A 57,041-nucleotide genomic window follows, 5' to 3' on the forward strand; every position below is an offset into this window, starting at 1 on the left:
GTACGCGCATTGCGGCCCGCAGAAGAAGCGCACCAGGCCGTCAAGCCGATCCAACGCCTCTTTCTGCACGCTGGCCAGGTTCGCAGTAACACCGCGCCGGCCAAGTTCCTTCGCCAGCGAACGGACAAAGCCCTCCAATCCACGCGCCACGGCCGCCGCCACAGGATCCTGTGTGGAATCGACCGGCGGAGCAACCAGCAGCACGCGTCCATTGCGAGCGATGCGCCTGATCTCCTGGTGAAAAGCCGAATACACGGCCCGCAGGTCGACGACGCTGCGGCAGCCGGTTGCATCCATCACAAAAATGTCGACGGATTCCACCGCTTCCTTGGCGCCTGCGCGCTGGAGCGCAGCCGTAAGTGTAGAAGACGCATAAGCACCCTCCGTGGTCGCAAGCAGGAAGGACTTTGACAGGAAGGGCTGCGCGACGTAGGGATCGGCAGAACGATGCAACTCAGTCGGGTTAGGCAGCCCAATGGCGCGGACGACAGGACCGATGACGGGCCAACGGTTAATTTTGATCAGGGTATCGGACATGTACAGTTCAGGGCAAGTTGGCAATCCGGGACGAAACTATACTACCGAACCCCGGCAAGGCTAATAGAGCAATCCCACGAATTCTCAGGCAGCCTTTGGAACTGTCGTCGGCGCGGCCTTGCCCGCAACGTCAAATTGGACCCGTTCGATGTCTGGAATTGTCTTGTACCGCAAGACTCGGTATCCCGCGCTCTGTAACAGGGCATCCCTATTGGCATCCTGCGACTCACGGCCACGGTGGCTTGAGTCGTCGAGTTCAATGACAGCTGCAATCTCAAATGCTTTTGTGCAGACGACAAAGTCCGCGACCTTTTTATCGAAGCGATTCCGCGTCGCCCGGTCCTTGGAGGTTATGAGAGCGGAGAAGGCGACTTGTGAAAGCACTACAGCATTGGGGAATGCTTGAACCAAGCGGAAGTACATGGCTTGCTCGTTTTCGGACACGGGTCTGCGAGCAGTTATCACCCCAATTTTCCCGCGGCTGTTCTTCTTTGCTATGGTTGCGAGCGCGCTGATCATTGCGACAACGAGCGCCATGATCAGCAAATACGAGAGTTTCAACGTCCACCTCCAGGCTATAGAAACGGAAAATTATAGCGAACCGTTCCTCACATTTCCTAAAATCAGATGGCAGATTCACAATATACCGCCCAATAAGACGCTGACTTTCCCGCAACTAGGTAATAATGCCGCCTCAGTTAATTGTGCCGTATGGCAATAAAGAGGCTAATGATGAAAACGACAACAGCATCCCCCGCAGCGCGAATCCTGGTGGTGACTTTGACGGCGATGATGGCGGGTTGCGGCGGCGGCGGTTCCGAGCCATCCAGTTCGTCCGGGCAATCGCTTACTTCCCCGGGCACCACGCCGACCACGCCGACGACGCCGACTGCACCCACGACCCCGACCACCCCAACAACGCCATCCGGCGGCATGGCGGCAATCAACACCAGCAGCAGGGCGGAAGTGGCGGCCTTTTACAACACAACCATGCTGCCTGCCTTCTCGGTTCCGATGCAGTGGACCGGGTCGACCCAGGGCTGTGTCGCCGGTACCACCTCTGCCGAATATAAGGCGGCTGTGCTCAATACTGTGAACAGCTTCCGGGTACTGGCCGGTTTGCCAGGGAATGTTTCCCTCAATCTCACGCATTCGGCGATGGCACAGCAAGCGGCCTTGATGATGGATGCGAACTCCCAGCTAAGCCACTCGCCGCCGACTTCGTGGAGTTGCTATACGGCTGATGGCGCGACGGCAGCGGGCAGGTCCAATCTGGCGCTGGGCAACGCAGGACCAAATGCTGTGCGGGCGTATATTGCCGATAGCGGCACTTCGAGCCTGGGGCACCGCCGCTGGGTGCTCTATTCGCGCCTTGGCGAGGTTGGGACTGGCGACACGACGCGAGCCAATTCGTTGTGGGTATTTGACGGAACCGTCACCGCACCGGCGACTGTGGCGGAAACAGGCGTCGCCTGGCCGGCGCGTGGCTACGTGCCCTGGACCACGAAAGTCGCCGACCCTAGCCACCCTTGGAGCTTCTCTTTGCCCGGCGCAGACTTCAGCGGCGCGAGCGTGACGATGAATAATGACCAGGGCAAAGTGCTCTCCGTCAGCAATGTCGGTCAGCTGCCAAGCGGTTACGGCGACAACACCATGAGCTGGAAACTGGATGCTCCCGCAAGCGAATGGTCACGCTCTCCGGCCGACACCAAGTTCAATGTCCAGATCAGCAATGTGAAAGTTGGCGGACAAGCCAAGTCTTTCCAATACAGCGTTACCTTCTTCGTGCCATAAGTTGAAGATTTTCCCGGCACAGTAGAAGAGGGGAGTTGACCAGCTACGTCCGCAGTGTGATCACTGATCACTGGACGTAGCATCAAGTCTGAATTGCTGAAACCAGTCGGTGCTTGTGACGTTTGCACTCGGCATAGATCAGGTCCATTAACTTCCTGTCCGGTTCAATCGTCCCGCGCATCACTGGAAACGGTTTGCACGCATTTCCGCGTTTAGCCCGGAGTTGAAACTCCATACGGCGGTCGCTGTGCCCGAAGCGGCTACCACTAGCGCCGGCGAATTCGCAAACAGATAGGGACTCGCCACGTACTCGTGGATGGCCGCGGTGTTCCACTGTTTGGTCCTTGAATAGAAATGGGCCGCAATCGGAAGATTGTCTTGTACTGCTGTGACGATTACATTGCCAGCTGAATCGGCACCGATTCTTGGTTCAGCCAGAATACCTGCGCGGGGAAGCACGGTTTGTGGCTCTGACCATTGAGATGAGGCGGCATCAAAGCGAGCGCCATTGATCGCATCGCCTTCGAGCCAAACTGCCGTGACATTGCCCGTGCTGTCGATCGCGATCACTGGAGGATTCACCCCGACGAATGAGGCGCTCTTGTCCAGGCGACGTATCGGACTCCAGGCAGCCCTTCGCACGTCGTAAATCGCTGCGTGCGCGGTTGGACTTGCCATCATCCCATATTCGCGCTTCCAGCTGAGTGCAACATTGCCGTTTGCCGATGCAGCGAGTCGCAGCCCATACACAGCAGATTTGTCGAGTTCAAGAGGGGCACTCCAAGAGCCATCGCTCTTGTTATATCGCGAGACCTTCAATCCATTCTCGACCCATGCCGCGACAGCATTGCCGCTACCGTCGACTGCCAAGGCATAACCGTAGAAGTAGTTGCTAGACGCGGTGTCCAGGCGCACTGGAGGGCTCCATGTGGATGTCTTCAGATCGTAGCTTGACGCAAACAAACCCGGCGCAGTGGCAAATCCGTAGGCCTGGCTGAAAAAATACAACTTTCCAGATGGATCTGCAGCCATAACTGTCCCGTCGAACTTCGCGGTGGCGGGAACCACGCTTACTTCGGTCGCTGCTTCCCACGTCGCGAGATCGGCACGATAGCGCTTCAGTAGAAAAGCGGAATCGCCATTCCGGTACTCGTTCCAACCCAGGTAGACGTCCCCTGTTGGTGCGCTCACCATTTGCACGCCACCAATGGGATTGGATTCGGCAGCAACATATAGAGGCGCCGGGGCGCTCCAACTGTTCTTTTGTGCATCGAGCAGGCTGAAATATATTGTGTTGGGGGCGGTCACTGCGTACCAGACAGCGACGGTATTCCCCTTGCCATCATTAGCTATCACCGGCGCCGTCCCGGCTGTGAAATAGCTCAGGCCACTAACTTTGCTCGACGCAGCAGCCCAATGTTGTGCCGCTGTCGTAAAGCTCCGGCTCGTCGCTGCTCCGAGTGTTCGTCCATTGGTACTGGCGATGGTCGCGCCAAGGTCCAGTTGATATGTCGTGTTGCCTGGAAGAGGAAGTGTGGTGGGGAGTACCCGAAGTTCGTTGCCGGTCGCCGATACGGTGACTGGTACGACAATCCCATCCGGGCCAGAAAGCTTGAGCGCGCTCGCGTTGGCTGTGCCTGCATCGATTGGCTCGCTGAAGGTCAACGTTAGCGCAGCTTCGCGCCCCACGTTGGCCGCCTTGTCACCAGGTTGGCTGCTTAGCAAGGTGAATGGCTGCGGCGCCGTATTAGCTTCGGTACTAGGGGAAGAACTGCTACCCCCGCCGCTCCCGCAGCCAGTAATGGTAGCGAATAACAGGGAGGCGGAGACTTTGAGGAATAGGGCTGGAATTTTCATAGGGTGCCGATTTTGCCAGTAAGCACCCTGGTTGTCCATCTGGTAATAAATGATTGCTTATTGTCATATTCCAGACGCTGTTGTGAGAGGAATTATCAATTCGTTCTAAAGATTAGGCGGCTTCGGTCCAGAGAATTTGGTTAGAGCGCGGTCATCAACTTTGCGTTTGACTGCTGAGCGCTACGATGGGCCGGCGTAAGGGCGATAACGGCCACGCAGCATTTGACATAATATAGATTATGCGAAGTTATGGCTATTCCCATAGATCCTTCAATCCAACCGCCAAGGCATCAAAAACCGTCTTGCAACGTGCACTGTGCCGCAAATCCGAATGCATGGTGATCCATGTCGTCATTGTCATGTGCATTTCCTTTTCCAGGACACGAACCAGAGTCTTATCGCGCTCCGCCAGTCCAACCTGGTATGCGCCAATGCCCGCGCCTGCACGGACCAAGGCCATTTGCGCCAGATTGCTGTCTGTCCGGTATGCGAACCCTTCACGCTTCCAAGCGCCCAGTTTTGCGCTGGCCGCCCGCAGGAATGGCGTCTCCATGTCGAATCCGATCAAGCTGTGACGCGCGAGGTCCGCAACATTTTTCGGTTCGCCTTGCGTCGCCAAGTAATCCCTGTGCGCGTAGAAACCGACGGCGACCTCACCGACGCGCTGCGCCAATAAAAGATCCTGCTGCGGCTGCGTCATCCGCACGGCGATGTCGACCTCTCGACCAAGCAAGTCCTGGACTGCATCGCTCAGCACGAGTTCGATCGCCAGTTCAGGATGTTTGGCGCGAAGCGGCGCCAGGATCGATGGCAGGATTTCTATGCCTACGACTTCACTTGCCGAGATCCTTACGGCGCCGCGAACGGCACTGTGTCCGTGGGCGCTGCGTTCTATCGACGCGGCGGCGTGCTGCATTTCTTCGAGTTGGGTCCGCAACTGCAGTGCGGCCTCCGTTGGCTGCAGCCCTGACTGGGAGCGCGTAAACAAGGCCAAACCCAGGCCGGACTCGAGTTCGGAAACGTGGCGCCCGACCGTTGGCTGCGTCAATCCCAGCGATCGCGCGGCGCCGGATAAGGACTGGGCGTCCAAAACGTGCAAAAAGGTCCTGTACAGATCCCAGGGAATCGACTTTGTCATACAAATTTGTATAGCCGCTACAAGGATTTAGGGAATTTTCGTTGGGCCTGAGTTTGGCCATAATTTGCTTCATCGTCAACTCAAGGGAGCATGTCATGGATCGAAAATCGGTATTGATACTCGGCGCGAGCGGTGGAATCGGCGGCGAAATGGTTCGCCAACTCGTGGCGCGAGGCTGGACAATTCGTGCGCTGAAACGTGGCCTGGGCGTAGCAAACCGCATGGCTGACGGCGTCGAATGGATTGAGGGCGACGCAATGAACGCGCTGGATGTCGGCAGGGCGTCTGAAGGGTGTTCTGTCATCGTCCATGCCGTCAATCCGCCAGGCTATCGAGGCTGGAGCCAGCTGGTCTTGCCGATGATTGACAATACGATTGCCGCTGCGGCCTCGCAAGGCGCGACCATCGTTTTGCCGGGAACCGTCTACAACTTCGGCCCCGACGCCTTCCCGGCCCTGCGTGAAGACTCGTTGCAGCGCCCTCTTACACGCAAAGGCAAAATTCGCGTCGAACTGGAGACGCGGCTACGGAAAGCCAGCGAGCGTGGAAACGTGCGAACAATCGTCGTCCGTGCGGGGGACTTCTTTGGACCCAATGCCCGGAATAACTGGCTTTCGCAAGGGATGATACGGCCCGGCGAGGTGCCGGCAGAAGTCAAATTGCCAGGTTCACCCGGTATTGGGCATCAGTACGCATACCTGCCGGACGTTGCGGCCACCATGATTGCTTTGCTCGAAATGCGCGACAAGTTGCCGCGTTTCGCCAGCTATCACATGGCCGGTTATTGGGATCATGACGGCACCGAATTCGGACGCGCGATCCAGAGCGTAATCGAGTCGCACGGCGCAAAGCCTCCGAAGCTGAAGGCCTTTCCCTGGTGGCTGGTCCGCCTCGCGGCGCCGTTCAACGAAACCCTGCGTGAAATGCTGGAAATGCGCTACCTGTGGCAGCGCACCGTTCGAATGGAAAACCAGCGGCTGCGGAATGTACTCGGCGCCGAACCGCATACACCGCTGGAAACCGCCCTCGCCTGCACACTTGGCAGCCTTGGCTGCCTTCCTGCCAGGTCTTAACGGGCTTTGGCTGCAGCCTTGGCGCGCGCCGCGTGCAATTTCCTGTAACTGTCGATCTTGCGCTGATGCCTGTCGAGGCCTTCCAGCTTCATGCTGGTCGGGGTCAGGCCGTAGAAACGCACACTGCCGTCGACCGAACCGGTGACCGCGTCCATTTTTTCGTCGCCAAACATGCGGCGGAAATTGACAACGTAATCGTCCAGCTCCATCTCTTCATCCAGCAGCACTTCGAGCACCGCGCTCAGGGCCTGGTAGAACAGGCCGCGATCCAGCGTGTTGTCGTTGTACTGCAGGAAGGCGTCGACCAGTTCGCGCGCGGCTTCGTATTCGTTGAGGGCCAGGTTAATCAGCAGCCTCAATTCGAGCACAGTGAGCTGGCCCCAGACCGTGTTCTCGTCGAATTCGATGCCGATGAGGGTCGCAATATCGCCGTATTCATCAAGTTCGCTGTTTTCCAGGCGTTCGAGCAGTGCTTCTAGGCTCTCGTCGTCCAGCCGGTGCAGGTTCAAAATATCGTTGCGGAACTGGAGCGCCTTGTTGGTGTTATCCCAGATCAGGTCTTCCACCGGATAGATTTCCGAATACCCTGGCACCAGGATGCGGCAGGCAGTCGCTCCCAGCTCGTCGTACACGGCCATGTAGGACTCCTTGCCCAAGTCCTGGAGGATGCCGAACAAGGCGGCGGCTTCCTCGGCATTCGAGTTTTCGCCCTGGCCGGAGAAGTCCCATTCAACGAAGTCAAAGTCCGATCTGGCGCTAAAGAAGCGCCAAGACACGATACCGCTGGAATCGATGAAATGCTCGACGAAGTTGTTTGGTTCGGTCACGGCGTTGCTGACGAAAGTCGGACGTGGCAGGTCGTTCAGGCCTTCAAAGCTGCGCCCCTGGAGCAATTCGGTCAGGCTGCGTTCCAGCGCGACTTCAAAACTCGGATGTGCGCCGAACGAGGCAAACACGCCGCCCGTGCGCGGATTCATCAACGTCACGCACATCACCGGATAGGTTCCGCCCAGCGACGCGTCTTTCACAAGTACCGGGAAGCCCTGTTCTTCCAGGCCTTTGATGCCGGCCAGGATGCCCGGATATTTCGCCAGGACTTCCTGCGGAACCTCCGGCAAGGCCAGTTCGCCTTCCAGGATTTCCCGTTTGACCGCCCTTTCGAAAATCTCGGACAGGCATTGCACCTGCGCTTCCGCCAGCGTATTGCCAGCACTCATGCCGTTGCTGACAAAGAGATTCTCGACCAGGTTGGTCGGGAAGTACACCACCTCGCCGTCCGATTGCCTCACGAACGGCAAGGAGCAGATGCCGCGTTCGACGTTGCCGGAGTTGGTGTCGTACAGATGCGAGCCACGCAGTTCGCCATCCGGGTCGTAGATTCCGCGGCTGTATTCATCCAGGATCTCCGCCGGCAGCGCGTCTTTGCGGCCCGGCTTGAACCATCGCTCATTCGGATAATGCACGAAGTCGGCGTTGGCAATTTCTTCGCCCCAGAATTCGCCGGCGTAGAAATGGTTGCAGCTGATTCGCTCGATGTACTCGCCCAATGCAGAGGCCAGTGCGCTCTCCTTGGTCGAGCCTTTGCCATTGGTGAAGCACATTGGCGAGTGCGCGTCGCGGATGTGCAGCGACCAGACATTGGGAACGATATTGCGCCAGGATGCGATTTCAATCTTGATGCCGAGATTGGCCAGCAGGCCCGACATATTGGCGATGGTCTGCTCCAGCGGCAGGTCCTTGCCTGGAATGTAGGTGCTCGTGCCGGATGCCGCGTCGATGGTCAGCAAGGCCTGTGCATCGGCGTCGAGGTTTTCCACTTCCTCGATGATGAATTCCGGGCCGGCCTGCACCACCTTTTTGACCGTGCAGCGGTCGATGGAGCGCAAGATGCCTTCGCGGTCCTTGGCCGAGATATCAGGCGGCAGCTCCACCTGGATCTTGAAGATCTGCTGGTAGCGATTTTCAGGATCGACAATATTGTTCTGCGAGAGACGAATATTCTCGGTCGGGATATTGCGAGTTGAGCAATACAACTTCACAAAGTACGCGGCGCACAAGGCCGACGAAGCCAGGAAATAGTCAAACGGCCCAGGCGCCGAGCCGTCTCCCTTGTAGCGGATTGGCTGGTCGGCGATGACCGTGAAATCGTCGAATTTGGCTTCCAGGCGAAGCTTATCGAGAAAGTTGACCTTAATTTCCATGGGAATGTTCCAAAATAGTGCTCAAAATAGCGTGGCCGCTATTATCGGCCCTTTTCAGGCGCACCGCAAAGGCTGTCAGCCGATCTTGCTGGGCGTGACGAACGCCAGCGCCTCTTCGAACGATTGCAGCACCAGGTCGACGTGCGAAGCGATGGTTGCGTGCTCGTTGCCCACATCGTCGCGCGGGCGGATCGTTACCAGTTGCACGTCGGGCAAGGCCGCCCGCAACTCGGTCACGGCCGATATCCACGCTGCCGGCGCACTCTCGATCGGGTAGGCAATGAAGACCGTGGACACCAGGTTGTCGGCTCCCGGGTCGTCCTCTGGTCCTGCAGGATCAAGGACAAAGCTGCGCGCGTCCAGCTTCGCATCGCGGAACACCAGGACCAGCAACTCGCTCAGGAACTCTTCGCGCACGCCTGGCATGGAGGTGCAGACAATGACCGAACGCGCGGGCACGTCCAGCGAACCTTGCCAGCGCCCCAACCTTTCCTCGCGCTGATGGCGCAAATGGGCGCCAACGTTCTCGTCGAGCATGGAGATGTTGCGGCGGCGGGCGCGGCGTGGCGCGTGGCCGGCGTCCAGCGTATCGGCCACCATTGCGACTGTCGCGCGCAGACGGCTTTCCTGGCCGCTTTGCAGCCCAGCCCCCGCCATGGCGAGGCCGGGCAGCAGCACCCTGTCGCAATAGCGAGCCAGGGTCGACTTGCGCAGGAAGGCGCGTGCGTCTTCGATAATCGCGTTGGCATCGCCGCTCAGCACCCGGTGGTAGAAGCGCTGCGCTTCATTGGTATTGGGCGATTCCGCGAACATGATGCTGATCGGCTCCAGGCTCTTGATATAGCGGCCGCCGACCACGATGCACAGCGTGAGCGGCGTGGAGAGCAGCAATCCCAACGGACCCCAGATAGCCCCCCAGAACAGCGCCGACACGATCACCGCCAGCGGCGACATGCCAACGCTATGGCCATACACGCGCGGCTCGATCACGTTGGCGACGAATACTTCGAGCACGATGAACAGCACGATGGCGTAAACAGCGAGCGTCCAGCCAGGTTCGACGGCGGCGGCAAACAGGGCGATTGCGGCGCCTGCGATCAGTGCGCCGATATAGGGCACGAAACGAAGTGCTGCACAAAGTGCGCCCCACAGTGCGGCGTGCGGAATGCTGATCAGCCAGAGCGCGATCGAGATCACAACGCCAAACGTCAGGTTCAGGAGCAACTGGGTGAAGAAGAAGCGCGATACGCCCTCGGCCGCGTCCTCCAGGCCTTTGATGGTGCGACTGACTTCGCGCTGGCCCACCAGCCGCAGGACGCGATCCCGCAGGTTTTCCCGGTCCAGCAGGATGAAAATCATCAGCACCAGCACGAGGAAAGCCTCGCCCAGGGGTCCCGAAACCACGCCGATGGCCTTGGCGATGGAATCGCTGGTGCTGGCGTGTTCACGAATCTCCACCGGCACCGGCCGCGGGCCCGTTTCAAGTGCGCTTGCCGATGGCTGCTCTTCCAGCAGTTGCGGCGCCAGGCGTGCCAATGGATGCTGGGCCAGTTCTTCCAGCGACTTTGACTTGGAACGGATTTCGGCGGTGTATTGGGGCAGGTCCGAGGTCAGCGCCATGACATTGGCGCCCAGGATCGCGAAAGCGCCGGCAAACAGCACGATCACCAGCGCCAGCGCGCCGAAGGTCGCATTGACGCGGGAAAGTCCGAGGCTGCCCATGGTGCGGATCAAGGGAGCCAGCGCGAGGCTCAGCACCAGCGCAGTGACCACAGGCTGCAGCACCTCCCTGCCAAAATAGAGAAGGCCAAGCACACACGCCGCCGTGACGGCAAAATTCACTTTCATTCGGTTCCCCCCATGCCACTGCCAGCCGCGATCACACTTGATCTTCGTCGGCCTGATGGCAATGAGCCCAGGCTTCATAACTAGCAAGTGCAACGCACGCTTGACTTTGGTGTCCAGATGGACAATATTGCCTACCAGCAATTGGAAAGGATTCCACTTACGGAGGCGTCATGTTCACCAAACACAGGATCACCCGCGGCTTGCCCCTTGCCCTCGCCACGCTGCTGGCAGCTTGCGGCGGCGGTAATGGAAGCGACAGTACGGCACCGGGAACGGTGCTCAAGGCCGAGAGCGCGGTGCAAACAACGGAAATTGCCTTGACGCCGGCAGGCGCCACCGCTTCTGCGGTTGAACGCGGCGACCTGTCTGCCGCTGCGGCCATCGACCATAGCGACGGCACGCGCTGGAGCAGCGGCTTTACCGACGACCAGTACCTGACGCTGGATTATGGCAAGCCGGTCGCCATCAACCGCGTCAGGATTGCCTGGGAAAATGCCCACGCAAGCGAATATCAGCTTCAGGTATCCGATGACAACGCTACCTGGACCACGATCAAGTCCGTGCAAAACAGCCAGGGCGGCACCGAGGACTGGTCCGGCCTCGCTGGCCAGGGCCGGTATTTGCGCATGAAGGGTATCAAGCGCTCCTCCCAATACGGCTATTCGATCGTCGAGATCCAGGCGTTCTCCGGCACGCCGGCCTCCCCCACCCCGACACCGCAACCGGAACCGCTGCCTGGCGACCCTGCTGCGCCTGGCGTTGCGGTGAAGCCGCTCACCGCAACTTCGTCTGCGGTGGAGAACGCAGGCATGTCGGCCTCCGCCGCGATCGACGGGCTGGCCAGCACGCGCTGGGCCAGCGCAAGGGAGGATGGCGCCTGGATCCAGTTCGATTTCGGCGCCCGGACTGCCATCGGCTATATGAAGCTGGCCTGGGAAAATGCCTATGCGAAGCAATATTCCCTGCTTGTCTCAGACGATGGCAGCAACTGGTCGCAACTGCGCCTGGTCAGCAACGGCCGGGGCGGAACGGAAGAATTCTTCAACCTCGGCATCAATGCCCGCTATGTCCGCATGCAGGGCATTGCCCGCGCAACGCAGTACGGCTATTCGCTGTTCGAGGTGGAATTCAAGTCGCCGGGCAGCGACAACACCCTGCAGCCCGGCGCGACGTCGGCGTTGCGTTTCCCGGCCAGCGGGCAAGATATGGTGCCGTTGCCAGCGGCGCCATCTCCACTGGAGACGCTGCAATTCACGCTGGCGGACGGCACCCTCGTCACCCGCTTCGGCGCACGCGGCTTCGCACGCCACGGCCGCGAGCGCGGCGAGGAGTGGAATGAAATCGGCTACGGCCCGAACGAGACCGTCGATCCGGCAACCGGGCAGGCTGTCGATAAAGGCCCCGGCAACTACCTCACCTTCGTGCCGCAATACTTCAAGAACCGCACCTGGGGCGTTGAAATCGTCGACAACAGCCGCGTTCCCGGCGTCACCAAGCCTACCCTGGTCGTCAACCAGTACACGACGGTCGATTTCCTGTCCGGCGGAATTGCCTTCTTCCGCGCCATCGACCGCCCGGGCGTCACCGGTTATGGCTGGATGGCGCCGGGGGAGCTGGTCGATCACAATGTCAAGGTATGCAAACCGACGCCCTACCCTGCGGCCGGCCAGCTCTCGGCCCCGGGAGGCATCAATGGCGCCTGCACGCTGCTGGTCAAGCAGTATCCCGGCATGAACGGGCTCGATGCAGACGGCTTCCCGAATGGCAGCAATATCCCGGCGCGGCCGCTGGTGCTGGGCGATGCGATCGAAGTTTCTCCCTCCATGTTTTCCACTACCGAGTCCATGCTCGGCAAGGGCGATAGCGGCGGCATCCGCTACTATTCTGCGGAATGGATCTATGTGGTCGGCACCGGCCTGCGCCCATGGTATGGCGTGCAGCCGCGCCTCAATTCGGTGCCGCTGCCGCCGGAGACCCTGTCGGGCGGCCTTGGTTCGGTGTCCTACAACTATTCGGACAACGGCCTGTTCATGTTCCAGCAGCCGCAGAACAATGCAGGCATGCAGAATATGCAGCGCTTTGTCGAAGGCCGCCGCCTGATCCACACCAGTTTCGCCACGGGCGACCATAATGAAGCCGGCAACGACCGCTACACACCTGCGGTGGGCCTGCAAGGCCCGCGCTTCAACCAGTCGGCCTGCATCGGCTGCCACGTCAACAATGGCCGCAGCCCGGCACCATTTGCCGTCAACCAGAAGCTGGACACCATGTCGGTGCGGGTCGCCGTGACGGGAGCGGACGGCCAGCAGTTTCCGCACCCTCTGTACGGAACCGCGGTGCAGATGAACGCCTTCTCCAGCACCGGCGCTCCACAGAACTGGGGCACCGGCGTGCGAGTTTCCGGCTTCGAGGCACGCTCGGTAACGCTGGCCGACGGCACGACTGTGGAATTGCGCAAGCCCCTGCTCGCCTATGAAGGACCGGCGCCGGAGATTGCGTCACTGCGCGCCGCGCAGCCGATGATCGGCACCGGCTTGCTGGAAGCGGTTCCCGAAGCCGATATCCTGGCCCGCGTCCGCAGCGCCCCGGATGCGGATGGCGTCAAAGGCATCGCCAACTTCGTCTTCGATCCCGAAACCGGCGCGGTGCGCCTGGGCCGCTTTGGCTGGAAAGCCGCCAAGGCAACGCTGCGCCACCAGGCCGCAGCGGCACTGTTGCAGGACATGGCAGTGACATCGCCGGTCTACCCGAATCGCAGTTGCGGCAGCGACCCTGCCGGTTGTAAAACTGCCACCGCGCAGCACGGCGTGAGCGAGGCCGAACTACAGCTGATCTCGCAGTACCTGGCCCTGGTCGCCGTTCCTGCACAGCGCAGCCTGCCAAGCGGCTTCCCGAAAGGCGTGGCGCCGCTCGAAGAATTGCGCGTCGACGCGCAGCAAGTAGGCGCCGGATCGCGCCTGTTCCAGGCCATGCGTTGTTCGGCATGCCATACGGTGGAAATGCGCACCGGCCCGGGACATCTGCTGGCGGAGCTGCGCAACCAGGTGATCCGCCCCTATACGGATCTGCTGCTGCACGACATGGGCGCCGGACTGGCCGACAATTTTGTCGAAGGCCAGGCCAGGGGCGGCATGTGGCGTACCGCGCCGCTGTGGGGTATCGGCTATACCGACAAGGTGATGGGCAATGGCGGCAAGGCCGGCTACCTGCACGATGGCCGTGCGCGTAACCTGACCGAGGCCATCATGTGGCACGGCGGCGAGGGTGAGGCCTCCCGCCAGCGCTTCGCCGCCCTGTCCCCGGCGGACCGTGAAGCCTTGCTGGCCTTCCTGAAATCGCTGTAAGTACGACAGCCGTGCCGGCCCGGGGCGTTAGTCCCAGGCCGGCGCCAGGCCTTCCGGGTTGACCATGCGGCCGTTGCGTTCCAGCGCTGCGATGTCGGCCATGTCCTGCGCGCTCAGTTGAAGGCGGTGTCCTGGAGGTTGCTGGCCAGGTTTTCGCGCTTGGTTGATGTATTGTTCGACCGGCACCTTGCTCAGCGGCCAGTGGATCAGCGCCAGGTCGACGTAATCTGTGCGCAGCTTGGCCAGGCTTTCTTCCAGGCTGGCGACCAGCCGGTCGGCGGCAAAGTTGTCGTTCCAGACCTTGGTGGTCAGGAACAGCTCCTTGCGGGCGACGCCGGATTCGGCGACAGCCTGGCCGACTTCGGCTGCCACTCTAGCTTCAAGACTTTTGCGGAAAAGGCGGGTTTTCCGCGAAAGACATTTGAGTAATAATCAAAGATATGAAGACTACCCTTGACGAAATGCAGGCCTTTATTGCCATTGTGGCCACAGGATCGATCAGCGCCGCCGCTGAACGCCTGGGACTGACGGTTTCCGCAGCCAGCCGCACCCTGACCCGTCTCGAAGAGAAACTCGAAACCACGCTGGTCCGCCGTACCACGCGCCGCCTCGAGCTGACCGAGGAAGGCAAGGCTTTCCTCGAATGCGCCCGCACCATTGTCGCCAAGGTGGAGGAAACCGAAGAGAAGATGTCGCTGCGCCGCCAGGGCCCAGCCGGGAGGCTGCGCATCGATGCGTCGACGCCCTTCATGTTGCACGTCATCGTGCCGCTGGTGAACGGCTACCGCGAACGTTTCCCGCGCGTGGAGCTTGAACTGAACAGCAATGAAGGCATCACCGACCTGATGGAAAAGCGTACCGACGTCGCCTTCCGCATTGGCCGCCTGCGCGATTCGACCCTGCACGCGACGCCGATCGGAACCGGCCGCCTGCGCATCCTCGCCAGTCCCGCCTACCTGGAAAAGCACGGCCCGCCGGCCAACGTGGCAGACCTGGCCAACCACACGATCCTGGGCTTCAACCAGCCGGAGACCCTGAACGACTGGCCATTGGAGGACGCCGACGGCCAGCCCGTGCACGTCACGCCGGATATCTACACCTCAAGCGGCGAAACCCTGCTGCACCTGGCGCTGCACGGGGCCGGCGTTGTCTGCCTGTCGGACTTCCTGAGCAATGCCGACCGCAAGTCCGGCCGCCTGGTACAAGTCCTGGTCGAAGAAACGTTGGAGGTTCGGCAACCGATCAATGCCGTCTACTACCGCAATACGGCACTGTCGGCGCGGATCGCGTCGTTTGTCGACTACATGAAGGAAAAACTGGGCGATCGCGCCTTCAGCGAGCCGGTATAATATCCACCCTTGCAACTGTAGGGTTATCTTAGAATGTCATTGCTTGATCACGAGCTCGAACTGCTGGCGCCAGCCAAGACCGCGGAAATTGGCCGCGAAGCCATCCTGCACGGCGCCGATGCCGTCTATATCGGCGGTCCCGCCTTTGGCGCTCGCCACAACGCCAGCAATCCGATCGAGGATATTTCCTCGCTGGTGGAATTCGCCCACCGCTACCGCTCGCGCATCTTCGTGACCATGAACACCATCATGCACGATTCGGAGCTTGACCTGGCACGCAAACAGATCTGGCAACTGTACGAGGCCGGCGTCGATGCGCTGATCATCCAGGATATGGGCCTGCTCGAACTGGACCTGCCGCCGATCCAGCTCCACGCTTCCACCCAGTGCGACATCCGCACGGTGGAAAAAGCCAAATTCCTGGGTGACGTAGGCTTCTCGCAGCTGGTGCTGGCGCGCGAACTGACGCTCGAGAAGATCAAGCAGATTCGCGCCCAGGTCGATACTCCGCTTGAATACTTCGTACACGGCGCGCTGTGCGTGGCCTTCTCCGGCCAGTGCTATATCTCGCATGCAGACACCGGCCGCAGCGCCAATCGCGGCGATTGCTCGCAGGCTTGCCGCCTGCCATACACGCTGTCCGACAACCAGGGCCGCGTCGTCGCCTTTGAAAAGCACCTGCTGTCGATGAAGGACAACGACCAGAGCGCCAACCTGGAAGCGCTGGTCGATGCCGGCATCCGCTCCTTCAAGATCGAAGGCCGCTACAAGGACATGGGCTATGTGAAGAACATCACCGCCCACTACCGCCTGTTGCTCGATGAACTGCTGGAGCGCCGTCCCGAGTTCGCCCGTGCCGCCAGTGGCCGCACCCGCGTGCTGTTCACGCCCGACGTCGACAAGACTTTCCACCGCGGCCACACCGACTACTTCGCCAATGGCCGCCAGGACGATATCGGCGCCTTCGATTCGCCGAAATACGTCGGCGTGGAACTGGGCACCGTGGTGCGCATGGGCGGCGACCATATCGACGTCATCACCAATGCGCCGATGGCCAACGGCGACGGCTTGAATTACATGAACAAGCGCACCACGGTCGGCATCCAGGCCAACAAGGCCGAAAAGCTGGGCGATAGCGAAGACGGCCAGCGCTGGCGCGTGTTCCCGAATGAGCAAATGGCGGCCCTGCCGGGCTTGAAAGTCGGCACCGTGATCCACCGCAACCGCGACCACCAGTGGGAAGCGGCGCTGCACAAGAAGTCTTCCGACCGCCACGTGGGCCTGCAACTGACCCTGGCCGAGACTGAGGGCGGGCTGCGCCTCTCGATCATCGATGAAGACGGCATCGTCAGCGTCACAGATGCGCCGATGGCGCTGCAGCCGGCACAGAATGCCGAGCAGGCAGAAAGCGGCTTGCGCGCCAGCTTGGCGAAGCTGGGCAACACCATGTTCGTGGCCGACCACGTGGAGCTGAAACTGTCGCAGCCCTGGTTCGTGCCTTCATCGGCAATCAACGCCCTGCGCCGCGATGCGGTGGCCGCGCATGAAGCGGCCCGGCTGGCGGCCTGGCAGCGTCCACAGCGCAAGGCGCCCGCCGAACCGCGCGCTGTCTATCCGGATACGCAACTGAGCTACCTCGCCAACGTCTATAACGAAAAGGCGCGCGAGTTCTATCACAAGCATGGCGTTGCGCTGATCGATGCGGCCTACGAGGCGCACGAGGAAGCGGGCGAAGTGCCGCTCATGATCACCAAGCATTGCCTGCGCTTTTCGTTCAACCTGTGCCCGAAACAGGCCAAGGGCGTGCAAGGGGTGCAGGGCCAGGTCAAGGCGGAACCGATGACGCTCGTCAGCGGCGACCACACCTATACGCTGCGCTTCGATTGCAAGCCGTGCGAGATGCACGTGGTAGGCGCCATGAAGCCGGGCATCCTGAACTCCCCTCCTCCATCGGCGGTGCCATACAGCCCGCTGGTGTTCCACCGCAAGCGGCCGAACTAAGCCAGCAAGGCGCGCGCTTCTGCCAGCAAGCCCTCGGCGCAGGGCTTGCCAGTCTTCGATTCCCTCAATGAGACATGCCACAGGCCGATGACGCCGGCCAGCTGGCTTTCGTCTTTTGCATGTTCGATGCGGCGCACCAGGTCGGCCGCCATCAGGCCGAGGTGCTTGCGCGCTGCGGCCACCATGAATTCGCGTGCCGCCGCCAGCGCTGCCGTACCGATGGCGGCAGGATGGCTTGCCGCCGGCACCGGCGCTGGCGCCGAACTGATCCCCACCAGTCCCTTGCGCAGCAAGGCTTCCACCGCCTCCAGCATTTCGTCTTCACCCAGCCAGGTCTCGATTTCACCGAAGGCCTTTTGGCCGTCGATCAGGATCAGCACGGAGCGCTGGCGTGCCGAGAGCCCGGCGCTACGCTGGACAAATTCCACCCGGCCCGCCTCGGTCTTGCCAAATACCGTGCCGCGCAAGCGGATTCGATTTTCTGGAGTCAATTGCATGTTGACATGCTACGGGGCAAATGTGACAACTTCATTTCAGCCTTGTACATCTTCCATGATATAAAGGCATCACCACTGACCCGCTCTCCGCACCATGCCACTTCGCCTGCGTACGCTGACAGTCCTGCTGCTCGCTACTGGAGCGTATTACCTGCTGGCGCGGCTTGGCCTGATGCTCGCACTGGCGCAAAGCAATGCCAGCCCGATCTGGCCGCCATCGGGCTTCGCACTGGTGCTGCTGTTGCGCTTTGGACGGCAGTTGTGGCCTGCGATCCTCGCCGGTGCCTTCTTCGCCAACCTGGCTGTCTTCCATAACAACAACGTCGCCTCCTTGCCGGTGCTGCTGACAGTCTCGCTGACGATTGCCATCGGCAATACCTCAGAGGCACTGGTGGCCAACTGGCTGTCACAGAGGCTTGGCATCGCCGGCATGGCTCTGAATAACCAGCGTGAGGTATACAAGTTCGGCGCAGTGGCTGCTGTCGCCGCCCTTGCATCGGCGGCAGTTGGCGTGGTCTCGCTCGAACTGTCCGGCATCATCCCGCCGGCACTGACCTGGCAAGTCGCTGCCACCTGGTGGACCGGCGACTTCCTCGGAATGTTGCTGCTGGCGCCGCTGGCGATGGCCATTCCCACCCATCCAGCCTGGCCGCAATGGTCGCCAGGCCAATGGGCCTTCCTCGCTGCGCTGGCGATTGCCACGCTGGCTGTCTTCCTGAGCGATTCGCATCTCGCTGCAGCCCAGTTCCTGCCTTACTGCCTGCTGTTCTTCCTGGGCCTGGCGGCAGTGAAGCGCTGGCGTTCCATGGTGCGCATCGCGCTCGCCATCATTTCCGGCATCGCGATACCGGCCACGGTCATGGACCACGGGCCCTTTGTTTCCGGCGTCCTGCACCATTCGCTGCTCTCACTCTCGACCTACCTCGCGATCAGCAGCATACTGGCCTGGGTCCTGGCCACGGAGGAGGAACCCGGGCTCGCGGAAAGCTACGTCTGGACCCCGATCCTGATCCTGTTGGCCTGCATGACGCTGACCGTAAGCGCCTGGGGCTGGATCACTTACGACACCGAATCCCGCACCAGCGAGCGGTTCCAGCGTGCCGCGGACAATGTGCGCGAAACCATCCGCCTGCGCATGGAGGGCTACGAATCCCTGCTGCGTGCCGGCACGGCGCTGTTCGATGCCTCCTATAGCGTCGAGCGCGAAGAATGGCAGCAGTTCGTGACCGGACTGGAGCTGCCAAAGCAGTATCCGGGCGTGCTCGGCATGGGGTATGCGCGTTTTGCGCCAGCTGGCGCCGTTGCCGCGCTGAACAAGGAAATCAAGGTCTGGCCGGAAGGCGACCGCGACCTGCATGCAGCAATCGTCTACCTGGAGCCGCAATCGGAACGCAACAAGTTCGCGATCGGCTACGACATGATGTCCGAACCGACGCGCAGGGACGCCATGGTTGCGGCCATGCAAACGGGCAAAATGACTGCCAGCGGCCCCATTACGCTGGTGCAGGAGATCAAAGGCCCCAAGCAGGTCGGCTTCCTGATGTTCAATCCGGTTTATAGAAAAGACAGCGCTGGACATCGCGAATTGCAGGGCTTTGTCTACAGTCCCTTCCGCATGGGCGACCTCATGCAAGGCATCTTTGGCAGCGACCTGCGTGAGGTGCGCCTCGACGTCTACTTCCAGGACACCAAGGGGCAACTGATGTACACGAGCACTGGCAGCAGCGTGGGACAGAGCTTCACCCGCCTTTCCAGCCTGCAGTACGTGCCGGCCGGCGACAACGGCCAGTCCTGGGCCTTGAATGTACGTCCGACCGCCCTGTTCGACGCCGCGGTTGACCAGGGCAAATCCTTCATGGTGCTGGTGATGGGCACGTTGATCAGCCTGCTCTTCTTCGGCGCCAGCCGCAACCTGGTGCATGAACGTATTGCCGCCCTGCGGGCCAAGGACCAGTCGGCAAAGCAGCTCGAGCAACAGACTGCCAGCCTGGAAGAATCGGAAGCGCGCTTCAAGCTGCTCACTTCCCACATCCGCAACCACGCCATCGTGCTGCTCGACCCGACCGGCACCATCACCACCTGGAATGATGGCGCCGAAAAGCTGTTCGGCTACAAGGCGGCAGAGATCGTCGGCCAGCCCCTGCAGGTCCTGTCGACCGAAAGCCATGCGATCACCAGCATGACCCTGGCCCTGGAACACGGCCAGTATGAAGCAACCTCGCTGCGCCGCCGGCGCGACGGCAGCACCTTCCTCGGCCTGAAACAGCTATTCCCCGTGCGCGACGACCATGGCCACTGCATCGGCTACGCCATGATCATGCGCGACGTCACAGCCGAAAAGGCCGCAGAGAAGGAACTGAACGACGCCAAGACCCAGGCCGAATCGGCCAGTGCCGCCAAGAGCGCCTTTGTCGCCAACGTCAGCCACGAATTGCGCACGCCGATGAATGCGGTGCTGGGCGTCAGCCAGATCCTGGCCCGGACGCCGCTCAATGCCGAGCAGCGCCAATATCTCGACATGGTCTCCGGTGCCGGCCGCTCCCTGCTTGCCTTGCTCAACGATGTGCTCGATTTCTCCAAGATCGAGGCCAACAAGCTGGAACTGGTCGACGACGATTTCCTGGTCGAGGACGTGCTGTGCGCACTGGCCGCCGTGATGGCCATGACCAGCGCCGACAAGGGCCTGGCATTGTCCCTGTGCGTGGATGCGGACGTGCCTGTCTCGCAGCACGGCGATGTGCAGCGCATCCAGCAAGTGCTGCTCAACCTGGTCAGCAATGCCCTCAAGTTCACCGACAGCGGCAGCGTCACCGTGCATGCCAGCCGCGATCCGGCCGACCCCGGCATGCTGCGCTGGGAAGTCAGCGATACCGGCATCGGCATCAGCCCCGAGCAATTGCAACGCCTGTTCACACCGTTCAGCCAGGCCGACGCTTCAATGGCGCGGCGCTATGGGGGGACCGGACTGGGGCTCGCGATTTCCCAGCGCCTGGTGCAGATGATGGGCGGCACGATCGAAGTAGCGAGCACGCCGGGCCGCGGCACCACTTTCACCTTCCTGATGCCGCTGCGCGAGGGCGACCTGCCCGACCCGTACGCTTTGACCGGGGCGAAGCGCAACTGGCGCGTGCTGTACGCCGACCCCGGGCCGCACTTGCACGACGACGTGGTGCAGTTGGCTGCGCGCTGGGGCTGGCGCTGCGACACGGTTGATTCCGCGGCCGGGATCGGCGCCGCCCTGGCGCGCGCCAATTACGATTTGCTGATCTATGACAGCAGCTTCGCCGGTACCGCGCGTGCAAGCGATGTGCCGCAACGTATCTGCGTGCGCAGCGGCGCGCAGGATACAACGGGCGGCCCGCGGCCCGACCCCGAGCTGTTGCGCCCCCTGACGCGTTCCGCCCTGTTCTACGCCCTGAGCACCCAGGCCGACAAGGGAGGCGCCCAACAGGGCGCCTTCAGCAGCGGCAGCAAGGTGCTCACAGGACAATCCATCCTGCTGGCCGAGGACAATGCGCTGAACCAGCTGGTCGCGCGCAGCATGCTGGAAGCGGTCGGCGCCAACGTCCATATCGCCGAGAACGGGGCGCAGGCTGTCGATTTCCTGCGCCATGGCGAGCCGCCGGTGGACCTGGTCCTGATGGACGTGCAAATGCCGGTGATGGACGGCTTCAGCGCCACCCAGGCAATCCGCAAGGAACTGGGCCTGGACGTGCCCGTACTTGCCATGAGCGCCGGCGTCACCATCGGCGAACGCGCCGAATGCGATGCCGCCGGCATGAACGGCTTCGTTGCCAAGCCAGTCGATGGGGATGACTTAATTACAACGATTTTGCAATTTGTTCATGCCAAGGCCCGCAATTGAAATCTAAAGAAATGACACAAACGCTATAATTGGCCGGCAGTCATTAAATTTTTGGAAATAAATGAAAAAGCTTTTCATTGGGGCTACCTTTGCTGCCCTGTCGATGCCGGCGCTTGCCGACACCTTTAGCGTGATTGAAAACCAGCCGTTATCCGAACTTTGGGTAAATCCGGGCTTCTACTCCTATCACTTCCAGCGCGACAAAGGCTTCGACGATACCAATCCCGGCTTCGGGGCGGAATACCGCTTTTCCACTGTTGCCTCAGTGACTGCAGGGCGCTTTCACAACAGCGACCGCCAGATGTCGAATTACGCCGGCGTGTATTACCAGCCCTGGGCAATCGGCCCGGTGCGACTCGGCGCCGTGATCGGCGGCTTCGATGGCTATCCAAAAATGCGCGATGGCGGATGGTTCCTCGCGGCAATTCCAGTGATCAGCGTGGAATACCAACGCGTTGGCGTTAACTTTGCTATCGTACCTACATACAAGGAACGTTTGCATGGCGCTCTCTCCGTGCAGCTCAAGTTCAAACTGATGTGATTCAAATGAACAAGCGCACATCCATTGAACACTTGCAGTCCAGCTCGCTGGAGGAATTACAGCGGCTGGCTGGATTTGTGTGTGGAAAACCGGTGCCGGCCGAGGCACTGGAGGATGAGCAGCTCTTGTTCAGCCATTTGCCGGATAAGCATTCTCCCGAACAGCATGCCGCGCTGGCCGATATCGCCCATTGCCTGCGCACCCAGCAAAGCCTGCGCCAGGGGCTGGCCCGGGCCAGGGGTTTCCTGGCCGGGTTCGCCGAGCACGCACCGGCCCCGCTCTGGATCAGGGATGCGGCCGGCAATTACGTGATGGGAAGCGGCCTCGAGCAGCAGGACGGCGCGCCTGAGAATCCGGACGTCACCAAGACCATGGAGACAACCGACGAAGGCAAGCGCCATTGGCTGGTGCATAAATTCCCCATTCACGTGAATGGCGAATCCTTTACCGGCGGCTCCGCGATCGACGTCACCACCGAGGTGGAAAAAGAACGCGCCCTGATCCGCCATGACAATTTTTATGTGCTGCTGTCGCGCATGAGCGCCCTGATCCCCCGCTCGCGCACGCTGGAGCAGCTGTGCCTTGATGCCTGCCGCCTGGCAGCGCACCAGCCCAGCCTTGATTGCGCCGCCATCAGCCGCCGCGCCGACGATGGCACGCTCTACCTGTTTGCCTCGGCCAGCCGCGAAGGCCAGGAGCGCCACTGGAGCGCCGGCGAAACGCCGCCGGACTGGCTGGCGGCGGAACTGGCGGCCCATGTGCTGGCCACCGGTCGCGTCCAGTCGGGTTCGCGCAAGGGCCACGAGATCGCGTCCTGCATGGCGGTGCCGCTGTTCGTCAACAACCAGCCCTGGGGCGTGGCGACTTTCTATTCGCGCCGCGAACAGCATTTCGACGCCTTCTATCGCGAGCGTGCCGGTGAGTTGAGCAACGAGCTGAGCTACGGGATCGAGCGCCTGGTCAATGCCCAGGAAATGCACCGGCTGGCGCGTACCAATGTGCTGTCCGGGCTGCCAAGCCGGCTGCAGTTCGAGGAAGAGATTGCCGCCCTGGCCGCTTCCGACGCGCGCGGCACGGTCCTGCTGGTCAACATCAACCGTTTCGACGAAATCAGTTCCGCCTACGGCAATGCCGCCGCCGTCGGCCTGATGCGCCATATCGCCCAGCGCCTGCGCTCGGTGGTCGCGGAAAGCATGCTGCTGGCCCACGTCGGCGTCGGCCGCTTTGCAGTCTTCCTGCCCGCGCACGGTACCCAGACTGCCGCGGAATTCATCCACGAGACGGCGGTGCCGATGCTGCAAGGCGCCTACCAGGTCAAGGAGCACAAGATCTGGTGCACCATCAACGCCGGGGCCGCCGCCCTGCCCGACGATGGCACCACGGCCGACGAGTTGCTGGTCAAGGCCTGGGACGCGCTGGCCGCGGCACGCGACCTCGACCTGCGTTTCGGACAGTATGACCGCGCCGCCGACCGCGTGGTGGCGCGCCAGATCAGCCTTGAAGTGGAATTGCGCGACGCGTTGGAACGCCAGGAGTTCGTCAATTTCTACCAGCCGAAAATCGACCTGCGCACCGGCAAGCTGACCGGCGCCGAAGCGCTGGTGCGCTGGCGCCATCCCCTGCGCGGCCTGGTGCCGCCGTCGGAATTCGTGCCGGAGCTCGAGCGCACCGGCCTGGTGATCGCCGTTGGCCGCCAGGTCATGCAGCGCGCCATGCAGGACTGGCGGGCCTGGCACGATGCCGGGCTGCAGCCGCCGCAAATTGCCGTCAACGTGGCGCCGGCCCAGTTCCGCTGCGATTCCCTGTTCAGCGACATCGAGCATGCCCTGCACACGGCCGGCGCCGACAAGCAGCCGTTGTCGATCGAGATTACCGAAAGCTCCCTGGTCTCGGACCATGACCGCGTGGTCGAAATCCTCAATAAGGTGCGCGCGCTGGATGTGCCGGTGGCCATCGACGATTTCGGCACCGGCTATTCCTCGCTGTCCTATCTGGTCAGCCTGCCGGTGGACGTGATGAAGATCGACCGTTCCTTCGTCACCCGCATGTCGCTCGATGCGGGCTATATGGGCCTGGTCAGCACGGTGGTGTCGCTGGCGCACAACCTTGACCTCAAGGTCGTGGCCGAGGGGATCGAGACCGAAGAAGAAGCCAAGCTGCTCAAACTGCTGCGTTGCGAACAGGGACAGGGCTACCTGTATGGCCACCCTGTCCCGGCCGACGAATTCGCGGCCTTGCTCGAACCGGCCTAGTGCTTCGACGCGGCGCGCGCCGTCGCCACCTGGTCGAGGATGTGCTTGGGCACCGCCGCGTAGTGCTGGAACTCCATGGTGTAGGTCGCCCGTCCCTGCGTCAGCGAACGCAGCGAAGTGGAATAGCCGAACATCTCCGCCAGCGGCACCAGCGCGCGAATCTGCTTGCCGCCGCCCCCGGGGATTTCGTCCATGCCCTGCACCATGCCGCGCCGCGTGGTCAGGTCGCCCATCACATTGCCCATGAATTCCTCGGGCGTCTCCACCTCGACGTGCATCATGGGCTCCAGCAGCTGCGCGTCAGCCCTGCGCATGCCTTCCTTGAAGGCCATCGAACCGGCCATGCGAAAGGCGTTCTCGTTCGAGTCCACGTCGTGGTAGGAGCCGAAAGTCAGCGTGGCGCGCACGTCGACCACCGGATAGCCAGCCAGCACGCCGGTATTGAGCGTCTCGCGGATGCCCTTCTCCACCGCCGGAATGAACTCGCGCGGCACCACGCCACCCTTGATGGCGTCCACGAACTCGAACCCCTTGCCCGCTTCCATCGGTTCCAGCTTCAGCACCACGTGGCCATACTGGCCCTTGCCGCCTGATTGCTTGATGAACTTGCCCTCGATATCGCTGACCGCCTTGGTCACGGTTTCGCGATAGGCCACCTGCGGCTTGCCTACCGTGGTTTCGACGCTGAATTCGCGGCGCATGCGGTCCACCAGGATTTCCAGGTGCAGCTCGCCCATGCCGGACATGATGGTCTGGCCCGATTCCTCGTCGGTATGCACGCGGAACGACGGGTCTTCCTGCGCCAGGCGGTTCAGGGCGATCGCCATCTTTTCCTGGTCGGCCTTGGTCTTCGGCTCCACCGCCTGTGAAATCACGGGCTCGGGGAAGACCATTTTTTCCAGGATGATCACCTTGTCCGGATTGCTCAGCGTGTCCCCGGTGGTCACGTTCTTCAAGCCCACGGCAGCGGCGATGTCGCCCGCGAACACTTCCTTGATCTCCTTGCGTTCGTTGGCGTGCATCTGCAGGATGCGCCCCAGGCGCTCTTTCTGCCCCTTGGTCGGGTTGTACACGGTATCGCCCGAATTCACGATCCCCGAATAGACGCGGAAGAAGGTCAGCTGGCCGACGAACGGGTCGGTCATGATCTTGAAGGCGAGCGCGGAGAACGGCTCGTCGTCCGATGGATGGCGTTCGATCTCGTTGTCGTCTTCGTCGTGACCCGCGATGGCCGGCACGTCGACCGGCGACGGCAGGTACTCGATCACCGCATCCAGCATCGCCTGCACGCCGCGGTTCTTGAATGCGCTGCCGGCCAGCATCGGCACGATCTCGTTGCGGATCGTTCGTTCGCGCAGCGCCGCCTTGATCTCGTCTTCGCTCAGGGTCTCGCCATTCAGGTATTTCTCCGTCAGCTCGGGCGTCGCCTCGGCGGCGGCTTCGATCATATGGTCGTGCCACTGCTGCGCCAGCTCTTTCAGGTTCGCGGGAATGTCCTCGTAGGTGAACTTGACGCCCAGCGTCTCGTCGTCCCACATGATGGCGCGCATCTTGACCAGGTCGACCACGCCGTGGAAATTCTCCTCGGCGCCGATCGGGATCTGGATCGGCACGGCAGTGCCTTTCAGGCGGTCCTTGATCTGCCGCTGCACGCGGAAGAAGTCCGCGCCGACGCGGTCCATCTTGTTGACGAAGGCAAGGCGCGGCACCTTGTACTTGTTGGCCTGGCGCCAGACGGTTTCCGATTGCGGCTGCACGCCGCCGACCGAGTCATATACCATGACCGCGCCATCGAGCACGCGCATCGAGCGTTCGACTTCGATCGTGAAGTCGACGTGGCCCGGCGTGTCGATGATATTGATGCGGTGCTCGGGGAAGTTCCCGCCCATGCCTTTCCAGAAGGCGGTGGTCGCTGCCGAGGTGATGGTGATGCCGCGTTCCTGCTCCTGCTCCATCCAGTCCATGGTCGCGGCGCCGTTGTGCACCTCACCCAGCTTGTGGTTGACCCCGGTGTAAAACAGGATGCGCTCCGTCGTCGTGGTCTTGCCAGCGTCGATATGGGCACTGATGCCGATGTTGCGGTAACGCTCGATAGGTGTCTTGCGGCTCATCACAATCTCCTTGAACGATGCCTTGCGGGCATCTTCGATTCTATCAGTAACAGGAGTGCGAAGATTGGGCGGCTCAACAAGAAATCAAGGGAACGGTTTCGCTTTTATCATCGCACTCGCACGCGCAAAATGTCCGGCACCAAGATGGTGCAGGGTGTGCAGATCGGCATTGTCGTCACGGAACGACCAGTGCCCGTCGGAAAAGACTCTTTCATCGGCAGCGGCCGCCACCACTTGTGCGAAGCAGGTGTCGTACGCGTCTTCGGCATGGCGCTCGGGGATCAGGCGGCACTCCAGCCAGGCCACGCAGCCGGTGGCGAGCAGCGGCGCGCCGGTGGCCGTGCCAGGCCGGGAGTCGAGCCTGAAGCGGGCGAACTTGTCGCCTTCGCGGCCGCTCGACGTGCCAACGGCGTATGCCAGGTCGGCTGCCGCGGCGCCGGGGATGCAGACCGCGAACACGCCGCTGGCGGCGATCAGCTCGCGGCTGAAGGTAAGCTTGTCGATCACGACGGCAATGCGGGGCGGCGTAAATTCGACCGGCATCGACCAGGCAGCGGCCATGATGTTGCGCCGGCCCTCATGGGCGCTGGTGACGAGTACGGTCGGGCCGTGGTTGAGCAGGCGGCTGGCTTGGTTCAGGGCAACCGGCTTGAAGTGTTCAAATTGCTGAGTCATCCCCCATTCTAGCGCCGAAGCGCATTTCCGGCAGGCCGACCGCGTCGGTCACCGGCATGCCAAACACGCCGCCGGCATAGCGTTCGCTTTCCAGCAAATCCACCAGGGCACTGGTCACGAACAGCTGGTCCAGCCCGGGGCCGCCAAAGCAGGGGCAGGTCGGCTGGCTGACCGGCACCGCCACCGCGCGCTCGATGCTGCCATCGGGACGGTAGCGCACGATCCGGCCGGCGCCCCATTCGGCATTCCAGAGGAAGCCGTCGGCATCGATCGCAGAGCCATCGGGCTCGCCGCAGCCGGGCGGCAAATGGGCGAAGATGCGTTCGCCCGCCACTTGATCGCCATAATCGCAGCAGCGGATTATGCCGCTCAGGGAGTCGCAGAAATACATGGTGGCGCCATCCGGGCTGAAGCAGATGCTGTTGGCAATCGCAACCGGCGCCAGCGGCAGCGTTTCCAGCTGCAGATTGTGGCCGAGGCGGTAGAAGCGCCCGATCGGCGCCCTGCCGATCGCTTCGTTCATGGTGCCGAACACGAAACGGCCCTGGCGATCGCAACGGCCGTCGTTGAGCCGCGTGCCGGGGACGTCGCTCTCCACTTCCACGATCGTCATCACCTCGCCAGCGGCAAAGTCGAACCAGGCCAGCCGGCTTTCCAGGCCGAGCAACAAACGGCCTTCCGACGCCGCCAGCGCAAACGACGCCAGGCGCTCCGGCATCTCCCACTGCTGCGTCACCCCGGTCGCGGGCCGGTGCCGCCACAGGCGGCGCCCCAGGATATCGGTCCACAGCAGGGATTGCGTACGCTCGCACCAGACAATGCATTCGCCCAAGGCATTCTGGGCATCCACGATCAGCTCCACATTCACCTCCACCTGTCGATGACATAGCGCGTGCTTGCGCTGTAGGGGGCGCCGGGGCCGCAGAACGCATTCGGGAAGCCGGGCTGGTTCGGCGCGTCGGGGAAATGCTGCGGCTCCAGGCACAGGCCTGCATGGCGTGTGAAGTCGCGCCCCTTGCCGCCGAGCGCGCCATCGAGGTAATTCCCGCTGTAGAACTGCAAGCCAGGGCAATCGGTATAGATCTCCATCTGGCGCCCGGACGCGGGGTCAGCCAGGCAGGCCTGCGGGCCGCGCCCTCCCGCCAGCACGAAATTGTGGTCATAGCCGCGCGCCAGGGCCAGTTGCGCATCCGCCTCTGCCAGCGCGCTGCCGATCCGGCGCTTCAGGCGAAAGTCGAACGGCGTGCCGGCCACTTCCCTCACCTGCCCGCTCGGCAGCAATCCCGTGCGCACCGGCAGGTAGTGGGCAGCGTCCAGGCGCAGCTCGTGCCCGAGAATGTCGCCCTCGCCAGCGAGGTTGAAGTAGCTGTGCTGGCTGATGCTCACTGGCGTCGGCCGGTCGCACACGGCCTGGTAGTTGCAGCGCAGCTCCCCGCTTGTCGTCAGCTCGTAGGTGACCATGACCAGCAGGTTACCCGGATAGCCTTCTTCGCCGTCGCGGCTGAGGCGGCACAGGCTGATGCGCGCCGCGTCGTTGTCGCTGCTCGCGTGGCCCTGCCAGCTTTGCTTGTGGAATCCGCGCCGGCCGCCATGCAGGTGATTCTCGCCTTCATTTTGCGTCAGCTGCACCACGCGGCCATCGTGCACGTAGCGGCCGCCCGCTATGCGATTGGCGAAGCGCCCGACCACGGCCCCGAAATAGGCCGTGTCGCGTTCGTAGTCAAGCATGGTATCGAAACCCAGCACAAAATCGAGCGGTGGACGATGCCGTGCCAGCACGCGCCAGCTACGGATGATGCAACCGTAGTCAAGCACCGATAACAGCATGCCCTGCCCGTTATCGAGCGTGAATTCCATGACCGGCTCGCCGTTGGCAAGCTCCCCGAACAAGCGGCTTTCGACACAGGGCTTCATCGGGCGCGCCAGGCGGCAATCAGCTCGCGCGCCCGCGACTCGAGCTCGGGCAAGGCAATGCCCGGCTCATACAAGCGGCCGCCAATCCCGAAACCGTCGGCGCCGGCGCGCACCCATTCATGCAGGTTGCCGGCACTGACGCCGCCGACCGGCCACACCCTTGCCGATGGCGGCAGGATGGTCTTGACACTACGCAGCCCGCTCGGGCCCAGCGTCTCGGCGGGAAACCACTTGACCGCATCCGCGCCCGCCGCCAGCGCCGCCAGCGCTTCGGTCGGCGTGGCAACGCCCGGCAGGGTCAGCATGCCCAGGTCGCGCGCGCGCCGCATCACCGCCGGGTCGAAATTCGGCGCGACCATGATGCGGCCGCCGGCCGCGTGGACCGCGTCCACGTCGGCGACGCTGGTCATCGTGCCGCCGCCGACCAACCCATCGTTGGGCTTCATGCCGTCCAGCAGACGGATGCATTCCAGGGCGCCCGGGCGGTTCAGCGGCACTTCCAGGATCCGGAAACCGCTGTAGAACAGTGCTGCCGCGACTGCCGGCGCTTCCGCAGCGGTCAGTCCGCGAAGAATCGCAACCAGCGGCGGCTGGTACTCGTCGATTGCGCTCATCAGATTGCCTCCATGAAGCGAGCCAGGGCCGCGCAATAGGCTTGGTCCGGGTCAATCAACTCTGTCGCGTAGCCGAGCATTTGCGCGACCTCGCGGTACGGCGCAGTCAGCTCGGCCGAGGCGATCAGGTGCAGCACAGGCATGCTGCCGGCTGCAGCGGGCGCCTCTTCACGCCGCGCCGCGAACTCCGTGCCGATCAGCAGGCCGCTGACATAGGAACGCGTTTCGCCTGCGTTCGAATCGCCCGCCACGACGCGGGCGCGCGCTTCAAACAGAGTATGGCTCAGGGCTTCGGCGCTTTGCGCACGGTTGGCGCCGGCGCGCAAGGCATCTGCGTCGGCATGGCCCTCGGCCATCAGTGCTGCCAGGGTTCCCGATGAGCGCAGGGATGCATACAATTCGCCGGTGATGAAGGTGGTCAGGCGCGCTATCTTGCCGTCGGCAACTTCCACCCATTTGCTGTGCGTGCCCGGCAGCACGTAGCAGCCGTCGCCATGCCTGAGGAAATGCGCGCCGAAGAGCTGGGTCTCTTCGCCGCGCATGACGTCAATGCTGCCGTGCTCGCGATAACAGTAGCCCGGCACGATGAAGCAGCCTGGCGCGCCGCTGACCGGCACCAGGGTCTCGGGCAGGCGCGCCAGCGGCACGCTGCTATCGAGGTAAGCCACTTCCTGCCAGCCCTGCGCACTGCCTACCATGCCCGACATGACGACCGGCACCAGCGCGTCGAGCTCGAGCAGCTGGCGCAGCGCCTGCAATGACTCGGCAAAATGGCCCTGGGCCGCCAGGGCGCCCTGCGCGTCCTCGTGCTTGCGCAGGCAACTCCCGTCCGCGCCGATGACATAGGCGCGCCGGTTGCTCGTGCCCCAGTCAATGCCCAGCAGGCAGGCTGGCGCTACCATTCGGCCACGCTGCCATCGGCGTGCCGCCACAGCGGATTGCGCCAGTCGGGCGCTGCGCGGCTGGCCTCGATGACCCGTTCTTCATTGATGTCGACACCCAGGCCCGGCAGGGGCAAGGGGTCGATGTAGCCGCCCTCCATGCGGAAGTCGCCCGCATTGTGTACATAGTCGAGCAGCTCCGCGCCCTTGTTGTAGTGGATGCCCATGCTCTGCTCCTGGAGCACGGCGTTGTACGAGACAAAGTCCACCTGCAGGCATGCCGCGAGCGCCACCGGGCCCAGGGGGCAGTGCGGCGCCAGCGTGACGTCGTAGGCTTCCGCCATGGCGGCGATGCGCAAGCATTCGCTGATCCCGCCCGCGTGCGACAGGTCCGGCTGCAAGATCGCCAGTCCGCCCTGCTCCAGCACGCGCTTGAATTCGAAACGCGAGAACATGCGCTCGCCGGCCGCCAGCGGAATGCTGGTCATGTCGGACAGGCGGCGGTAATACTCCGACTGCTCGGCCAGCACTGGCTCTTCGACGAACAAGGGGCGGTAGGGCTCGAGCGCGCGCAGCAGCGGCTTGGCCATCGGCCAGGCCACCCGGCCGTGAAAGTCGATGCCGAACTCGATGTCGTAACCGAAGGCGGAGCGGATGCCGGCAATGCGCTCGACGGCCGCGTCCACCGCCGTGGCGCAGTCGAGCATGGCCATTTCCTCGGTACCGTTCATCTTGAAGGTATTCAGGCCGATATCGCGCAAGGTCTGGATGCCCGCCACCACATCGGCCGGCCGGTCGCCGCCCACCCAGCTGTAGATCTTCATGCGCTCGCGCACCTTGCCGCCAAGCAGCTGGTACACCGGCACCCCCAGCGCCTTGCCCTTGATGTCCCACAAAGCCTGGTCGATGCCGGCAATGGCGCTCATGAAGACCGCACCGCCGCGATAGAAGCCGCCGCGGTACATGGCTTGCCACAGGTCGCTGATCTGCGCCGGATCGCGCCCGACCAGCAGCTCGCCCAGCTCGTGCACCGCCGCTTCCACGGTGCGCGCACGGCCTTCGATCACCGGTTCGCCCCAGCCGCTGATGCCCTCGTCGGTCTCGATCTTGAGGAACATCCAGCGTGGCGGCACACGATAAGTGCTGAGTTGCGTGATCTTCATGGTCAGGACGCCTTCGGTGCAGCCCGGCTGCGAAGGCGCGCCACCTGCTCGGCCGCGCGCTTGCCGGCCAGGAAAGCATGGTCGGAGTTGTAGTACTCCCATTCGCTGTAGCGGCCGGCCAGCAGGATGTCATGCTGCGCCAGCCATTCCCGCACGATGGCGACGTTGCGCGCACGCTGGTGGTCGTAGACGACATAAGCCACCGGCATGTCGACCTGGTTCGCCACCACCACCTTGTCGTCCGCACGCAGGAAGCCGACCTTGACCGCATCGGCAATGCAGCGCTCGATCAAGGCGTCGCCATCAAGCGGCAGCGGTTTCCATGGCGAATAAGAGATTTCGCAGGTAAAGCCGAAGCCGCCCGGCGCATTGCATTCAGGACTGGCGTTGCCTTGCACGAAGATGCGATGGAAGATGCTGTCTTCGGGGTAGTAGATCCAGTGCTTGTCCGTCACATCGCTGCGCGCGATGCCGATATTGACGCAGCGGATCGAGATATGGCGCAAGCCGTGCGCCGCTTCGCGCACTTCCGCCGGCGCCGCTGCGCCGATCAGCTTGACCAGTTCCGGCAGCGGCATGGTGCTGATCAGGTTGCCGTACTTGAATCGCCGGCCATCAGCCAGCGTCACGACGTGCTCCTCGGGCAGCACCTGCGCCACTTCCGCATTCACTTCGATTTTGCCGCGGATCAGGGGCAGGAAGCCATTCATCAGGGCCTGGAAGCCGCCGCGGCGCGGATAGCCGAAGCGGGCATTCGGCCCCATCGGGCGCGGCACCGGGCGCAAGGCGCCTTCGATAATCTCGGACAGGTCCGGCAGGGGCACGCGGCCGCCAAGCCAGGAGGTTTCCATTTCGCTTAATGGCACCGTCCACAATTTGCGGTTATAGGGAATTGCAAAGTGCTTCGCAATGCCTTTGCCCCATGCCTTGTAGATAAAGTCTTCAAAACTCTCGGTCTGGGCTGCGCGCGCTTCCTGGCTGGCTTTGGCCGCCTCGGCGCCGCCGTCGGCGCAGCAGTCCTCCACTTCCACGCTGGAGCAAGCCTGGCCGCTGCCGGCATCGCCATAACGCGCATCGATGGCGCCCACGATGCACTCCTTGATCACTTCCGGCGGCAGGCCATACAGCGCGCCCTGGAAGGGATAGCGGGTATACACGCCCTTGCTGTGGACCCAGGCTTCGCGCATCTGCCAATGCTGGTTGTCGCCCAGCAGCTTGTCGTACAGTTCGAGCACGTAGGGATCGTTGGAAAACATGATATGGCCGGCATGGTCGAAGGTGAAGCCGCCCTCCTCGATCGAGCGGCACCAGCCGCCCACCGTCTCGTTTCGCTCCAGCAGCAGGTTGTCCGCGCCCACGTGGTAGGCGGCGGACAGGCCGGTCGGTCCGCCCCCGATCACGATGCTGCCGAACGACTGGCCGCTGGCCGAGCCGCGCAGCGGGTTGACGTTGGGCGCCGCGCTGGCGCCGGCCAGCTTGCGCGGGGCGCCTTTGCCGGCCAGGCGCGCCGCCTTGCCGCCTGGCGGTGTCTGGTCGATCAGTTCGTGCATGCGGTCAGCCGTTGCATCCCACGAGGTGCGCGCCACCACCTCGCGCATGGCCGCCGCCATCGCCGCCGCTTGCTCAGGTGCCTGGGCCAGCGCCGCCTCGCAATGGCAGATGAACTCGTTGTGGTCATGAGCGATTGCCACGATGTCCCCATACGGCTGTTCCACGTCGCGGATGGCAGTGCTGACAATGGGAAGTTCCGCGGCCATGTACTCCAGTACCTTGGTCGGGCTGATGAAGCGCGTCGCTTCGTTTAGCGCAAACGGCAGCAGGCAGACGTCCCAGCCCGCCAGGAACTGCGGCAGGGCCTTGTACGATTGCTGTCCCAGGTAGTGCACGTTCTGGCGCTGCGGCAAGGTGGCCGGGTCGATCTTGACCACCGGGCCCACCAGCACGACCTGCCAGTCCGAATGCGCATCGGCGATGTCGGCAATCAGTTCGGCATCGAAGCGTTCGTCAATCACGCCGAAAAAGCCCAGGCGCGGACGCGGGATGGCCGTGTGCAGCGGGTGGCCGTTGCTGCGGTCCAGCGCCTGCTCGAAATGCACCGCATCGACGCTGCTTGGGAAGCAATGCGCATTGTCGTGGCGCGAGCGCTTGGCTTCGTACAGGCTGGGCCCGCCGGTAAATACCAGGTCGGCAATGTTCAGCAAGGCCGTCTCGCGCTGCAGCAATTGCTTGGGCGGGTTCCGGAAGGCGCTCAGTTCGTCCATGCAGTCATAGATGACCAGGGAAGGATGCAGGGCTTGCAGCAAAGGCAGCGCCATCGGGGTGTAGAACCAGACCAGCACTTCCTCGCCGTCCGGCGCCAGGGCCGCCACCAGCGGCTGCAGCAGCGGGATCTGGTCGTCGTGGAAACCGCGCGCGTCGACCGGTGTGTGGGGCTGGCAGACCGTCAGGTTCGGTGCGGGATGGGACATGACCATGCGTGCCTCCCCTTCCTCATACACCGGCTCCTCGACGAACACCACCTTGTAGTACTTGGCCAGGCGGGTGAGCAGGTGCTGAGGACGCTGGTATACGAAATCCCAGCGCAGGTGGCAGAAAACAATCAACGTTTGCATGGCATTCTCCTTGGTTTCACACAGGCTGTCGGTCAGCCGGATCGATTGGCGCAATGCAGTGGCGTACGGTGCGACGAGGACGCGGGCCAGCGGATCGGGCCCGTCGCGGTCCAGGTCCCACAGCCCGCTGTGGTGCCAGTGCTCGGCGTTTTCCCAGTCGGGCCGGTCGATGGCGGGGTACAGGCAGATGCCGCATACCTCGGCGCCGCGTTCGCGCGCCATCATGCTTTGCTCCGCCATTTCCCTGATCCAGGTGCCGCGGCCGCTGCCGACATGGCTGGTCTCCGCCAGCAGCACCGGCCGGCCGTAGCGCTGGTGCAGTTCGACCAGGATGTCGGACAGGGGCCGGCGGCGCGGGTCGTCCAGGTGCCACCACAGCCGCATATTGGTGCCGCTTTCCCACTGGTTGCTGTGGTAATAGTTGCCGCCCACCAGGTCCAGGTAGCGCGGGTGCCCGCCAAGCTCCGGTTCGACGCGGCCGCACAGCATGTCCAGCGCCTCGTATTGCGAAGCGGTCCAGCCGGCGGCCTGCGCCGCCCAGTCGGGACGGTCCTTGGGCGCGATGACGTGGATCAGCGGGTCGCACTGGAAAAAGCGCGCCCCCGGCGTGATCTCGCGAATGGCGTCGATGGCGGCGATGGAAGCGCGCACCAGCTGGCGCTTGCCCAGTTCACCGGCCCGCTCGTGGTACATGTTCAGGCAGCGGAACATATGCACCGACAGGCCCCAGGCCGTGAAGGACAGCTCGTTCATCGGCGAGTACACCGGCTCTTCGCCCAGCCAGGGCGCCAGGAAGCGCGCGCTGGCCTGGCAAAAACGCACGAAACGCGGCACGAAGTCGTCGCTGTAGATGTCGACGTCTTCCGGCCAGCCGTAGTGGCAGAAGGTCCAGCAGCTTTGCAGCCCCAGCGCGCGTGCGGCTTCCAGGCGCGGCAGCAGCGGCGAGAAATCGAACTGGCCGTCGCGCTCGACCAGCCGCCAGCCGATCGATTCGCGCACCGTACGGATGCCGAACCGGGCCAGCAGCTCATAGTCGGCGCGGGCGCGCTGCAAATGGCCGGTGACCAGGTTCATGTCCTGCGGCTGGCCGGCATGGTTGACGTGGTCGGCGCCCTCATAGCCGGCTTGCCAGAAGGTGGCGAAGGGATGGCAGGCGGGGGTCGTCACGGCGCACCTATTGCACGTTGCGCGTCGCGGCGCTGATCAGCTCGAGGGGAATCTTGGGCGTGCGGTCGGCGTTCAGCAGGCCGTTCGTTTCCTGGAAGGTGTCGGCGAACTGGGTATAGCAGAAGCCACTGAACATCATGGTTTCGTTGACGACCTTCAGCAAGGAACGGTAGTGCTCGAGGAAGCCCTCGGCCGTGTTCTGGCGCGAATAGCCCCAGGTATGGTGGGCCGGTGCGTTCGGGTCGAAGGCGATGCCGCCGAACTCGGTCAGCACGATCGGCTGGCCGCGGTGCGGGAAGCCGTCCAGCGTGAGGATGCGCCCGCCCGGGCGGCGCTGGTCGAACAGGGTGCGCACCGGATCGGTCACTTCATAGCGCTGGCGCACACGCTCCGGGTCGGGATCGTAATCGTGGATGCCAAGGATGTCGGTGGCCGAAGCCTCCCAGCCGTCATTGCCGATCACGGGCCGGGTCTGGTCCAGCATGCGCGTCAGGTGGTAGAGCGCTTCGACTGCGTTGCGGTGCGATTGCACGGCGGTCAGGTTGGGCACGCCCCAGGATTCGTTGAACGGCACCCAGACGATCAGGCTGGGGTGGCTGTAGTCGCGCTCAATCGCCTCGCTCCATTCATGCAGCAGGCGCGTCATGGCGCGCGCCGAAAAGGCGTAGGCCGACGGCATCTCTTCCCAGACCAGCAGGCCAAGGCGGTCGGCCCAGTACAGGTAACGCGGGTCCTCGATCTTCTGGTGCTTGCGCACGCCGTTGAAGCCCATCGCCTTCGCCAGCTCGACATCGCGCCGCAAAGCCTCGTCGGAAGGTGCGGTCATCAGGCTTTGCAGCCAGTAGCCCTGGTCAAGCACCAGGCGCAGGTGGTAGGGCCGGCCGTTCAGCATGAAGCGGTCGCGGTTGATCGACACCGAACGCATGGCGGTATAGGAGCGCACGCGGTCCAGTATCTGGCCATCGCGGTACAGGGTCAGCTCGGCGTCCAGCAAGGTGGGCCGCTCGGGGCTCCACAGGATCTCGTTGCGCGAATCGTCGATGCCTGGGTCCGACAAGGCGATCTTGCGGTTGGCCTCCTGGCCCACCATCAAATACCGGTCCGCGGCCAGCAGCTTCGCGCCGAGCCAGACCTTGACTTCTACCGTCAGGCCGGGCGCGGCGTCGCCGCCGGCCAGCACTTCGCAGCCGAGTTCATAGCCGTCGAAGATCGGTGTCCAGCGCAGCCTGCGGATATAGGTGGCCCCGACGTTTTCCAGCCATACGGTTTGCCAGATGCCGGTGGTGCGCGGGTACCAGATCGAATGCGGCTCGAGCTGCCAGTCCTGCTTGCCGCGCGGCTTGTTCAAGTCGGCAGGATCGTCTTCCACGAACAGCACCAGGGTCTGCTCGCCCTCGACCAGTTCGTCGGTGATGTCAGCCGTGAAGGAAGTGTGCCCGCCTTCGTGCTCGGCCACCATGTGGTTGTTGATCCACACGCGCGCCTGGTAGTCGACGGCACCAAAATGCAGCAGCGTGCGGGCGCCGCGCTGTTCGACCTTGAAACGGCAGCGGTACCAGCAAGCGTTATGGAAACCGGTGTCGCCGATCCCGCTCAGTTCCGACTCCGGCGCAAACGGCACATTGATGCGGCGCGACCAGGGAATATCGTCCGAAGGCAGGCAATACCTGTGTTCGTCGTCGAACTCGAACTCCCACTCGCCATTGAGCGACTGCCATTGATCGCGCACCAGTTGCGGCCGCGGATATTCGAATTGCCCCATTGTCTGCCCCGCCCATCGTTGTTATTCGATGGGCCATCGTAGCAGCGCGATTGCCACAGTGCGCTTACGATACGGGCCGGAAAAATTTCCGCCGGCTTCGCATAAAACCTTTAGATACTGGCGGTATGCAAAATGCCGCGCCAGGCGGTTAGCGCGGCGAACCACCCAGCACGCGCGCCGGCAGCATGACGATGGCGCGCAGCAGTTCGAACACCGCTTCGACACCGATGCCAAGCAAGCGGAACGGCAGCAACAGCAGCCAGACGATGGGATACAGGACCAGGGCAAGCAAGGCCAGTGGCCAGCACAGGAACAGCAACAACAGCCATAAGATGAAGCCGAACATTCCAGCACCTCCGATTGAAGTTGAGGCAACTGTAAAGCGGACGTCCGGCCCGGACAACGGACATGCGACCAAATGCAGATTAGGCCGACAGAGAGCGAAAAAGCGGGGTCAAGCTGCAAAGGCCGGCAAGGCGGCCGTGGTGCGCAGGGCGACCGCGCGCATGGTCGCTTGCAGGGACTGGATCTGGCCGCCGGCACGGTAGGCAAAGCTGACTTGCACGGCCTCGCCGGCCCGCAGCTGGACCGGCTCGGCAAGCGGCAAGGTCATGTAGTGGTTCAGCCAGTCGATGGTGCTGTTGCGTTCGGACACGACAGCCAGGATGTTCTTGGTGATGAAACGCAGCGCGTTGAGCTGGCCGTCCCTTTCGGCGATGAACTGGCCTTCCCAGCGATACAGCATTTCGTTGGGCTGGGTGAAGTCGATCAGTGCATAGACCTGGGGCTGGGACAGTTCCACCGTGGCATTCTGGATCTGGCCCGGCTGCTGGAACTGCACGATCGGGGCGAGGAAACCGTCGAAATCGTATTCCTGCTGGACCGGCTGGACCGCCATCAGCACCGCCTCCGGCATGAACACAGGCAGAGGGCCGCCAAAGCGTTCCAGGTAGCGCTGCTTGAAATGCTCGATGACCTCGACCTGCTTTTCGCGCAACATGGCGACGTGGATCATTTCGCAGATGACGACATCGACCGGCTCCGGCGGCAGGTATTCGAAGGCATCGGCATGCACCACTTCGACGCGCTCGCCATTGTTGTTCATTGCCAGGAACTTGCGCGCTTCCTGCACCATGTCCGGGTTAAATTCAACACAATACACCTTGTCGGCCTTCTGCGCCGCGAAAAAGGACAGCACGCCGGTGCCGCCGCCCAGTTCCAGCACCTTCATGCCCGGCTTGACCACATAATCGATGGCGGCCTTGAAGTTGTGCATGCGGTTGGCATCCATCAGCATATTGTGATGGTAGTGCAGCGGGATGAACTGGCCGAGGTAGCAGCTTTCGATTTCGCGTTCGTTCAGCATGGCAGTGGCGCGGGCGCGCGGTGGGTTGTCGACAACAGGATTGTCGCCCCAGGCACGCCTGGCCATTTGCACGATATGAAAGGGAAATACCGCCTTATTTGCCGCCGAGGTGCTGGCGGATTTGCTCGGCGATCCACGGTTTTTGCGCGCGGATGGCAAATTCGGCGGCATTTTCGCGCCAGGCTCGGTCTTTCAGGCGCGCGTCGGCGCCCTCATCGAGCAGGAGCTTGACCGCATCTTCCTGTCCTTCGCGGGCGGCCAGCATCAGCGGCGTGGTGCCAGTCGGCGACGCGGCGTCGATGTAGGCGTGGCGCTCGAGCAGCAGCTTCATGATGTCGAGGTCGCCGGACGCGGCGGCGTAATGCAGGGCCGTCCAGCCGGGGCGATTGACCTGCGCACCGCGCTCCAGGATGGCGAGCACGGCGGGCTTGTTCTTTTGCAAAGCTGCCATCATCAAGGCCGTATTGCCGTTCGGCGACTGTTCATCGATTCTCAAGCCCGGCTGCGCGAGCAGCAGCCTGGCAACGCGCATTGCGTCGTTGCGTATCGCAATGATGAGACCGGTCTCTCCGCGCTGCGGGTCGTGCAGGTTGGGATCGAGGCCGCGCGCCAGTACGGCCTTGACGGTGCGGTCGTCGTCGATCTGGACAGCGCGGAAGAACGCGACCTGCTCGGCTTCGGCGTCGAACGCCTCTCCGGCCGCGTTCGCGCTTGCCAGCCCGGCGAGCAGCGCCGAGGCAGCTCCGGCCAGGAAGGCGAGCGCGGCGCGGCGGCTCATCATCAGGCTGCCGCCTTGAACAAGTCGAAGAAGTTGGCGGAAGTCTGCTCGGCGACCTTTTCCAGCGGGATGCCTTTGAGCTTGGCAATGAATTCGGCAACGTGGGCCACATAGCCCGGCTCATTCATCTTGCCGCGGTACGGTACAGGCGCCAGGTAGGGCGAATCGGTTTCGATCAGCATCCGTTCCAGCGGCACTTCCAGCGCCACTGCCTGCAGCTCCTTGGCGCTTTTGAAGGTCACGATGCCCGAGAAGGAAATATAGAAGCCTTGCTCCATCGACGCGCGCGCTACCTCCAGCGATTCGGTAAAGCAATGCATGACACCTGCCACGCCGCCCTGACCGGTGCCGGCGCCCTCTTCGCGCATGATCCGAATAGTGTCTTCCGAGGCGGAACGGGTGTGAATGATCAATGGTTTGCGCGACTCGCGCGAGGCGCGGATATGGGTCCGGAAACGCTCGCGCTGCCATTCCAGGTCGCCTTCGAGACGGTAGTAGTCAAGGCCGGTTTCGCCGATGGCGACGATCTTCGGATGCCGAGCCAGGTCGACCAGCTGTGCGACCGTCGGTTCAGGCGTGTCTTCGTAATCGGGATGCACCCCGACCGAGGCGTAAATATGCGGATACTGCTCGGCCAGCGCCAGCACGCGCGGGAAGTCCGGCAGGTCGACCGACACGCAGAGCGCGTGGCTGACCTTGTTTTCCGCCATCTTGGCGAGGATTTCAGGCATCCGGGCAGCCAGCTCCGGGAAGTCGATATGGCAGTGGGAATCGATAAACATCCCGGCATTTTATCCGAAACTTTTCAGGACCCAGCCTGTCCAAAGTCAAAACCATTCGGAATACAGCTACGCCAAAGTAGCGGAAACATGCTATGGAGGCGCTATGGATATCGAGGAACGCATGGCGAAAGCAGAAACGGAAATTGCCATCCTAAAAGAAATGCAAAACGAACTGCGCGCGGCAATGGCGCTCGGTTTTGCTGAGCAACGTCAGGTGATGGAGGCCGGTTTTGCCGAGCAACGTCGTGTCATGGAAGCCGGCTTCGCTGAGCAGCGCCAGGCATTGGACGCTGGCCTGCGGGAGGTCCGCGAGGCGCGGGAACGTGCAATTGCTGAGCTGCGCCAGGAGATGCAGCGCGGTTTTCGCTGGACCTTCAGTGCGCTGTTATCCATCCTGGCCCTGGTCCTGGGCATTATTGCCCGGCTGGCGGGCGCGATTTAAGCGACGCGCTTGCCCAGGATGACCAGGTCGCGCTCGACGCCGTCCAGGTTGGCGACGCGCGGCAGCGTGGCCCAGGTCTCGAACCCGAATTTCTCGAACAGCGCCAGCGATGGCTTGTTGTGGCCGAAGATGAAGCCGAGCACGGTATGCACGTTTACCTGCGGCGCGAAATCAATCGCTTCCTGCAGCGCATAGCGCCCGACGCCCTTTCCGCGCCACGCCTGGTCGATATAGATCGATACTTCCGCCGTGCCCGCATAGGCGGGACGGCCATAGAAGTTCGAATAGGAAATCCAGCCAATGATGCCCTCGCGCCCCGCCTCCTCGATCACCCACAGCGGCCGGCGGCCGGGCTCGTGTTCGTGGAACCACGGCAGACGCGATTCAAGCGACACGGGCTCGGTATCGGCTGTCACTTCGCGGGAGGCGACGGTGCTGTTGTAGATCGCGACAATCGTCGGCAGGTCGTCGAGTGTGGCGAGGCGGTGGCGGAAATGTGGGTGGCGCAACTTCGTCATGCGTTAAAGCGTGTGGGTGGCACGGGACGAGCGCAGCGCAGCGCCCAGGATTTCTTCGATGCGCAGGCGGGTACGGGTGCCGGTCTCGTCGTCCGGAAAATGCACGCCGATGCCCTGCGTCTTGTTATTGGCCGCGCCGGGCGGCGTGATCCAGACGACCTTGCCGGCGATCGCGTACTTGGCAGGATCGTCCATCAAGGTCAGCAACAAATAGATCTCGTCGCCAATCTTGTATGGCTTTTGGGTTGGCACGAACATGCCCCCATGCTTCAGGAAAGGCATATAGGCCGCATACAGGGCCGCTTTTTCCTTGATTGCGAGGGACAACACCGTTGGCCGGTTGACGGCCGCGGCACCTGGTTCGGTTGGGCTTGCGCTCATTTTTTCCTTTCTTCAGCTACAGCAAGCAGTGTAGTCAAGAAGCATATCTTCAATAAACAGTTTCGGCGACAGCGGATGGTCGGACGTCGCGCGCCTTTCGTTGGCGCCCTTGACCGCTGCCATCAGGCGGCTGATGTTCACCTTGTCCGCCAGTCCGGCCAGCTCGCGCTGGTAACGGGGATAATAACGGATGTTACCTGCAAGTTTGTACGAAAACAGATCGTAAAGCCAGCGCTGTTGCCACGATACCAAGGCGCTGAGTGGTACTTTCTGCAATTTGTCGGCAGTTTTCAGGGCTCCCTCCACGCTCGGACGGGCCAGGTACTGCAGTAAAGCGTCCAATTCTTCGCGGTTGCCTGTTTCAGAGGCAGCTACGGCGGCCAGCGGCGAACCGCCCTGCTCGCGCAGCCAGCTGTCGGCATCGGGCACGCCCTGCTCCTTGAGCCAGGCCAGCGCTTCGGCATGGGAAGGCATCGGCATGGCAAACTTGCGGCAGCGCGACAGGATGGTCGGCAGCACGCGGTCCAGGCCGTTGGATGACAGCAGGAACACCGTGCCTGGCGGCGGCTCTTCCAGCGTTTTCAGCAAGGCATTCGAGGCCGGCATGTTCAGCGCTTCGGCCGGATAGAGCACCACCACGCGCAAACCCTGGCGGTGGGTCGAGATGTTCATGAAATCGGCCAGGGCGCGGATCTGCTCGATCTTGATCTCTTTGGAAGGCGCCTTCTTGGCGGCCTTCTTGTCTTCGCCCTCTTCGCCCTCGCCCGGCTCGTCTTCGAAGATTTCCGGCCGCACGCGGCGATAGTCCGGGTGGCTGTGCTGCTGGAACCAGCCGCAGCTTGGACACTCGCCGCAAGCGTGGCCGTCCGGGCGCGCGTTTTCGCACAGCAGCGCCTGGGCGAACTGCTCGATGAAGTCGGCCTTGCCGATGCCGTTGGCGCCGTGGAACAGGATCGCATGCGGCATGCGCTGGCGCAGCTGCTGCAGCTGTTGCCAGGCGCCCTGCTGCCATGGATAGACCTGGCCGCTCAAGCAAGCGCTCCCACGATGCGGGCGAGCTCGGCCTGGATATCGGCAATGCTGCGGGTGGAATCGATGACGCGGAAGCGCTGCGGCGCCTCGGCGGCGCGGCGCAGGTACTCGGCGCGGGTAGCCATGAAGAAATCGGCTTGCTCGCGCTCGAAACGGTCCAGTTCGCGCGTCGCATCGAGGCGGGCGCGCGCCACATCCAGCGGCACGTCGAACAGGATGGTCAGGTCCGGTTCCAGGTTGGGGTGCACCCAGTGCGCCAGGATGTCCAGTTTTTCCCGGCTCAGGCCACGGCCGCCGCCCTGGTAGGCAAAGCTGGCGTCGGTAAAGCGGTCGGAAATGACCCAGGCGCCGCGCGCCAGGCCCGGTTCGATCACTTGTGCCACGTGTTCGCGGCGGCTGGCAAATACCAGCAGGGTTTCAGTCTCGACGTGCATGGTTTCGTGCAGCCACAATTCGCGCAGCTTCTCGCCCAGCGGCGTGCCGCCCGGTTCGCGCGAACTGACCAGCTCGAGGCCGCGTGCCTTGACCAGCTCGCCAACGAACTGGATATGGGTCGACTTGCCGGCGCCGTCAATGCCTTCGAAAGTGATGAATTTACCGCGTGTTGTCATTTATTGTTTTTGGTACTGGTTGACCGCCCGGTTATGATCGGTCAGGTTATCGGAGAACTGGCTGGTGCCATTGCCGCGCGCCACGAAGTACAGTGCGCCGGATTTGGCCGGTGCCAGCGCAGCCGTCAGCGAAGCCACGCCCGGCAGCGAAATCGGGGTCGGCGGCAAGCCGACCCGCATATAGGTATTGTAGGGGGTGTCGGTTTCCAGGTCCTTCTTGCGGATATTGCCGTCAAACCTGGGGCCGATGCCGTAAATGACGGTCGGGTCGGTTTGCAGCAGCATGCCCAGCTTGAGGCGGTTCACGAACACGGCGGCAATCATATTGCGTTCGGACTTCTGGCCGGTTTCCTTTTCCACGATGGACGCCATGGTCAGCGCCTCGTAGGGCGTTTTGTAGGGCAGGCCGGGATCGCGTTTCTCCCAGGCTTCGCCCAGGCGCTTCATCAGCATGCTGTGCGACTGGCGGAAAATGGCCAGTTCGCTGGAATTCTTGGCGAACAGATAAGTATCAGGGAAGAACAGGCCTTCCGGATCCTTGAATTCGGGGTTGACGCGCGCCATCAGCTCGCGGTCGCTAAGCTCGGCGGTATCGTGCTTTAAGCCGGTATGCGCGGCAATGGCCTGGCGCATCTGGCGGAAGGTCCAGCCTTCAATGATGGTCAGGGACTCTTGGGCAAACTCGCCGCGCACCAGCTGGCCGATCAGGCGCATCGGCGTCGTGCCAGGTTTGAGCTCGTACGTGCCAGCCTTTAGTTGCCCGCTCTTGCCGGTCACGCGCGCCAGCAGGTTGAACATCAGCGGCTGGATCGGCACGCCGGCAGCGGCCATCTGCTGGCCGGCGGCGCTGGCCCCGCTGCCTTTGCTGATGGTGAACTCAATGGCAGGCTCCTGGCCAATGACAGGCTGGCCCGCCCACCAGGCAAACCCGCCCACGGCCCCGGCCGCGGCCAGGATACCCAGTGTGATCGACTTCTTGATAAACGCCATTTCCAAATGCCCGTTCGATAATCCAATCTTGAACCAGTTTCAGCCTGGACGACAGCGTTTTCCAAGCCCCCGGCGGAATTTGCGCGGGATCACTATAATGAAGGCCGTAATGATAATGCTTTCATCGCCAGAATATGGGAATTTATGAATAACTGGAATCAACTTTTGACACAGGAACAAGAAACACTGAGCACGAGCCAGCTCGCGACCGGTTTTGTTGCCCCGCTCACCGACCAGGGCCTGATCGCCTTCACCGGCGAAGAATCGGCCAGTTTCCTGCATAAGCAGTTGACCAACGACGTCGAACACCTGGGCCTGGGCGAGGTGCGCCTGGCCGGTTATTGCTCGCCGAAGGGACGCATGCTGGCGTCCTTCCTGATGTGGAAGACCGAAGAATCGATCTTCCTGCAACTGCCGCGCGCAATCCAGCCGGCGGTGCAGAAGCGTTTGCAAATGTTTATCCTGCGCAGCAAGACCAAGCCGGCCGATGTCACCGACCAGTACGTGACGCTGGCCATTGGCGGCGACGATGCGGAGGCTGTGCTGCAGACCTGGTTCGACGTGCTGCCGGCCAAGCCGTTCAGCAAGATCGACCACCCGCTGGGCACGGTACTGCGCGTGGCCGATGCCTTCGCCGCGCCGCGCTACCTGTGGCTGGCGTCGCCGGAAGCGGCGTCGACCGCCGCTTCCGTGCTGAAGGACCGTTTGGTGGTGGGCGGCAACGAGGCTTGGCGCCTGTCTGAAATCCATGCGGGCGTGCCACAGGTTGGCCCGGGCACCCAGGAGCAGTTCGTGCCGCAGATGGTCAATTTCGAGTTGCTGGGCGGTGTGAACTTCAAGAAAGGTTGCTATCCGGGCCAGGAAATCGTGGCGCGCAGCCAGTACCTGGGCAAGCTGAAGCGCCGCACCGCGCTCGCTTCCATCGCCGATGCATCGGTGGCCCCGGGCGCCGAGGTATTCTCGCCGGCCGATCCGGAGCAGCCCTGCGGCATGGTGGTCAACACGGCGCGCAACGGCGCAGGCGGCGTCGATGCCCTGGTGGAGATGAAGCTGGAAGCGCTGGAAGCGGGCGACGTGCGCTTCGGCTCGGCCAGCGGGCCGGCTTTGCAGTTCAAGCCCCTGCCCTACCTGCTGGACAAGCTCGACGTCTGAACATGGACCTCTACGTGTATTACAAGGTGCAGGCCGCACAGGCGGCTGGCCTGCAGGCGGCGGTTATCGCCATGCAGTCGTCGCTGTCGGCGGCGCATGGGGTGGGCGCGCAGCTCAAGCGGCGCCCGGAAGCACCCGGCGGCGTGCAGACCTGGATGGAGGTTTATCCGGGCGCCGGCAACGCATTCCTTGTCGTGCTCGACGCAGCGGCGGCGCAAGCCGGGCTGGCGCGCTGGATCGCAGGGCCGCGCCACGTCGAAGTATTCGAGGATATGCCGCCATGTGCCTGATCGTATTTGCCTGGCAGGTGGTGCCTGGCGTGCCCCTCATCGCGGCGGCAAACCGCGACGAATTCTACGACCGCGATACGACGCCGGCGGCACCGTGGCCGGATGCGCCGCACATCTATGCCGGCCGCGACCTCAAGGCCGGCGGCAGCTGGATGGGGATCACGCGGCCAAGCGACCCGGCTGGCGCAGCCGCTGCCGGCCCCTCGCGCTTTGCGGCGATCACCAATGTGCGCAATCCGCAGGAACACAACCCGCTGGCGCCATCGCGCGGCCAACTGGTGGCCGATTTCCTGGCCGGCGGGATGACAGCGCAGGAATACGTGGCGCAGGTGGCGCCGGGCGCGGGCGAATACAACGGTTTCAACCTTGTCCTGTGCGATGGCAAGGAACTGGTCTGGTATTCGAACAAGGGAAATGACGACCCACGGAACGGCAGGCCGCTGGAGCCGGGCATCTATGGCCTGTCGAACGCCCTGCTCGACTCGGCATGGCCGAAAGTACTGAAGACCAAGGCGCAATTCGCCAGCCTGCTGTGCCTTGGCGCGCCGGAAGACGCCTATTTCGAGATGCTCTCCGACACCACCCGGGCGCCGGACATGCGCTTGCCGGAAACCGGGGTGCCGCTGGAGCTGGAACGGCTGCTGTCAGCCGTGAAGATCGAGTCGCCGAACTACGGCACGCGCAGTTCCACCGTGGTCAAGCTGTACGCGGACGCCCCGGCACAACTGCACGAAGTCCAGATCCGTTAAGGAAGCTGCTCCCGCACACAGGATGGCTTTTCCTTGCCCTGGCGGGAGCAGGAAATCAAGGTACGGGTCCCGGTGTCGATGGCATAGAAATGGGTCGGTCCGTTGGCCGTGGCGGGAGCTGCAGCGGCGGCCGGCCATTGCACGCCTGCGCCGCCAACCTGGGCTTGCGCCACCTGGATCGGGCTGATGGAACCGGCGAGGAAGCCCGCGCCAAACACTGCGCAGACACCGAGCGCGATGATCGAACGTTTCATTTTCAACTCCTAGAATTCGTAGTGCATTTCGATGTGGGGAATGCCCGCTTCGTGGAAGACATCACCTGCCATGGCGAAGCCGTGGGCCAGGTAAAACTCCGCCGCGTGGGTCTGGGCGCTGAGGACAACCCTGGTGTCGCCGCGCTCGCGGGCCTTTTCCATCAAGCCCTTGAGGATGGCGCCGCCCACTCCCGCACCGCGCGCGCTGCGCAGCACAGCCATGCGGCCGATATGGCCATCAGGCAGCAGGCGCCCAGTCCCGAGCGCCTTGCCGGCCGCATCATAGGCCACGGCGTGCAGGCACACGGCATCCCTGTCGTCCATTTCCAGGTCGGCAGGCACGTTCTGTTCCCGCACGAAGACTTCGATGCGGATCGGTGTCGCGTCGGCCTGCATGGCGGCCCAATCGCCAAAGCGGAGTGTTGTCGTCATGCCGCGCATTCTCTCACAACATTGCGCGCAGGGCCTCACGAACCTGCGGCGTGGCTTCATAGGGATCGGCCGGATTGTTCCGGGCCACCATGTCGCGGGCCCTCTGCGCCACACCGTCCAACGCTTGCGGGTGGGTGAAGATGTAGAATTTGTCGCCCGCGATGGCGGCGAACGTCAGTTCGGCCACGTCGTGCGCCGACACCTTGCCGGAAGTAACCGCCTTGGTCACCATGGCTTGCGCCGCCATCTGGCTGGCGGTCGGCTTGCCTTCCATCGGCGTGTCGCCAGGACGATTGCGGTGCGACTGGTGGATGCCGGTCGGCACGAAGAACGGGCACAGCACCGAGGCGCCGATCGGGGCCTGCACCAGCGCCAGGTCGTGATACAGGCTTTCGGTCAGCGCCACCACGGCGTGCTTGGACACGTTGTAGACGCCCATCACCGGCGGGCAGAGCACGCCCGCCATCGAGGATGTGTTGACGATGTGGCCTTCGTAGTCCGGGTCGCGCCGGGCGCACTCGAGCATCAGGGGCGTGAAGATGCGCACGCCGTGGATCACGCCCGAGACGTTCACCCCCATCACCCAGTCCCAGTCCGCTTCCGTCGCTTCCCACAGCAGGCCGCCGAAGCCGACGCCGGCGTTGTTGAAGACAAGGTGCACCGCGCCGAACTCGCGCATCGCCGCATCGGCCAATGCCTGCACTTCGGCCGATTTGCGCACGTCGCAGCGCACGGCCACGGCCTGGGCGCCCTGCGCGCGCAGTTCTGCGGCTGTGGCGTCGAGCGCGTCCTGCTGCACATCCGCCAGCACCAGCTTCATGCCGAGCGAGTGGGCCTTGAGCGCGAATTCACGGCCAAAGCCGCTCGCGCCCCCGGTGATGACTGCAACCTTGCCTTGGAAGTTTTTCATGAGGTAAGTCTCACAAGTTGTTTACCGAAGTTGTGGCCCTGCAGCAGGCCGATAAGGGCTTCCGGCGCCGAGGCCAGGCCCTGGGAAATCGTTTCACGGTATTTGACCTGGCCCGATGCGACCAGCCTGCCCATCTCGGCCAGGCCTTGCGGCCACATATCCATATGCTCGGTGACGATGAAACCGCGCAAGGTGATGCGGCTTAGCAGCAGCTTCTTGGCGTTGCGGATCGGGATCTCGGCGCCGGTGTAGCCGGCCAGCAGGCCGCAAAGCGCGACGCGCGCAAAGGCATTGCTGCGGCCCAGCGCAGTATCGAACACTTCGCCGCCCACGTTCTCGAAAATGGCGTCGATGCCGTCCGGAGTGGCGGCTGCCAGGTCGGCCTTCAGGTTGCCGGCCTTGTAGTCGACGCAGGCGTCGAAACCCAGTTCATTGACCACGTAATCGCACTTGGCCTTGCCGCCGGCAATGCCGACCGCGCGGCAACCGGCAAGCCTGGCCAACTGGCCGACCGCGCTGCCCACCGCGCCGCTGGCTGCGGACACCACCACAGTCTCGCCCAGCTTCGGGCGCAGGATTTCATGCATGCCGTACCAGGCGGTCATGCCGGGCATGCCCACTACGCCGAGGTGGGCGGAGGCCGGGACGACGCTGGTATCAACCTTGCGCAAGCCGGCGCCGTCCGACACGCCCATCTCGGCCCAGCCGAACATGCCGGCCACGAATTCGCCGACGACGAAGCTGGCGTTGCGCGATTCGACCACCTCGCCGACCGTGCCGCCGATCATGGTCTGGTCCAGCGGCTGGGGCGCAGCATAGCTTTTCGCCTCGCTCATGCGGCCGCGCATGTATGGGTCCAGCGACAGGTAATGGTTGCGCACCAGGAGCTGGCCTTCGGCCAGCGCCGGTACTTCCACTTCTTCAAGCCGGAAATTTTCCGGCACGACGACACCGCGCGGACGCGAGGCCAGCACGATGCGATGATACTTGGACATGCAAACTCCTTAGACCGCCGAGACCCCGCCATCCACTGCCAGGACCTGGCCGGTAATGTGCCGGCCGGCGTCGGAGGCAAACAGCGCAACCGCGCCCTTCAAGTCCTCGTCGCCGCCCAGGCGCTGCAGCGGCGCTGCAGCCGCCAGCTTGTCTTCACCCATGGCCTTGATCACGCCTGCGCTCAATTTCGACGGGAAGAAGCCCGGCGCCAGCGCGTTGACGTTGATACCGTACTCGCCCCACTCGCCCGCGAGGGCGCGGGTGAGGTTGATCAAGGCCGCCTTGGACGTATTGTAAGCGACGGTCTTCATGGTGCCGGGGCCATTGCCGGCCAGGCCGGCAATCGATGCGATATTGATAATGCGGCCGGAGCGGCGCGGAATCATGGAGCGCTTGCCGACGGCTTGCGACAGCAGGAAGATGCTGCGCACGTTCAGGTTCATCACCTTGTCCCAGGCTTCCAGTGGATAGTCTTCCGCCGGAGCGCCCCAGGTGGCGCCGGCGTTATTGACCAGGATGTCGACATGGCCGCCCAGCGCGGCCAGCGCCGCGTCCACCAGCGGATCGATCGATGCTTCCTTGCCCAGGTCGGCGGCGATGGCGAACGCTTCGACGCCGTTTTCCTTCAGCACTGCAACCGCTTCGTCCAGGTCGGCCTGCTTGCGCGAAGTGACCACCACCTTCGCGCCCAGTTCGCCCAGTGCCAGGGCCATTTGCAGGCCCAGGCCGCGCGAGCCGCCGGTGACGAGTGCAGTCTTGCCTTTGAGGTCGAAGAGTTCCTGGGTAGTTCGCATGGTCGAGTCCTTAAATTGTGTAATCCATGCACTGGCGCGCATCGCGCACAGCGCTGAAGAATGGTTTGAGTGCCTGGTGCTGCGGGTGCGACTGGTAGGCGTCGAGCGCCTGCTTGCTTTCGAATTCGGAATACAGCACGACGTCGCAGGTCGCTTCCAGGCCCGGTTCGGCGATGGCCACTTCGAGCTTCAGGATGCCGGGGACGATGCCGGCACAGGCCAGCAACTGCTCCTTCATTTTGGCCGCGTTGGCGGCGCGGCCGGCGCCTTCGGCATAGTCTTTCAGCTTCCACATGACGATGTGCTTGATCATTCGTTACTCCTCAGAACCACGCGTCCTGCATGTCGAGCGTGGTCGTATCGAGGGCGGCCAGCAGGTCCAGCTGCGGCTGGACCCTGGGCAGCTCCCATTGGTAGAAATAGCGGCAGGCTTGCAGTTTGCCGCGCCGGAAGTTGTCCTCTTCCGGCAGCCCGGCCACAGCCGCCATGGCTTGCTGCAGCCAGATCCAGGCCACCACCACATGCCCCACCGCCTCCAGGTAGACCGTGGCGTTGGCCAGGGTCCGGTTAAGGTCGGGGGCAGCATACAGGGCCTGCGTCACTTCTTCAACCCGGCGCCAGGCGGCATCGAGGGCATTGGCGTAGGCGACAAGCTGGCGCGCGTCCGCGCCGCGGCCGGCGCCGCGCGCGCTGTGCACCGTGGCGCGGATTTCTTCGGCCATGGTCTTGAGCAGCGCACCGTCATGGATGCTGGCCTTGCGGCCCAGCAGGTCCAGGCCGTGGATGCCCTGCGTGCCTTCGTGGATCTGGTTCAGGCGGTTGTCGCGGTAGAACTGCTCGACGTTGTACTCGCGGGTGTAGCCGTAGCCGCCATGCACCTGGATCGCCAGGTTATTCGCCTCCAGCCCCCATTGCGAGGGCCAGGACTTGGTGATCGGTGTCAGGAATTCCAGCAGGCGGCCGGCGCGCTGGCGGATCTCCGGCGTTTCGCCGGTATGCTCGTCGTCCACCAGGCGCGCACTGTACAGGCACAACCCCAACGCCCCTTCGGCGTAGGCTTTTTGCGCCAGCAGCATGCGGCGCACGTCGGTGTGGGCAATGATGGGCAGTTGCGGCGAGGCCGGATCCTTGGCTGCCGGATGCCGGCCCTGCGGGCGTTCACGGGCGTAATCCAAAGCGTGCAGGTAGCCGGTGTAGCCCAGTACCGCGGCCGCCAGGCCCACACCGATGCGCGCCTCGTTCATCATGTGGAACATGTTGAGCAGGCCCTGGCCTTCGCGGCCGACCAGGTAGCCGACAGCGCCGCTGCGGCCGCCGGGCAGATGACGCCCTTCGCCGAAGTTCAGCAGGCAGTTGGTGGTGCCGCGGTTGCCCATCTTGTGGTTCAGGCCTGCCAGGGCGATGTCGTTGCGCTCGCCGTTGTCGAGGAACTTGGGGACGATGAACAGGGAAATGCCTTTGACGCCGGGCACCAGCTTGCCGTCCGGGCCGGGAATCTTGGCCAGCACCAGGTGCACGATGTTCTCGGCCAGTTCGTGCTCGCCGCCGGAAATCCACATCTTGTTGCCGGTCAGCCGGTACTGGCCTTCGGTGTCGGGATCCGGTTCGGCGCGGGTGGCGATGTCGGACAGGCTGGAGCCGGCCTGCGGCTCGCTCAGGCACATGGTACCGAACCAGCGTCCTTCCAGCATTGGCCGCACGAAGTGCTCGACCTGCGCCGCGGATGCGCACTTGAGCAGCGTATTGGCGTTGCCGATAGTGAGGAAGGCGTAGCTCGCAGTGGCCATGTTGGCCGCGGTGAAGTAGGCGGTGACCGCCTTTTCCACCGTCAGCGGCAATTGCATGCCGCCCAGCGCGTAGTCCTGGCCGGCGGCCATCAGGCCCGCTGCCGAGAAGGCGTCCAGTGCGCGCTTCACTTCCGGGATCACGCTCACGCGTTCACCGTCGAACTGCGGCTCCTGCTGGTCGCTCAGCTTGTTATGCGGGGCGAACAGGTCGGTGGCGATCTGCTCGGCGGTGTTGAGGGCCGCAGTGAAGGTCTCGCGGCTGTGGTCGGCAAAGCGCGGACGCGCGGCCAGCCCTTCGGCGTCGAGCCAGTCGTACAGCATGAATTCGACATCGCGGCGGTTCAGCAGCCGGGACGACATCACACCACCTCGAACAGGCCTGCCGCACCCTGGCCGCCACCGATGCACATGGTGACCACCACATATTTCACGCCGCGGCGCTTGCCTTCGATCAGCGCGTGGCCGACCATGCGGGCGCCGGAGACGCCATAAGGATGGCCCACAGCGATGGCGCCACCGTTCACGTTCAGGCGCTCCATCGGAATGCCAAGCTTGTCGGCGCAATACAGCACCTGCACGGCGAAGGCTTCATTCAGCTCCCACAGGCCGATGTCTTCGACCTTCAGGCCTGCGCGCCCGAGCAGTTTCGGCACGGCGAAGACCGGGCCGATCCCCATTTCGTCCGGCTCGCATCCGGCAACGGCGAAGCCGCGGAAGACGCCCAGCGGCTGCAAGCCTTTGGCAGCTGCAATGCGGTCGCTCATGACGATGGCGCAGGAGGCGCCGTCGGAGAACTGGCTGGCATTGCCCGCCGTGATCACGCCGCCCGGCACGGCAGTGCGGATGCCGCGCACCGCTTCCATGGTGGTGCCGGCGCGGATGCCCTCGTCGGCCGCAATCGTCACTTCGCGCGTGCCCAGCATGCCGGTCGCCTTGTCGGCCACGCCCATGGTGACCGTCATCGGCACGATCTCGGCATCGAAGCGGCCGGCGGCCTGCGCGGCTGCGGCGCGCTGCTGGCTCTGCACGCCGTACTCGTCCTGGCGTTCCCTGGCAATGCCATAGCGCCTGGCCACGATTTCGGCGGTCTGCAGCATCGGCAGGTAGATCGCGGGCTTGTGTTCGTTCAGCCAGACGTCCTTGTACATGTGCATATTCATTTCCTGCTGCACGCAGGAGATCGACTCCACCCCGCCGGCCGCGAAGATCTCGCCCTCGCCCGCCAGCACGCGCTGGGCGGCGCTGGCGATGGCCTGCAGCCCGGAAGAGCAGAAACGATTGACGGTCATGCCGGGAACGGTGACCGGCGCGCCGCCGCGCAAGGCGATCTGGCGCGCGATATTGCCGCCGGTGGCGCCTTCCGGATTGGCGCAGCCCATGATGACGTCCTCCAGCTCGCCCGCTTCAATGCCGGCGCGTGCGATGGCCGCCTGCAGCACGTGGCCGCCGAGGCTGGCGCCGTGGGTCATGTTGAAGGCGCCTTTCCAGGATTTGGCGAGGCCGGTGCGCGCGGTTGAAACGATGACTGCTTCGGTCATGGGTGTCTCCTCTGGATGAATGTTTCGAACCAGCATAGCACAGGTTTAGCACGGTCGTTCGCTAAATTAGCGCCGTTGTAAGTTTTGTGTAAGTTTCAAGAAAGAATGCTGTAAGAATACTGGTCCAGACTCCATCCTGCCGTTGAAGCATTTGGAACACTAACTATTAATCTGGAGACAAGCATCATGGCAATTAGTTCTGGCACCGCCGACGGGCGGAGCATGGGCGGCGGCAAGGCCGCGCCGATGACCAAGGAAGAGAAGAAGGTCATCTTCGCCTCTTCGCTCGGTACCGTGTTCGAATGGTACGACTTTTACCTTTACGGTTCGCTGGCATCGATCATCGCCAAGCAGTTCTTCGTCGGCGACCCGACCACCTCCTTCATTTTCGCGCTGCTGGCCTTCGCTGCCGGCTTCATCGTGCGCCCCTTCGGCGCCATCGTGTTCGGCCGCCTGGGCGACATGATCGGCCGTAAATACACCTTCCTGGTGACCATCCTGATCATGGGCCTGTCCACCTTCATCGTGGGCCTGCTGCCGAACTACGCCAGCATCGGCATCGCGGCGCCCATCATCCTGGTCGCACTGCGCCTGCTGCAAGGCCTGGCGCTGGGCGGCGAGTACGGCGGCGCAGCGACCTATGTGGCGGAACATGCGCCGCACGGCAAGCGCGGCCTGTTCACGGCCTGGATCCAGACCACCGCAACGCTGGGCTTCTTCCTGTCGCTGCTGGTGATCCTGGCCTGCCGCAATTCGATGCCGCTGGAAGAGTTTGAATCCTGGGGCTGGCGCATTCCGTTCCTGGTGTCCGTGGCACTGCTGGGCATCTCGGTCTGGATCCGCCTGTCGATGAACGAGTCCCCTGCTTTCGCCAAGATGAAGGCTGAAGGCAAGACCTCGAAGGCGCCGCTGAGCGAGGCCTTCGGCCAGTGGAAGAACCTGAAGATCGTGATCCTGGCGCTGCTCGGCCTGACCATGGGCCAGGCGGTGGTGTGGTACACCGGCCAATTCTACGCGCTGTTCTTCATGATCCAGACGCTCAAGATGGATATCGCGACTGCCAACATCCTGATCGCCATTGCGCTGATCCTGGCAACGCCGTTCTTCATCTTCTTCGGCAGCCTGTCCGACAGGATCGGCCGCAAGTGGATCATCCTGGGCGGCTGCCTGATTGCAGCAGCAACCTACTTCCCGCTGTTCGGCGCGCTGACCCACTACGGCAACCCGCAGCTGGAATCGGCGATCAAGAATTCGCCGGTGGTCGTGGTGGCTGATCCTGCATCGTGCCACTTCCAGTTCAACGCGACCGGCGAGAAGAAATTCCCGTCGTCCTGCGACATCGCAACCTCGATGCTGTCGAAAGCTTCCGTCGCCTACACCCGCCAGGATGCGCCTGCCGGCAGCGTGGCCGTGATCAAGGTCGGCGACAAGGAGGTCCAGTCCTTCAATGCGACCATGACCGCCGACGGCCTCAACTTCGATGCCGATTCGAAGAAGAAGGAAGGCGAGCTGAAAAAGTCCGTCGCTGAAACCGTGAAGGCGGCAGGCTATCCGGCCAAGGCCGACCCGGCGCAGATCAACAAGCCGATGATGGTGCTGATCCTGTGGGTGCTGGTGATTTACGTGACCATGGTGTACGGCCCGATTGCAGCGATGCTGGTGGAACTGTTCCCAACCCGCATCCGCTATACCTCGATGTCGCTGCCATACCATATCGGCAACGGCTGGTTCGGCGGCCTGCTGCCCACCACTGCTTTCGCACTGGTGGCGTTCAAGGGCGACATCTACTACGGCCTGTGGTATCCGATCGTGATCGCACTGGCCACCCTGGTGATTGGCGCCCTGTTCATCCGTGAGACCAAGGACAACAACATCTACGCACAAGACTGAGCCGCCAGCGCGTTCAGCCCAGGCCGCCTTCGGGCGGCCTTTTTCATTGCGGCGTCGACCGCACAAGGCGCGGGAGCTTTGAGATACCTCAATCCCCGCGCATTCAAGGGACTTGAAATATCGACCGCCTCCTATACTCAAGCTGCTCCCATGGCCCCGTATTCACAGGGTAGAGCAAGCAGGAAATCCCATCAGCTTCATCAGGAGAAGGCCATGACTATTGAAACCATTTCCCTCCAGCAGATCAAGGATGCACTCGCAAAAGAAGGCGATCCTTGGGAGGCTGGAGTGACCACCATGTCCGTACTGCTGCCCGACGAGCAGCAACTGCGCCTGGGGGTCAAGCCGCCGCCCGGCGAGGCGTCGATCGACCAGGTTGCGGCGCGCAGCCGGCAGAACCGGGAAGCATTGCGCGCCCGCGCATCCGAGAACATTGCCGCGCCCAGCGCCTACGATCTGCGCAATGTGGGCGGGAAGAACTTCGTCACCGATGTCACCGACCAGGGCAATTGCGGCTCCTGCGTGGCATTCGGCACCATCGCAACCGTGGAAGGACGCCTGCGCGTCCAGCGCAACAACCCTGCGCTGAGCATCAACCTGAGCGAAGCACACCTGTTCTTCGTGTATGCCAAGGCGGCGGGCTACAACTGCGATACCGGCTGGTGGCCGGAGTACGCGTTTGACGCCTTCAAGCAAGGCGTGGTCGACGAAGCCTGCTATCCCTATGACCTGAATCACCGTGAAGGCAACCTGTGCAGCAATGCGGCCGAGCGGCTGACGCGCATTACCGGCTATACGGCGTTGACCAACAACCCGGCACAGATGAAGGAGTGGATCGCCACCAAGGGCCCGGTCAGCGCCTGCTTCGTGGTCTACAACGACTTCTTCAGCTACAAGAGCGGCATCTACCGTCACGTGACGGGGGGGCAGGCCGGCGGGCACTGCGTGTCCATCGTCGGTTATAACGACAACCCAGGCTATTGGATCTGCAAGAACAGCTGGGGCAATGCCTGGGGCGATGCCGGCTTCTTCAATATTGCCTACGGCGAGTGCGCCATTGACAGCTGGCGCAACCACGGCGTGGACGCCATCCAGAACACCGGCTGGCAGAACAATGCGCGCGTCACCGGCCTGTGGGCCATCGACCAGCAGCGCAATGCCTGGGCCTATTTCCAGGGACTCGGATGGCGCAAGATTTCCAACGAAACCGATGCCATTTTCTACGACATGCTGACCGACCTGATTGCAGCCAAAGCATCCGGCCGCGCTGTCAACTTCTACGAAGTGGACAACGTGATCAAGCAAGCCTATGTATTCTGAACCGCAGTAATTTCGGAGAACATCATGACTGAATCACAACCGACAATGACACCTGGCGGCGCCCAGGCATCCGGCGTCGTGGAGTACGACGCACCAAGTATGAGCCCGGCAACCGTGCTACCCGACGGCGATGGCGCGACGGCGCTTCTCCTGCAAAGCCCGCCCGTGCCCACTATCGGCCTCGAACTGTTGGCACGGCAGAGCTCCCCTGCCCTGCCCGCCCAGGCTGCCGGCACCGCAGTGGGCGCGGTGACGGCGTGGCAAAATGACAAACGCTTCACTGCACTGTGGACTATCGCCGAAGACCGCAACGCCTGGGTTGGCGTGTCCGGCATCGGCTGGAAGAAGCTGTCCAACGCAAGCGAAACGGCGACCACCGGCCTGGCCATGTTGTCTGCCCATGCGCGCGACCGCGAGCGCCAGGTCAACTACCGCGACGAAGCCGATGGCATGATTCACGAAATGTACGTCTGGTAAACGGGAGGCCGGGATGCAGGTGGATGAGTCGCAAGCTGGCAGCAGCGTCGACCTCGCCGAGGGTGAGCTGCTGATCGTGCGCCTGAAGGAAAACCCAAGCACGGGATACCGCTGGGCCGTCGAACAGGCCGGCGGACTGGCGTGGGAGGATGGCGGCAGCGGTCCGGCCGGCGTGCCCGGCGCTGCCGGCATCCACGAGTTCCGCGCACGCGCCGACCGCGTGGGCCGGCACGACATCTGCCTGAAACACTGGCGCGACTGGGAAGGCGAGCGCGGCATCATCGCCCGCTATCCCTTGACCCTGCAGGTTCAGCCGATGATACGCAGCGAGTAATCGGTGGCCTTGATGTCTTTCG

General features: G+C 63.0%; 50 protein-coding genes and 1 pseudogene (2 of these 51 running past the window's edge). 16 read left to right on the plus strand and 35 right to left on the minus strand.

From position 1 onward, the window contains the following. A protein-coding gene (locus tag ACN9M3_RS16960) for a 3-oxoacyl-ACP reductase (protein WP_426318032.1) crosses the window boundary here: on the minus strand, window positions 1-537 show its 5' portion. The gene continues 801 nt to the left of window position 1, outside the view; the window shows 537 of its 1,338 coding nt (coding positions 1-537); its start codon is at window positions 535-537; the stop codon falls past the left edge of the window. A gap of 84 nt (window positions 538-621) precedes the next feature. Next, window positions 622-1,098: a DUF2726 domain-containing protein gene (locus tag ACN9M3_RS16965; protein ID WP_426318033.1), complete on the minus strand. Its 477-nt coding sequence runs from the start codon at window positions 1,096-1,098 to the stop codon at window positions 622-624. 168 nt (window positions 1,099-1,266) lie between these two features. Here ACN9M3_RS16965 and ACN9M3_RS16970 point away from each other — a divergent pair, with 168 nt between their 5' ends. Continuing rightward, complete coding sequence (locus ACN9M3_RS16970; RefSeq protein ID WP_426161603.1) at window positions 1,267-2,331, plus strand: CAP domain-containing protein; 1,065 nt, start codon at window positions 1,267-1,269, stop codon at window positions 2,329-2,331. A 180-nt stretch (window positions 2,332-2,511) separates the two neighbouring features. On the opposite strand, the gene ACN9M3_RS16975 is transcribed toward ACN9M3_RS16970, so the two are convergent. Further along, entirely contained in the window at window positions 2,512-4,188 is a 1,677-nt protein-coding gene (locus ACN9M3_RS16975) for an Ig-like domain-containing protein (protein ID WP_426318034.1), read from the minus strand. 253 nt (window positions 4,189-4,441) lie between these two features. Then, complete coding sequence (locus ACN9M3_RS16980) at window positions 4,442-5,326, minus strand: LysR family transcriptional regulator (protein ID WP_426161650.1); 885 nt, start codon at window positions 5,324-5,326, stop codon at window positions 4,442-4,444. Window positions 5,327-5,421: 95 nt separating this feature from the next. Here ACN9M3_RS16980 and ACN9M3_RS16985 point away from each other — a divergent pair, with 95 nt between their 5' ends. Continuing rightward, the gene (locus ACN9M3_RS16985) at window positions 5,422-6,399 is read left to right on the plus strand and encodes an NAD-dependent epimerase/dehydratase family protein (RefSeq protein WP_426318035.1); all 978 of its coding nucleotides are present in this window, start codon (window positions 5,422-5,424) and stop codon (window positions 6,397-6,399) included. Here ACN9M3_RS16985 and ACN9M3_RS16990 read toward each other — a convergent pair. Together ACN9M3_RS16990 and ACN9M3_RS16995 are read right to left on the minus strand one after the other, a co-directional pair. After that, window positions 6,396-8,600 (minus strand): OsmC domain/YcaO domain-containing protein, encoded by a 2,205-nt coding sequence (locus ACN9M3_RS16990; RefSeq protein WP_426318036.1) that lies wholly within the window; start codon window positions 8,598-8,600, stop codon window positions 6,396-6,398. The two genes, ACN9M3_RS16985 and ACN9M3_RS16990, sit on opposite strands and share 4 nt — an antisense overlap. Before the next feature lie 75 nt (window positions 8,601-8,675). Next, window positions 8,676-10,448: an AI-2E family transporter gene (locus ACN9M3_RS16995; RefSeq protein ID WP_426318037.1), complete on the minus strand. Its 1,773-nt coding sequence runs from the start codon at window positions 10,446-10,448 to the stop codon at window positions 8,676-8,678. 170 nt (window positions 10,449-10,618) lie between these two features. Here ACN9M3_RS16995 and ACN9M3_RS17000 point away from each other — a divergent pair, with 170 nt between their 5' ends. After that, window positions 10,619-13,792 carry a di-heme oxidoredictase family protein gene (locus ACN9M3_RS17000; protein ID WP_426318038.1) on the plus strand — a complete coding sequence of 1,058 codons (3,174 nt, stop codon included), beginning with the start codon at window positions 10,619-10,621 and terminating at the stop codon, window positions 13,790-13,792. 165 nt (window positions 13,793-13,957) lie between these two features. Here the strand turns inward: ACN9M3_RS17000 and ACN9M3_RS17005 are convergent. Continuing rightward, window positions 13,958-14,158: pseudogene (locus ACN9M3_RS17005) on the minus strand (aldo/keto reductase); the annotation flags it as partial. A gap of 74 nt (window positions 14,159-14,232) precedes the next feature. Here ACN9M3_RS17005 and ACN9M3_RS17010 point away from each other — a divergent pair. Both ACN9M3_RS17010 and ACN9M3_RS17015 read left to right on the plus strand, forming a co-directional pair. After that, on the plus strand, window positions 14,233-15,141 hold the full coding sequence (locus ACN9M3_RS17010; RefSeq protein ID WP_426318039.1) for a LysR substrate-binding domain-containing protein: 909 nt from the start codon (window positions 14,233-14,235) through the stop codon (window positions 15,139-15,141). Between the two features lie 33 nt (window positions 15,142-15,174). Further along, complete coding sequence (locus ACN9M3_RS17015; RefSeq protein ID WP_426318041.1) at window positions 15,175-17,142, plus strand: peptidase U32 family protein; 1,968 nt, start codon at window positions 15,175-15,177, stop codon at window positions 17,140-17,142. On the opposite strand, the gene ACN9M3_RS17020 is transcribed toward ACN9M3_RS17015, so the two are convergent. Then, window positions 17,139-17,639, minus strand: a complete 501-nt coding sequence (locus ACN9M3_RS17020; RefSeq protein WP_426161658.1) for a hypothetical protein — start codon at window positions 17,637-17,639, stop codon at window positions 17,139-17,141. The two genes, ACN9M3_RS17015 and ACN9M3_RS17020, sit on opposite strands and share 4 nt — an antisense overlap. A gap of 94 nt (window positions 17,640-17,733) precedes the next feature. Between ACN9M3_RS17020 and ACN9M3_RS17025 the strand changes: the two genes are divergently transcribed. The 3 genes from ACN9M3_RS17025 (at window position 17,734) to ACN9M3_RS17035 (ending at window position 24,297) form a co-directional block, all read left to right on the plus strand. After that, a complete protein-coding gene (locus tag ACN9M3_RS17025; protein WP_426318042.1) occupies window positions 17,734-21,504 on the plus strand; it encodes a CHASE domain-containing protein in 3,771 nt (1,256 codons plus the stop codon). 61 nt (window positions 21,505-21,565) lie between these two features. Then, on the plus strand, window positions 21,566-22,045 hold the full coding sequence (locus tag ACN9M3_RS17030; RefSeq protein WP_426161660.1) for a hypothetical protein: 480 nt from the start codon (window positions 21,566-21,568) through the stop codon (window positions 22,043-22,045). A gap of 5 nt (window positions 22,046-22,050) precedes the next feature. Continuing rightward, complete coding sequence (locus ACN9M3_RS17035; protein WP_426161661.1) at window positions 22,051-24,297, plus strand: putative bifunctional diguanylate cyclase/phosphodiesterase; 2,247 nt, start codon at window positions 22,051-22,053, stop codon at window positions 24,295-24,297. Here the strand turns inward: ACN9M3_RS17035 and fusA are convergent. The 13 genes from fusA to ACN9M3_RS17100 form a co-directional block, all read right to left on the minus strand. Next, a complete protein-coding gene (gene fusA, locus ACN9M3_RS17040) occupies window positions 24,294-26,408 on the minus strand; it encodes an elongation factor G (protein ID WP_426161662.1) in 2,115 nt (704 codons plus the stop codon). The genes ACN9M3_RS17035 and fusA overlap by 4 nt on opposite strands. 84 nt (window positions 26,409-26,492) lie before the next feature. Further along, window positions 26,493-27,083: a flavin reductase family protein gene (locus ACN9M3_RS17045; protein ID WP_426318043.1), complete on the minus strand. Its 591-nt coding sequence runs from the start codon at window positions 27,081-27,083 to the stop codon at window positions 26,493-26,495. Continuing rightward, window positions 27,067-27,945, minus strand: coding sequence for an SMP-30/gluconolactonase/LRE family protein (locus ACN9M3_RS17050; protein WP_426318044.1), 879 nt, complete (start codon window positions 27,943-27,945; stop codon window positions 27,067-27,069). Before ACN9M3_RS17050 ends, ACN9M3_RS17045 begins: the two co-directional genes overlap by 17 nt. A gap of 2 nt (window positions 27,946-27,947) precedes the next feature. Continuing rightward, complete coding sequence (locus tag ACN9M3_RS17055; protein WP_426161665.1) at window positions 27,948-28,997, minus strand: aldose epimerase family protein; 1,050 nt, start codon at window positions 28,995-28,997, stop codon at window positions 27,948-27,950. Next, window positions 28,994-29,611 (minus strand): 2-dehydro-3-deoxy-6-phosphogalactonate aldolase, encoded by a 618-nt coding sequence (locus tag ACN9M3_RS17060; protein WP_426161666.1) that lies wholly within the window; start codon window positions 29,609-29,611, stop codon window positions 28,994-28,996. Before ACN9M3_RS17060 ends, ACN9M3_RS17055 begins: the two co-directional genes overlap by 4 nt. Continuing rightward, window positions 29,611-30,513: a 2-dehydro-3-deoxygalactonokinase gene (locus ACN9M3_RS17065; protein WP_426318045.1), complete on the minus strand. Its 903-nt coding sequence runs from the start codon at window positions 30,511-30,513 to the stop codon at window positions 29,611-29,613. Before ACN9M3_RS17065 ends, ACN9M3_RS17060 begins: the two co-directional genes overlap by 1 nt. Next, window positions 30,507-31,655, minus strand: a complete 1,149-nt coding sequence (gene dgoD / locus ACN9M3_RS17070) for a galactonate dehydratase (RefSeq protein ID WP_426161668.1) — start codon at window positions 31,653-31,655, stop codon at window positions 30,507-30,509. The genes ACN9M3_RS17065 and dgoD overlap by 7 nt, the downstream gene beginning before the upstream one ends. Before the next feature lie 2 nt (window positions 31,656-31,657). Next, a complete protein-coding gene (locus tag ACN9M3_RS17075) occupies window positions 31,658-35,434 on the minus strand; it encodes an NAD(P)-binding protein (RefSeq protein WP_426318046.1) in 3,777 nt (1,258 codons plus the stop codon). 7 nt (window positions 35,435-35,441) lie between these two features. Further along, complete coding sequence (locus ACN9M3_RS17080) at window positions 35,442-37,196, minus strand: glycoside hydrolase family 2 protein (RefSeq protein WP_426161670.1); 1,755 nt, start codon at window positions 37,194-37,196, stop codon at window positions 35,442-35,444. A gap of 148 nt (window positions 37,197-37,344) precedes the next feature. Continuing rightward, the gene (locus ACN9M3_RS17085; RefSeq protein WP_426318047.1) at window positions 37,345-37,542 is read right to left on the minus strand and encodes a hypothetical protein; all 198 of its coding nucleotides are present in this window, start codon (window positions 37,540-37,542) and stop codon (window positions 37,345-37,347) included. A 108-nt stretch (window positions 37,543-37,650) separates the two neighbouring features. Beyond that, window positions 37,651-38,562, minus strand: a complete 912-nt coding sequence (locus tag ACN9M3_RS17090) for a methyltransferase domain-containing protein (protein WP_426323777.1) — start codon at window positions 38,560-38,562, stop codon at window positions 37,651-37,653. Window positions 38,563-38,656: 94 nt separating this feature from the next. Beyond that, on the minus strand, window positions 38,657-39,343 hold the full coding sequence (locus tag ACN9M3_RS17095; protein ID WP_426318048.1) for an ankyrin repeat domain-containing protein: 687 nt from the start codon (window positions 39,341-39,343) through the stop codon (window positions 38,657-38,659). Then, window positions 39,343-40,122: a TatD family hydrolase gene (locus ACN9M3_RS17100; protein ID WP_426161673.1), complete on the minus strand. Its 780-nt coding sequence runs from the start codon at window positions 40,120-40,122 to the stop codon at window positions 39,343-39,345. Before ACN9M3_RS17100 ends, ACN9M3_RS17095 begins: the two co-directional genes overlap by 1 nt. A 103-nt stretch (window positions 40,123-40,225) precedes the next feature. Here ACN9M3_RS17100 and ACN9M3_RS17105 point away from each other — a divergent pair, with 103 nt between their 5' ends. Further along, window positions 40,226-40,564 carry a hypothetical protein gene (locus ACN9M3_RS17105; protein WP_426318050.1) on the plus strand — a complete coding sequence of 113 codons (339 nt, stop codon included), beginning with the start codon at window positions 40,226-40,228 and terminating at the stop codon, window positions 40,562-40,564. Here ACN9M3_RS17105 and ACN9M3_RS17110 read toward each other — a convergent pair. Genes ACN9M3_RS17110 through mltG form a run of 5 tightly spaced genes read right to left on the minus strand, consistent with a single transcriptional unit; the run spans window position 40,561 to window position 44,096 of the window. After that, window positions 40,561-41,082: a GNAT family N-acetyltransferase gene (locus ACN9M3_RS17110; protein WP_426318052.1), complete on the minus strand. Its 522-nt coding sequence runs from the start codon at window positions 41,080-41,082 to the stop codon at window positions 40,561-40,563. The genes ACN9M3_RS17105 and ACN9M3_RS17110 overlap by 4 nt on opposite strands. Window positions 41,083-41,085: 3 nt before the next feature. Beyond that, window positions 41,086-41,463 carry a PilZ domain-containing protein gene (locus ACN9M3_RS17115; RefSeq protein ID WP_426161675.1) on the minus strand — a complete coding sequence of 126 codons (378 nt, stop codon included), beginning with the start codon at window positions 41,461-41,463 and terminating at the stop codon, window positions 41,086-41,088. A 12-nt stretch (window positions 41,464-41,475) separates the two neighbouring features. Further along, window positions 41,476-42,495 (minus strand): DNA polymerase III subunit delta', encoded by a 1,020-nt coding sequence (locus ACN9M3_RS17120; protein WP_426161676.1) that lies wholly within the window; start codon window positions 42,493-42,495, stop codon window positions 41,476-41,478. Next, window positions 42,492-43,106 (minus strand): dTMP kinase, encoded by a 615-nt coding sequence (tmk, locus tag ACN9M3_RS17125; protein ID WP_426161677.1) that lies wholly within the window; start codon window positions 43,104-43,106, stop codon window positions 42,492-42,494. Before tmk ends, ACN9M3_RS17120 begins: the two co-directional genes overlap by 4 nt. Further along, complete coding sequence (gene mltG / locus ACN9M3_RS17130) at window positions 43,107-44,096, minus strand: endolytic transglycosylase MltG (protein ID WP_426161678.1); 990 nt, start codon at window positions 44,094-44,096, stop codon at window positions 43,107-43,109. A gap of 144 nt (window positions 44,097-44,240) precedes the next feature. Here mltG and ACN9M3_RS17135 point away from each other — a divergent pair, with 144 nt between their 5' ends. From ACN9M3_RS17135 to ACN9M3_RS17145, 3 genes are read left to right on the plus strand one after another with little or no spacing between them, the layout of a single operon-like run. After that, window positions 44,241-45,248: a YgfZ/GcvT domain-containing protein gene (locus tag ACN9M3_RS17135; RefSeq protein WP_426318053.1), complete on the plus strand. Its 1,008-nt coding sequence runs from the start codon at window positions 44,241-44,243 to the stop codon at window positions 45,246-45,248. A 2-nt stretch (window positions 45,249-45,250) separates the two neighbouring features. Next, window positions 45,251-45,538, plus strand: coding sequence for a DUF4936 family protein (locus ACN9M3_RS17140; RefSeq protein ID WP_426161680.1), 288 nt, complete (start codon window positions 45,251-45,253; stop codon window positions 45,536-45,538). After that, the gene (locus ACN9M3_RS17145) at window positions 45,529-46,287 is read left to right on the plus strand and encodes an NRDE family protein (RefSeq protein WP_426318054.1); all 759 of its coding nucleotides are present in this window, start codon (window positions 45,529-45,531) and stop codon (window positions 46,285-46,287) included. The genes ACN9M3_RS17140 and ACN9M3_RS17145 overlap by 10 nt, the downstream gene beginning before the upstream one ends. On the opposite strand, the gene ACN9M3_RS17150 is transcribed toward ACN9M3_RS17145, so the two are convergent. Genes ACN9M3_RS17150 through ACN9M3_RS17185 form a run of 8 tightly spaced genes read right to left on the minus strand, consistent with a single transcriptional unit; the run spans window position 46,284 to window position 52,998 of the window. Then, window positions 46,284-46,541, minus strand: a complete 258-nt coding sequence (locus tag ACN9M3_RS17150; RefSeq protein WP_426161682.1) for a hypothetical protein — start codon at window positions 46,539-46,541, stop codon at window positions 46,284-46,286. The genes ACN9M3_RS17145 and ACN9M3_RS17150 overlap by 4 nt on opposite strands. 9 nt (window positions 46,542-46,550) lie before the next feature. Then, complete coding sequence (locus ACN9M3_RS17155) at window positions 46,551-46,973, minus strand: GNAT family N-acetyltransferase (protein WP_426161683.1); 423 nt, start codon at window positions 46,971-46,973, stop codon at window positions 46,551-46,553. A gap of 13 nt (window positions 46,974-46,986) precedes the next feature. Next, window positions 46,987-47,883, minus strand: coding sequence for an SDR family oxidoreductase (locus ACN9M3_RS17160; RefSeq protein WP_426161684.1), 897 nt, complete (start codon window positions 47,881-47,883; stop codon window positions 46,987-46,989). Then, the gene (locus ACN9M3_RS17165; protein WP_426161685.1) at window positions 47,880-48,878 is read right to left on the minus strand and encodes an NADP-dependent oxidoreductase; all 999 of its coding nucleotides are present in this window, start codon (window positions 48,876-48,878) and stop codon (window positions 47,880-47,882) included. Before ACN9M3_RS17165 ends, ACN9M3_RS17160 begins: the two co-directional genes overlap by 4 nt. 9 nt (window positions 48,879-48,887) lie before the next feature. Beyond that, a complete protein-coding gene (locus tag ACN9M3_RS17170; protein WP_426318055.1) occupies window positions 48,888-49,673 on the minus strand; it encodes an SDR family oxidoreductase in 786 nt (261 codons plus the stop codon). 10 nt (window positions 49,674-49,683) lie between these two features. Beyond that, window positions 49,684-49,986: a Dabb family protein gene (locus ACN9M3_RS17175; RefSeq protein ID WP_426161687.1), complete on the minus strand. Its 303-nt coding sequence runs from the start codon at window positions 49,984-49,986 to the stop codon at window positions 49,684-49,686. A 10-nt stretch (window positions 49,987-49,996) separates the two neighbouring features. Then, window positions 49,997-51,820, minus strand: coding sequence for an acyl-CoA dehydrogenase (locus ACN9M3_RS17180; protein ID WP_426318056.1), 1,824 nt, complete (start codon window positions 51,818-51,820; stop codon window positions 49,997-49,999). Further along, complete coding sequence (locus tag ACN9M3_RS17185) at window positions 51,820-52,998, minus strand: acetyl-CoA C-acyltransferase (protein ID WP_426318057.1); 1,179 nt, start codon at window positions 52,996-52,998, stop codon at window positions 51,820-51,822. The genes ACN9M3_RS17180 and ACN9M3_RS17185 overlap by 1 nt, the downstream gene beginning before the upstream one ends. Before the next feature lie 186 nt (window positions 52,999-53,184). Here ACN9M3_RS17185 and ACN9M3_RS17190 point away from each other — a divergent pair, with 186 nt between their 5' ends. From ACN9M3_RS17190 to ACN9M3_RS17205, 4 genes are all read left to right on the plus strand, one after another. Continuing rightward, window positions 53,185-54,888 (plus strand): MFS transporter, encoded by a 1,704-nt coding sequence (locus tag ACN9M3_RS17190; RefSeq protein WP_426161690.1) that lies wholly within the window; start codon window positions 53,185-53,187, stop codon window positions 54,886-54,888. A 213-nt stretch (window positions 54,889-55,101) separates the two neighbouring features. Then, window positions 55,102-56,208: a C1 family peptidase gene (locus ACN9M3_RS17195; RefSeq protein WP_426318059.1), complete on the plus strand. Its 1,107-nt coding sequence runs from the start codon at window positions 55,102-55,104 to the stop codon at window positions 56,206-56,208. Window positions 56,209-56,232: 24 nt separating this feature from the next. Then, a complete protein-coding gene (locus ACN9M3_RS17200; RefSeq protein ID WP_426161692.1) occupies window positions 56,233-56,685 on the plus strand; it encodes a hypothetical protein in 453 nt (150 codons plus the stop codon). A gap of 13 nt (window positions 56,686-56,698) precedes the next feature. After that, complete coding sequence (locus ACN9M3_RS17205) at window positions 56,699-57,019, plus strand: protease inhibitor I42 family protein (RefSeq protein ID WP_426161693.1); 321 nt, start codon at window positions 56,699-56,701, stop codon at window positions 57,017-57,019. On the opposite strand, the gene nadC is transcribed toward ACN9M3_RS17205, so the two are convergent. After that, window positions 56,995-57,041: the 3' portion of a carboxylating nicotinate-nucleotide diphosphorylase gene (gene nadC / locus ACN9M3_RS17210; protein ID WP_426318060.1), read on the minus strand. Its footprint extends 820 nt past the window's final position; 47 of the gene's 867 nt are visible here — the last part of the coding sequence; the start codon falls outside the window, past its right edge; the stop codon is at window positions 56,995-56,997. The two genes, ACN9M3_RS17205 and nadC, sit on opposite strands and share 25 nt — an antisense overlap.

Source organism: Pseudoduganella sp. R-43 (assembly GCF_049913255.1).
GTDB lineage: Bacteria > Pseudomonadota > Gammaproteobacteria > Burkholderiales > Burkholderiaceae_D > Rugamonas.

Bases quoted from the DNA above. Each gene is read 5' to 3' on its own strand.
- ACN9M3_RS17010 (WP_426318039.1), top strand. From the start codon at position 14,233: ATGAAGACTACCCTTGACGAAATGCAGGCCTTTATTGCCATTGTGGCC.
- ACN9M3_RS17145 (WP_426318054.1), top strand. From the start codon at position 45,529: ATGTGCCTGATCGTATTTGCCTGGCAGGTGGTGCCTGGCGTGCCCCTC.
- ACN9M3_RS16980 (WP_426161650.1), bottom strand. From the start codon at position 5,326: ATGACAAAGTCGATTCCCTGGGATCTGTACAGGACCTTTTTGCACGTT.
- ACN9M3_RS17185 (WP_426318057.1), bottom strand. From the start codon at position 52,998: ATGACCGAAGCAGTCATCGTTTCAACCGCGCGCACCGGCCTCGCCAAA.
- fusA (WP_426161662.1), bottom strand. From the start codon at position 26,408: ATGAGCCGCAAGACACCTATCGAGCGTTACCGCAACATCGGCATCAGT.
- ACN9M3_RS17045 (WP_426318043.1), bottom strand. From the start codon at position 27,083: ATGACTCAGCAATTTGAACACTTCAAGCCGGTTGCCCTGAACCAAGCC.
- ACN9M3_RS17180 (WP_426318056.1), bottom strand. From the start codon at position 51,820: ATGTCGTCCCGGCTGCTGAACCGCCGCGATGTCGAATTCATGCTGTAC.
- ACN9M3_RS17110 (WP_426318052.1), bottom strand. From the start codon at position 41,082: ATGACGAAGTTGCGCCACCCACATTTCCGCCACCGCCTCGCCACACTC.
- mltG (WP_426161678.1), bottom strand. From the start codon at position 44,096: ATGGCGTTTATCAAGAAGTCGATCACACTGGGTATCCTGGCCGCGGCC.
- ACN9M3_RS17165 (WP_426161685.1), bottom strand. From the start codon at position 48,878: ATGTCCAAGTATCATCGCATCGTGCTGGCCTCGCGTCCGCGCGGTGTC.
- tmk (WP_426161677.1), bottom strand. From the start codon at position 43,106: ATGACAACACGCGGTAAATTCATCACTTTCGAAGGCATTGACGGCGCC.
- ACN9M3_RS17025 (WP_426318042.1), top strand. From the start codon at position 17,734: ATGCCACTTCGCCTGCGTACGCTGACAGTCCTGCTGCTCGCTACTGGA.
- ACN9M3_RS17020 (WP_426161658.1), bottom strand. From the start codon at position 17,639: ATGCAATTGACTCCAGAAAATCGAATCCGCTTGCGCGGCACGGTATTT.
- ACN9M3_RS17090 (WP_426323777.1), bottom strand. From the start codon at position 38,562: ATGCTGAACGAACGCGAAATCGAAAGCTGCTACCTCGGCCAGTTCATC.
- ACN9M3_RS17055 (WP_426161665.1), bottom strand. From the start codon at position 28,997: ATGAAGCCCTGTGTCGAAAGCCGCTTGTTCGGGGAGCTTGCCAACGGC.
- ACN9M3_RS16970 (WP_426161603.1), top strand. From the start codon at position 1,267: ATGATGAAAACGACAACAGCATCCCCCGCAGCGCGAATCCTGGTGGTG.
- ACN9M3_RS17100 (WP_426161673.1), bottom strand. From the start codon at position 40,122: ATGTTTATCGATTCCCACTGCCATATCGACTTCCCGGAGCTGGCTGCC.
- ACN9M3_RS17160 (WP_426161684.1), bottom strand. From the start codon at position 47,883: ATGAAAAACTTCCAAGGCAAGGTTGCAGTCATCACCGGGGGCGCGAGC.
- ACN9M3_RS17105 (WP_426318050.1), top strand. From the start codon at position 40,226: ATGGATATCGAGGAACGCATGGCGAAAGCAGAAACGGAAATTGCCATC.
- ACN9M3_RS17195 (WP_426318059.1), top strand. From the start codon at position 55,102: ATGACTATTGAAACCATTTCCCTCCAGCAGATCAAGGATGCACTCGCA.
- ACN9M3_RS16990 (WP_426318036.1), bottom strand. From the start codon at position 8,600: ATGGAAATTAAGGTCAACTTTCTCGATAAGCTTCGCCTGGAAGCCAAA.
- ACN9M3_RS16995 (WP_426318037.1), bottom strand. From the start codon at position 10,448: ATGAAAGTGAATTTTGCCGTCACGGCGGCGTGTGTGCTTGGCCTTCTC.
- ACN9M3_RS17015 (WP_426318041.1), top strand. From the start codon at position 15,175: ATGTCATTGCTTGATCACGAGCTCGAACTGCTGGCGCCAGCCAAGACC.
- ACN9M3_RS17080 (WP_426161670.1), bottom strand. From the start codon at position 37,196: ATGGGGCAATTCGAATATCCGCGGCCGCAACTGGTGCGCGATCAATGG.
- ACN9M3_RS17060 (WP_426161666.1), bottom strand. From the start codon at position 29,611: ATGAGCGCAATCGACGAGTACCAGCCGCCGCTGGTTGCGATTCTTCGC.
- ACN9M3_RS17150 (WP_426161682.1), bottom strand. From the start codon at position 46,541: ATGAAACGTTCGATCATCGCGCTCGGTGTCTGCGCAGTGTTTGGCGCG.
- dgoD (WP_426161668.1), bottom strand. From the start codon at position 31,655: ATGAAGATCACGCAACTCAGCACTTATCGTGTGCCGCCACGCTGGATG.
- ACN9M3_RS17140 (WP_426161680.1), top strand. From the start codon at position 45,251: ATGGACCTCTACGTGTATTACAAGGTGCAGGCCGCACAGGCGGCTGGC.
- ACN9M3_RS17065 (WP_426318045.1), bottom strand. From the start codon at position 30,513: ATGGTAGCGCCAGCCTGCCTGCTGGGCATTGACTGGGGCACGAGCAAC.
- ACN9M3_RS17035 (WP_426161661.1), top strand. From the start codon at position 22,051: ATGAACAAGCGCACATCCATTGAACACTTGCAGTCCAGCTCGCTGGAG.
- ACN9M3_RS16985 (WP_426318035.1), top strand. From the start codon at position 5,422: ATGGATCGAAAATCGGTATTGATACTCGGCGCGAGCGGTGGAATCGGC.
- ACN9M3_RS17175 (WP_426161687.1), bottom strand. From the start codon at position 49,986: ATGATCAAGCACATCGTCATGTGGAAGCTGAAAGACTATGCCGAAGGC.
- ACN9M3_RS17115 (WP_426161675.1), bottom strand. From the start codon at position 41,463: ATGAGCGCAAGCCCAACCGAACCAGGTGCCGCGGCCGTCAACCGGCCA.
- ACN9M3_RS17000 (WP_426318038.1), top strand. From the start codon at position 10,619: ATGTTCACCAAACACAGGATCACCCGCGGCTTGCCCCTTGCCCTCGCC.
- ACN9M3_RS17030 (WP_426161660.1), top strand. From the start codon at position 21,566: ATGAAAAAGCTTTTCATTGGGGCTACCTTTGCTGCCCTGTCGATGCCG.
- ACN9M3_RS17190 (WP_426161690.1), top strand. From the start codon at position 53,185: ATGGCAATTAGTTCTGGCACCGCCGACGGGCGGAGCATGGGCGGCGGC.
- ACN9M3_RS17135 (WP_426318053.1), top strand. From the start codon at position 44,241: ATGAATAACTGGAATCAACTTTTGACACAGGAACAAGAAACACTGAGC.
- ACN9M3_RS17085 (WP_426318047.1), bottom strand. From the start codon at position 37,542: ATGTTCGGCTTCATCTTATGGCTGTTGTTGCTGTTCCTGTGCTGGCCA.
- ACN9M3_RS17200 (WP_426161692.1), top strand. From the start codon at position 56,233: ATGACTGAATCACAACCGACAATGACACCTGGCGGCGCCCAGGCATCC.
- ACN9M3_RS16975 (WP_426318034.1), bottom strand. From the start codon at position 4,188: ATGAAAATTCCAGCCCTATTCCTCAAAGTCTCCGCCTCCCTGTTATTC.
- ACN9M3_RS17170 (WP_426318055.1), bottom strand. From the start codon at position 49,673: ATGCGAACTACCCAGGAACTCTTCGACCTCAAAGGCAAGACTGCACTC.
- ACN9M3_RS17205 (WP_426161693.1), top strand. From the start codon at position 56,699: ATGCAGGTGGATGAGTCGCAAGCTGGCAGCAGCGTCGACCTCGCCGAG.
- ACN9M3_RS17095 (WP_426318048.1), bottom strand. From the start codon at position 39,343: ATGATGAGCCGCCGCGCCGCGCTCGCCTTCCTGGCCGGAGCTGCCTCG.
- ACN9M3_RS17155 (WP_426161683.1), bottom strand. From the start codon at position 46,973: ATGACGACAACACTCCGCTTTGGCGATTGGGCCGCCATGCAGGCCGAC.